Raw genomic sequence first — 57,671 nt, 5'->3', positions numbered from 1 at the left:
TTACGACGGCTTTAGTGGCTGTTTTAAATTTAGACGTTCAGACGATTGGGACACAGTTTACTAACTTATCATCTTCATTTCCAATGCCGTCTTTTCCTCACTTTACTTGGAGTAAAATAGAAGTCTTATTATCCCCTGCTTTTACGATTGCTTTTTTATGTTCGCTTGAATCGTTATTATCAGCTGTCGTTTCAGATGGGATGATTGGAAGTAAGCATCGTTCAAATATGGAATTAGTAGCAGAAGGAATCGCAAATATTGCTTCAGGTTTGTTTGGTGGGATGCCAGCAACAGGAGCTATTGCTCGAACAGTTGCTAATATTAAAAACGGTGGACGTACGCCTATTGCAGGAATTGTTCATGCCTTAACATTATTATTTATTTTGTTATTTTTAATGCCACTTGTTAAGATGATTCCATTGTCAACATTAGCTGCTATCTTAATTATGGTTTCTTACAATATGAGTGAATGGCGTATGTTTAAAAAATTATTAAGCACCCCTAAAAGTGATGTCGCTGTGTTATTATCAACTTTCTTTTTAACCGTATTATTTGATTTAACTTTAGCGATTAGCTTTGGAATGGTTTTAACATCTTTCTTATTTATGAAGCGTATGACAGATGTAACAGATATTCAAGGATTTGATTTAAATGACGATGAAGACGAGATCGAGTTGCTCGACGAAGAAATAAAAGAAGTCATTTCAGATGAAATTTTAATTTATGAAATTAACGGACCGTTTTTCTTCGGAGCGGCTGATAAATTTTTAGATTCGATTCAGTCATTACAAGGTCCTTCAAAAGTTTTAATCATTCGACTTCGTCATGTTCCAGTGATTGATGCAACGGCCGTTCATGCTCTAACGTTATTACATGATAACTGTCATCGCTCAAATACAACATTAATTTTATGCGAAGTCAATGATCGTCCATATAAGGTCATTAAACGTGTTGGATTAGTGAAAGAAATTGGAAGAGCAAATATCTGTCGTCAGTTTGAACAAGCGATTAAACGTGCGACACAAATTGTTCAAGCAAGTGCTTAATATTAAAAAGATAAACTGTCTAAATAAAAAAGGTCTTTGTAGAATTCTACAAAGACCTTTTTTATTTACAAGCATGTCATTATTTTTCTTGATTCATGACAAAATAATGATCACGAGTTGCATGATCTTGAAGTGACATTAATGTTTCACCAAAGCGTTGGAAGTGAACGACTTCTCGCTCTCTTAAATAAGAGAGAACTTTTCGAACATCCTCATCAGTTGATAAATCAAGAAGGTGTTCGTATCCTGCACGTGCACGTTGCTCTGCAGACATGTTTGAAACAATATCAGCAATAGGATCACCTTTCATATCAATATAAGAAGCTGACCATGGAACGCCTTCTGGATCAGATAAGAAAATCCCAGGTCCACGCCCAACATATGATCCATCAAGTCCACCAGCTTTAAGTTCTTCCATCGTTGCACCATCAGTTAATTGATAAATCATCGATGAAACAATCTCAAGGTGAGCTAACTCCTCCGTTCCGATATCAGTTAATGTCGCAATTGATTGTCCTGTTGGCATCGTATAACGTTGTTGAAGATATTCCATAGATGCAGCTAGTTCTCCATCCGCACCACCAAGCGCATCAAAAATTTCTCTTGCCATTCGAACATCACGCTTTTTAATGTCGACTGGAATTTGTAATCTTTTTTCATAAACCCACATTTAAAAATCTCCTCCTTATTTGTTTTGCCAAGGCCATGGTTCTGAAGTCCAATTATACTTATCAAAGTTTGAAACTTGTCCAAAGTTTAAAAGAGGACCAAATTGTTCTTCATATTGTTTTTTTAGCATATGATATTGCTTAGAAATTTTTTCATAGTCTTTTAAGGCTTCTTTATTTGTTGGATGAGTATCAAGGAAGAGATGTAAGTCGACAGCCATTAAACTTACAGATTGAATTTGTTTTAAAAGTTGTTTTTGATTCATTATTGTCTTCCTCCTTTGTCTTTGTGCATGTAAATGTATGGGGTAGATACATTTTTTGGAGTATAGACATCGTAAAGATCATGAAAAGCTGTTCCCTCTTTTAATGTTTCAGAAGAGTTGTTTAAATTAGTATAAGATTGCATAGGAACGTAAGCAGTTGCCAATGGTAAGTTTTCGCAAGTCAGTTTTTGATACATATCTGCTCTTGAACCTTGAGAGGCTAACTGAATTGTTTCACTATAACTAGGTTGATCACTAGAGTAATATTCTTTTTCCATTAAATATAAGTTGTAATCTTGTACTGTTGAATTTTTAACAGGTTTTTGCTCCACATAAACAATTTCACCTTGAATCGTATCTGCTTTTTTAGAAGGTGAATGTTTTTTTACTGTCGGTTGAATTAATGGAACATTAGCATCGACGGGTTCTAAGTAAGCTTCAACATAAGTTGTTTTTTTATGATGAGCTGTTGTTGCTTGAGTACTGACTACTTGTGGTTCAATTGTTTGTTGAACTGTTTGAACTTGTTGAGCGGGTTGAGCAATTGGAACAGGTTGAGGGATTGGAACAGGTTGAACAGGGACAGCACAAGTTGGAACTTGAGAACCGCAAGGGACAGGACCGACTTGCATAGGGACTGAAGGAACCATTGGCATAACGGGTTGCACAGTTTGATAATTCATGGCATTTGCCATAGGTGTCGCTTGAGCCATTTGATAGTTACTATCTAATACACCAGAGTTAACCGGTTGATAGTTAGCTCCATGCATCATAGGCATTGATTGAGTCATTTGATGCTGAGTCGCAGACATCTCTGCTTGAACTGGTTGATAACCAGCTGTATTCATTAAAGGCATCGTTGTTGATTGATAATTGTTAACAGGCATCATTGGTTGTTGAGCAACTTGATAATTAGACGGTTGTAATGTCCCGGGTTGCATAGCACCTGTATTTGGTATTGTTGTATTATAAGGATTATAAATCACGTTTGCACCGATTCAAAACGGTCGTTTTGATGTTCACATGAGTTTGCTAGGCTCATGCAGTTCTCTTATGAACTTCTCATACTTTCGTATGAGCGCAGACTATATCATTACCCAGGAAAATGGGTATCCTCCACTTCGGCTATCAATCGCTTATAGCCTACTCCTATAAAAGGATAGTCGTTGAAGTTTCCTCTATTCGAGGCTTACCTGCTGATCGTCCATTAATTAGCACTTAGGATTTAACCATATGCCATCTCATTCATTTTTTCTACTTTCGTCACCTTCACGCTTAAAACTATTCGTTTTTACGTTGTGGTTGAATGAGCTTTAGGAGGTCCCAGCAATTCAAAGGATGTTGGAGAGTTTCTCTCACTCCATGCTTGTTTCCAAACATGGGAGGCAATTACCTCCACATAACATGTCTAGACTTCTAATAAAATCCTCCAATTTATTAGCGATCTAGACTAATAGGCATCATCTTGCCTAATTTTAAGATATGTGTTTATCACATAAGTGTGATATTTGTAATGAATAAAAAAACACCTCACTTAAAGAGGTGATATGATTTGATTGTAAAAAGTTACTGAAATCAAGTGTTAAAAAATTAAGTTATGACTATGTTTTTCATTTTTGGTTACGATAATAATGTTCGTTCAAATTAAAGGGAGGTTTACTGATGAATACGTTAGAGGCGATTACTAAACGAAGAAGTCATCATGAGTTTAAAGAGACAAAACTATCTAAAGAACAATTAGAATTATTAATTAAATGTGGACTTTGTGCACCTAGTTGTAATAATGAACAGCCATGGTATCTAGTTGGTATTTTAAATTGTGAGACTATCCATCTTTTAAATGATGAAATTAATATTGTAAAAGATGAAGTTTTAAAAGATTATTTTTATGGTGCACCAGCACTGATTTTAGTTTTAGGTGATAAAATTGCTACTAATTCTCTGGTGGATTGTGCAGTATGTACTCAAAATATTTTATTAGCAGCAGAAGATTTAAACTTGGCCAGTTGTTGGATTGATGAAGTTAAAGCGTTAAATCAAAGTGAAAAATTTTATGATTATCAAGATCAATTCCAAATTCCTGAAGGCTATGAGTTTATGGGAGGCGTTGCTTTAGGTGAACGTTTAAAAACACCTGAAGAACCTGAACAAAGAAGAGGCACTTGGAGAATTATTGAATAAAAAACGAAGACATTATTTGTCTTCGTTTTTTATATGAAGATGATGCCACGCCTGCCACAGAACGAAAGCAGAGATTAAGAAAGCAGAAAAATCAGAAATAGGGAACGAATACCAAACACCGTTAATTCCAAGAGAAGTATAACGAGGAAGAATGAAGATCAGAGGAATTAAGATAATGAATTGTCTTAGAATAGATAAAAACAAAGCGGGAATCGCTCGACCGATTGATTGATAAAACGTTGATGCAACCATTTGTAGACCAATGGTCCAGTAAAACAAGAGTTGGATTCTAAGAACGAATGTCGCTTCAGAAATGAGCTGTTTATCTTTTACGAATAGACGAATCGCCATCGTCGGAAATAAAATTCCAACTAAGGATCCAATCGCTCCAATGATGGTTGTGTAAATAAGAGCTAACTTAAGCGCCTGTTTAATGCGATCTGAATGTCTAGCACCGTAATTATAACTAATAATAGGTTGTAATCCTTGGTTAATTCCCATGATGGGTAAGAAGAAAAATGAAATGATACGATTAACAGTTCCAAACGCCGTAATGGATTGTGTTCCTCCAAAAGTTCTTAAGGTTGAATTGGTAATTAAGGCAAAGAGTGAAGTAGCTCCATTTCTTGCAAACGCTGAAAAGCCAACACTAATAATTGAACGTGAGATTGCTAAACTTGGGATTAAATACTTCTTTTCAAATCTGACGATGCTACGATGACTAAAAATATAGAATAAAGCAAACAAACTTGCTAAAGCCTGAGCAATAACTGTTGCAAAGGCTGCTCCTTTGATTCCTCCATTTAATGTAAAAATGAACAGCGGATCAAGCGCTAAATTAAAAACAGCTCCAATTAATACAACCATCATCGATACTTTGATGTTTCCCTCTGCACGAAAGACAGCACTAGAAAGTAAAGCAAGTGCATTGAAGGGAATGGATAAAATAGAAATCATCAAATAATCATGAGCATAAACAAGAAGTTCTTCGTTTGATCCGAAGAAAAATAAGATAGGATTAATAAAAAAGTAACTAATAATCATCAATAGAAGAGAAATAAGAATCGTTAGAATATAAGCATTTGTGGTGACTTGATTTGCACAATCGTCCTTTTTTTCTCCTAAACTTCTTGAAATCGCTGATGCAGCACCAATGGAAATCATTTGCGCGAAAGCATTGTATAACGTTTGAATAGGAAAGACAATGCCCACCCCACCGACTGCTAAAGTTCCAATTCCTTTTCCGATAAAAATAGTATCCACTATATTATAGATACCGCTAGCCAGCATAGCGATAAAGGCAGGCATAGAAAAAGAGAAAAGGAGCTTACTAATCTTTTCAGTTCCTAAAAATTCACTACTATGATTTGTCTTCATTAAAAATTCACTCCATTATTAAAACATTCTATTTTAGTATGTGTAATTTGGCTTGTATTACAAAAAACTTAAAAATCCTTTTAAAAGTTATCTGTTCGTTCGAAACAAAGATTAATTATAAAAATAATGGAGATATTAAAAAATAGCGTTAATAGAGGGTTAATCATTTTGATTAGATATTTAATTCTTATAGTTATTTAATTAAATTTCCAGTTAATAACTAAATTTATCAAATAATTAACTAACTATTACAAAAATTACTTGTATTAATTGCCAAATAATTAGCCTATAATGAGTTCTGCAAATTTTCATAAAGGAGTGAGTTCATTGGAAAGTCAACAATTTCTCCCAGCTATTATTATCTTTCTTATTGCGTATGGAGTTATTATTTCTGAAAAATTCAATCGTACAGTTGTTGCCTTACTAGGTGCTGTGTTAATGGTTGTCTTTCATATTTTCGATCAAGAAGATGCCCTAAAGTTTATTGATTTTAATACGGTTGGTTTACTAATTGGGATGATGATCATTGTTAGTATTTTAAAACGAACAGGGATTTTTCAATACGTTGCGATTAAGACAGCCAAGTTATCAAAAGGAAGTCCTTGGCGAATCATGCTATACTTTGCAGCAATTACAGCTGTTTCATCAGCTCTTTTAGATAATGTTACAACGATCTTACTAATTGCACCTGTAACCTTTGTTATTACAGAAACATTAGGGTTAAATGCTATTCCCTTTTTACTAACAGAGGTATTTAGTGCTAATATCGGTGGACTAGCAACATCAATCGGTGATCCAACGATTATCATGATTAGTGGAGCCACTGGATTATCATTTACAGATGTCTTATTTAACTTAGGTCCTATTGTGCTTGTTATTTTCACTGTTGTGTTATTGATTTTAAAATTCATCTTTAGAGAACAATTACATATTAGTGAAGATAATAAGAAAAAAATTGAATCCTTTGATGTTTCAAAGGCTATTACTGATCCAGTCTTATTAAGAAAAAGTGGTCTTATCTTGGTATTAACTATTTTAGGATTTGCTTCTCATCATGCACTTGGCGTTGAGTCAGCAACCGTTGCTTTACTTGGAGCGGGAATCTTACTATTAATTGGTAAAGTAGATGTTGAAGAAGTGTTAGAAGAAGTTGAGTGGCCAACCATCTTTTTCTTCATGGGATTATTTGTGATGGTCGGAGCACTCGAAACAGTAGGTGTTCTTGAAATATTAGCAAGTGGATTAATTAACTTAACAGGTGGTAGTGTTGTGATTACGTCATTACTAATCTTATGGGTGGCAGCTATTGCTTCAGCATTTTTAGATAATATTCCATTTGTAGCGACAATGATTCCGTTAATTTTAAATATTGGTCAGATGACTGGGATGGATACAACACCATTATGGTGGGCATTAGCGCTTGGAGCTTGTCTAGGTGGAAATGGTAGCATCGTTGGAGCTTCTTCAAATGTCATTGTTAGTGGAATGCTTCATAAAAAAGGATATAAGTTATCATTTGGGGACTTTTTAAAAATTGGGTTTCCTATTATGATTGTTGCTGTTGCTATTTCGACGGTATATCTTCTAGTCTTTTATTTATAATCAAATAGTCGTTTAAACTAATTTATAATAAAGGGGATTGATCACGATGACAAAGTATACACGTTCTTCTAGATTCGCTCGAGGTTATTCAAGTTCAGGTGTTTTCTCACAAGCCAGTTTTTTAGAGATGGAAGCTGAACAACATGAAATGAGGTTAAGACAAATGGGAGGCGAAGTTTTGCAACTAAACGCAAAATGTTGCTACGTTAGATTTCATATTGCAGACTTTAAACTTTCATATGTTTATAACATTAATAAGTCTAATCGTTATTTTTTAGAACGACTTAAACCTTATCCACTACCTTTAAAAGAGTATGAAAGTGAAGAAGATGTGATTGAAACGATTCGTCTCGATTTAGAACATTTCCAAAATGCAGCTCATAGTAAAAATATCAACTCATTCATTAAAATTAATCAGGAATTAAATAAAACCGCTAAAGCATTTGAAGATTTGTTCTTGTACTATAATGTCGGAACCTTCCATACAGAAACAATCTTACAAAAACTCAATGATATTAAAGATGAAATTCAAAAAACAGTTAATGATTCAGAACGTTTATTCCAAGATAGTGAGCCATCTTCATTAATACAATTTTTAGAAACACCGATTAAATAATAAAAAGTCGTAAAGATTAATCTTTACGACTTTTTATTTAAACAATGTTTAACTTCTTTTACTAAATAACAAAGTGCAATGACATTAATAGTTGCTGTCAATCCGACACCAATATCAACTAATGACCAAATGAAAGAGGCTGATCCTACGGATGCCATAATAATAACGATAAGCACAATAATTCTTATAATATATAGCATATTTTCATTATTAAATAGATATTTAATATTACATTCACCATAGAAATAGCCTGTTAAAATGGTACTAAAAGCAAAGAAGAAGATAGCAATCGCTAAAATAATTCCACCGACTGGACCAAAAAGTTGAGTGAGAGCATACTGTGTGAGTTCGATTCCATTACTATGATGATTTCCAATACTAACTGCGTCTGTAACCATAATTAAAAAGGCGGTAATCGTACAAATGAAAATGGTTGTGATATAAACACCTAAGGCTTGAATATAGCCTTGTTCAGTCGGATTTTTACTATTGGTTACTGCGGCAGCATGTGCTCCTGATCCCATTCCCGCTTCATTTGAGAAAACGCCTCTTTTCACACCCGTAATAATGGTAAACATAATTGTTCCACCTATTAAAGGAGATGGTTGAAAGGCATCTTTAAAAATCGTAATGAAAAAGACAGGGACATAACTTAAGTTAGTAAACACTACATATAAACCAATTCCAATGTAAGATAAGGCCATGATTGGGACAATTTTTGAGGTGATTTTAGCAATAGATGATGCTCCACCAAAAATAATCATAGACGTTAATAAAGATAGCCCAACTCCTGTTAACAATGGAGGAATCGAGAGAACATCCATAAAAGAGGTCGCAATTGTATTCGATTGAATCGCACTAAATCCAAAGGTATACGTCAAGATAATAATGAGTGCATAAATAATAGCGAATCCTTTTTGATGTAGTCCGTATTCAATATAGTAAGCTGGCCCACCAATATAGATATCTCCATCTCGTTTTTTATAAATTTGTGCGAGTGTACTTTCAACGAACGAAGCCGCAGCGGTAATGAAGGCACTCACCCACATCCAAAAGATACTTCCCGGTCCACCAATATAAATCCCAATCGCAACGCCTGCTAACGATCCAACGCCTACTTTTGCTGCTAAAGCCATGGTGAATGACTGAAATGAAGATACTCCTTTATCAGCTGTTTTCTTGGTTAAACATTGAAGCATGGTTTTAAACTTAAATTGAACGGCCCGTAAATAAAAGGTAAATATTAAACTAACAAAAAGTAAGATTGGTATTGTTAAGTACGACCATATAAGATGCTCTAAATCTTTTACTAATTCTGTCATGTGTCATCCTCCAATAAGAAACGGTAATTAGTATCTAATGTATTTCATAAATAAAAGATTATGATAAAAAACAAAAAAAAGGATATCGTTAGACGATATCCTTTTTTATTAGTCATTAAGCTTGTTGTTCTAAATATCTAGCAATCGTTCTGACCATGACCCCTGTTCCACCTTTTGGACCTAAGTCGTGAGCTGCTTTAGCATCAGCAGTTCCTGCAATATCTAAGTGAATCCATGGTGTATCTTCGACGAACTCTTTTAAGAAGGCAGCAGCCATAATAGCACCTGGTTTTCCAACAGGAGCGTTATTTAAATCAGCAACGTCACTATTACGTAGTGATTTTTGATCACGTGGGAATAGTGGCATTTGCCAAATATATTCGTTCGTTGAATCCGCAGCTTTTTGGAACTCAGCAAAGAATGCGTCGTTATTCGTGAAAGCACCTGTTGTTTCACTTCCTAAGGCAGCAACAATCGCTCCTGTTAAAGTCGCTAAATCAATAATTTTACTCGCCCCTAAATGTTTAGCGAAAGTAATTCCATCTGCTAAAATTAAGCGACCTTCTGCATCCGTATTCGTTACTTCAACAGTTTTTCCACTCATTGTTGTTAAGATGTCACCTGGTTTAATCGCATCTCCGCTAATCATGTTATCTGTTGATGGGATGACAAGTAATAAGTTAACTGGTAATTTTAATCGAACCGCAATTTGGAAGGCACCGAATGCAGAAGCTGCTCCTCCCATGTCACCTTTCATAGCTTCCATTCCAGCACGCGGTTTTAAGCAATATCCTCCCGTATCAAATGTCAGTCCTTTACCAACTAAAGCTGTAACATTTTCAAAACGTGGAGTTCCTTGATACTTAACGACAATCATTTTAGGAGGTTCAACCGATCCTCGATTAACACCTAAAATTCCACCCATTCCTAATTGTTCCATTTCATCTTTTTCGACAATACGAACTTCTAACTCATTCTCATTTGCAAATTTAGCAATGGTATTAGCTAAGTCCGTTGCTGTTAGTTTATTTCCTGGTTCATTTAATAACTGACGAGCGCTATTTGTCGCCTCACCATAAACGATTCCACGATTTAAATCTTCTGTAATCTCTGTGTCGCAGTGAATGAAGAAATTAGTAGGCTCAGTAGATTTTTGTTCTGTTTTATAAGTTTTCATTTTGTATGTTGCTAATGTAATAGCTTCTGAACAAATCATTGCTAATTCATTAATTGAAACTTCTTTACAATCAAATGTCTCTAGTAAGATTGTGACGTCATCTTTTACTGATTTTGCAATCTTTCCAAATGTTTGACGACACTTTTCAACGGTAAATTGACTTGATTGACCTAACCCTACGATGTAAACTTTTTTACTTTCAATTTGTCCTAAAGGATAAATTGGTGTAATGTCTCCAAGTTTTGTCGGCATTAATCTTTCTTTAAGTGAAGAAGAGAGACGTTTATTTAACGATTTATCTAATTGATTGATGATCTCATGAGATAAGTCAGAAAAAACCCCCACAACTAGATTAGTCTGCTCATTTTTAATATTTAGATTTGATTTAAATTGAATCATAATTCTCACCCTTTCCTATTTTTAATATTATAGCACATAAAAAGGTAATTAATGGAATAAAAAGCTTGAGAGTTTTTATCTAAATAAGTAACAAAATGTTTGGCTTTTGACTGCTAATAAGTTCATAAATCAAGAGTTTGATGTCACTTTTAAATCCAAGATCATTGTTTTTACGTATATAGGCGTTCTCCTTAAACAAATTTATTGTTTTTTAATAGGACATAAAAAAGCATTCAAGAGACTTGAATGCTTTTTAGTTAATTATTCTGAGACAGGAACAACGGCTCCTTGATAAGTTTCATTAATAAAGTTTTGAATTTTTTCTGATTGTAAGACGGCAACTAATGTTTTAATCGCCTCACTGTCTTCATTACCACTCTTAACGGCCACGACATTGACATAAGGTGACTCACTGTCTTCGATTGCAATCGCATCTTTCATTGGATCTAGACCACCGTCTAAGGCATAGTTAGTATTAATTAAAACAGCATCTCCTTCGTTTTGTTCATACACAGTGACTAACATTCCAGCATCAATGTCTGTTTTAAACTTTAAATTTTTAGGGTTTTCTATAATATCATCAACGGTTGATTGATCGGCAATCACATCTGGATTTAATTTAATTAAACCTTCTTTTTGTAATAGCGTCAGCATACGCCCATGATCAGAGACTGAATTACTCATGATAACAGTTGCTCCATCTGGTAACTCATCTAATGATTGATAATTTTTTGAATAAATCCCAATGGGTTCGATGTGAACGCCCCCAGCATTAACAAGATGTGTTTGTTGATCTTGATTAAATCCTTCTAAATAAGGAATGTGTTGAAAGTAATTGGCATCTAATTCACCTTCTTCAACACTCGTATTTGGCATAACATAATCTTGGAAAACGGTAATTTCAAGTTTAATTCCTTTCTCTTCAAGGATTGGTTTTGCTTGTTCTAAAATTTCCGCATGAGGAACAGCAGTTGCCCCAATCTTTAACACTGTTTCACTTTCATCTGAGCTGTTACATCCAACTAAAGAGAAAATGGTGATTAAACTTAATAAACCTAATGATAATTTTTTCATACTTAAATTCCCCCTATAATTTCTTATTCGTTTTCTCTCACGAATTTATGATATAAATCTTAATCAATGATTAAGGATTTAACTAGATAAATAACTATCTTCGATCAATCTTTTTAGTGAGGGTATCACCAATAAATTGAAGAATAAAAACTAAAATTAAGATAATAACGGTTGCGACAAAGACGACGTCAAAGCGTTGACGCTGAAAGCCATCTAGATAGGCGAGATTTCCAAGTCCTCCTGCTCCGATGACGCCGGCCATTGTTGTATAACTAACCAATGAAATCGTGGTGACTGTAATACCTGAAACTAGGGCCGGTAAACTTTCTGGTATTAAGACTTTTAGAATAATGGTCCAAAGTGAGGCTCCCATAGCGACAGAAGCTTCAATAACTCCTTTGTCAATTTCTCGAAGTGCGATTTCGACTAATCGCCCATAAAAAGGGGCCGCACTGATAATTAATGCCGGTAAGGCTGCATTAGGGCCGAGGATGGTGCCCACTAGAAATTTTGTCACGTTTAATAAAAGGATAATTAAGATGACAAATGGAATTGAGCGAAAGATATTAACAATGGCTGATAAAAAGCTATTAATCCATCTATTTTCTAGTAACTGATTTTTAGAAGTTAAAAATAAAATTAAACCAAGGATTAATCCTAAAATAAAGACAAAGAAACTTGAGATAGCTGTCATATAAAGCGTTTCGGTTGTAGCCTCTAACATCTTATCCCATCTGACATTAGGTATTAATGATACAAACATTAGGAAATCACCTCAATTTCTACTCCAGCTTCTTTTAAGTAGTTGATAGCAGGAGTGATTTCTTGACCAAGGAATTGAACATAAAGTGAGCCATAACCACCTTCTTGAGTCTGAACAACTTTTCCTTGAATAATATTGATCTCGACTTGATAGTTTCGAATGACATTTGTAATAAAGGGTTGAGCTGCTTTTTCCTTTAAGTATTTTAATAACACTACTTTTCCCTCTGGGTAGTTAGTTAAAAGCTCTTCAACTAGTTCATAAGATTCCGATTCACTAACGACTTGCTTAACAAATCGTTGAGTGACTAGATGTTTAGGGTTATTAAAAACACTTAATACATCACCTTTTTCAATAATTGATCCGTTTTCCATAATAGCCACATGATGACAAATTTTTTGAATGACGTGCATTTCATGAGTAATAAGAACAACGGTTAAGTGATATTTTCGATTAATTTCAACGAGTAAGTCTAAAATTTCATCCGTTGTTTGAGGATCAAGTGCTGAAGTTGCTTCATCACAAAGCAAAACTTTAGGATTGTTAGCTAAAGCACGAGCAATTCCAACACGCTGTTTTTGGCCTCCACTTAATTGAGAGGGATAGTTATTTTCTTTTCCCTTTAGTCCGACTAAATCGATTAGTTCAAGTACACGCGACTGAATCTTGTCTTTTTTAACGCCAGCAATTTCAAGTGAGAAGGCGATATTTTCAAATACTGTACGTGACCAAAGTAAATTAAAATGTTGAAAAACCATTCCAATTTGTTGCCTAGTAAGGCGTAACTCTTTAGCAGAAATTTTAGTTAAGTCTTTTCCATTCACGACGACTGATCCTTCTGTAGGACGCTCTAATAAGTTCAACATACGAATGAGCGTGCTCTTTCCTGCGCCACTGTAACCAATAATCCCAAAAATCTCTCCTTGTCTAATGGATAAATCAATAGAATTAACAGCAGTAACAGGACCAGAATCGGTATTAAATATCTTTTTGATTTGATTAAGAACAATCATAAACTTCTCCCCTTTCTCCCAGTTATCTCCCCTAGTTTCTTTCATGAAATAAAAAACCTTTCTGCTTAGATCAACAGAAAGGTCTATTACATAAAAGGATGTAATTTAACACTTTCTCTCATCTTTCAGATAATATCTGCAGGAATTAGCACCATATCATATGATTGGTTGCCGGGCATCGTAGGGCCTGTCCCTCCGCCGCTCTTGATAAGAGTTTTATGAAAATATATGAAATTTTAAATCTTATTAACTATTATAATACCATTTGTTGGAAAGTCAATTATTTTTTAAAGAAAGAGACAAAAACGTGAAAGTCATCGATAGACATCGAAAGAGTAGGAAACTTTTTAATCATATCTTCATCTCAAGCAAGATAAGATGTAAAGTTAATAGAAATATAAAATAGAGGTGATGATCGTTGAAGGATTATTTGGTAGTTATTATGGTAATGTCTGTTGCTTTAGCTATGGATGCTTTTGCTGTTGCTATTACACTGGGGATGAATGGATCAGCAAATAGAATTAGGGAATGTCTAAAAGTATCGTTGAGTTTTGGATTTTTCCAAGGTCTTTTATTTATTTTAGGAATTGTGTCATTAAAATTTGTTAGTGGTCAAGTGACAGCCTATAATCGATTAATTGCAGGAGTGATCTTAGTCATATTAGGTGTAAGAATGTTAAAAGAGTCATTTGGAGAACCTGAATTATGTGAAGAAGTTGAAAAAAATAAAAGAAAAGATTTATCCTTTAAGTTGTTAGCTATGTTTGGAATTGCAACGAGCATAGATGCTTTAGCAGCGGGAATTACCTATGGGTTAATGTATAATGAATTAATATTAGCCACGATCTTAGTTTCCGGTGTAGCCTTTATGCTTTCTTATATAGGATCATCTTTTGGTAAAAAATTAGGTCATCTCATTGGAAATAAGGCCACTATTTTTGGTGGGATTATTATTATTTTATTAGGAATAGATACGTTGTTTTTTTAAAAGATAAAATTAGAGGTTATTTTAGGATCCTCTTAATAGAAAATATGATGACTAAAAAGAGGATTTTTTAGTATAAATTAATATTATACCCATTTTTAAAAATATTTTTTAAAAAACTAGAGTATATAAGTTGATTTTTTCCAATGGTGGAAATATAATAATAACTGTAAAAGATATATACGTTATAACGTTTAGGGGGAGTTACTAAATGTTATATGCGTATAGTGTAAACCCTTTACAATATTTAGAATTCTGTTATAAAATTAATTTTGTAATGGGATTAAAATTTCAGAGAGGTTCTTAAAGAACTATAAGGAGGAACTATCATGGAAGCTTGGCAAGGCTTTAAAGGTACAGAATGGCAAGAAAAAATCGATGTGCGCGATTTCATTAATCAAAACATCACTGTTTACGAAGGAGACGACTCTTTCTTAGCAGGACCAACTGAAGCAACAACAAAATTATGGGAGCAAGTAATGGAGTTAACTAAAGCTGAGCGTGAAGCTGGCGGAGTTTTAGACTTAGATACAAAAATCGTATCAACAATTACTTCTCACGAACCAGGATACTTAAACAAAGATTTAGAACAAATCGTTGGTTTCCAAACTGACAAACCATTCAAACGTTCATTACAACCATTCGGTGGAATTCGTATGGCTGAAAAAGCAGCTGAATCTTATGGATTCCATGTAGATCCAGAAGTATCTCATATCTTCACTGAATACCGTAAAACACATAACCAAGGTGTATTCGATGCTTACACGCCAGAAATTCGTGCAGCTCGTAAATCAGGTGTTATCACAGGATTACCAGATGCTTACGGACGTGGACGTATTATCGGTGACTACCGTCGTGTGGCTTTATACGGGGTAGATCGTTTAATGGCTGAAAAATTAAAAGATCATAACAATACTTCACGTGTAATGGATGAAGAAAACATTCGTTTACGCGAAGAAATTTCTGAGCAATACCGTGCTTTAAATGAATTAAAACAAATGGCAGCAAAACATGGTTTCGATATTTCTAAACCTGCAACAACTGCTAAAGAAGCTGTTCAATGGTTATACTTTGGATACTTAGCAGCAATCAAAGAGCAAAACGGTGCTGCGATGTCTTTAGGACGTACGTCAACATTCTTAGATATCTATATTGAACGTGACTTACAAAATGGTGTTATTACTGAAGAAGAAGCACAAGAGATCATGGACCACTTCGTAATGAAATTACGTTTAGTTAAATTCTCTCGTACACCAGATTACAATGAATTATTCTCAGGAGATCCAACTTGGGTAACTGAATCAATCGCTGGTATGTCAACTGATGGATTCCCATTAGTAACTAAAAACTCATTCCGTGTTTTACACACATTAGATAACTTAGGACCAGCTCCAGAACCAAACTTAACAGTATTATGGTCAACAAAATTACCTCAAGGATTCAAAGAATACTGTGCAAAAATGTCAATCAAAACATCAGCTATTCAGTATGAAAATGATGACATCATGCGTCCAATCTATGGTGATGACTATGCAATCGCATGTTGTGTATCACCAATGAAAGTTGGTAAACAATTACAATTCTTCGGTGCACGTGCTAACTTAGCAAAAGCATTATTATATGCAATCAACGGTGGTAAAGATGAAAAATCTAAAGTACAAGTTGGACCACACTGGGCACCAATTACTGATGAAGTATTAGATTACAACAAAGTCATGGAACGTTACGATGAAGTAATGGAATGGTTAGCAGACTTATATGTTAATACATTAAATATCATCCATTACATGCATGACAAATATAGCTATGAGCGTATTGAAATGGCATTACATGATACTGATGCAGAACGCGTTTCAGCAACTGGTATCGCTGGATTATCAGTAGTAGCCGATTCATTATCAGCGATTAAATATGCTAAAGTTAAACCAATTCGTGACGAATTCGGTATTGCAGTTGACTTCGAAGTTGAAGGAGACTTCCCTAAATACGGAAACAACGATGATCGCGTAGACCAAATTGCAGTAGACGTTATGTCATCATTCATGACAAAAATCCGTAAACACAAACCATACCGTGCAAAATTACAAACTCAATCTATCTTAACTATCACATCAAACGTTGTATACGGTAAGAAAACAGGAACAACACCATGTGGTCGTAAAGCAGGTGAGCCATTCGCACCAGGTGCAAACCCAATGCACGGACGTGATTCACATGGAGCAATCGCTTCAATGTCATCAGTAGCGAAATTACCATTTGAATCTGCACAAGATGGTATCTCAAATACATTCTCATTAGTACCTAAATCATTAGGACGTACAGATGAAGAACGTAATAAAAACTTAGTAGCAATCATGGATGCTTATGTTGCTAAAAAAGGACATCACTTAAATATCAACGTATTTAACCGCGATACTTTATTAGATGCAATGGAGCACCCAGAAAAATACCCACAATTAACAATTCGTGTATCTGGTTACGCTGTAAACTTCATTAAATTAACACGTGCTCAACAATTAGATGTAATTAGCCGTACAATGCACGAAAAAATGTAATTGGTTAATATGAGAAGATAAGGTGATTAGTATGAATGGATATATACACTCAGTAGAATCTTTTGGAACAGTTGATGGCCCAGGACTTAGATTTATTGTCTTTGTACAAGGATGCGGACTTCGATGCGCATATTGCCATAATCCTGACTCATGGAAAATGAAAGAAGGAAAAGTGACAGAAGTTTCTGAAATTGTTTCAGAATTAATCAAATATAAAGAATTCTTTGAAGCCTCTGGTGGAGGAATTACAGTCAGTGGTGGAGAACCTTTATTACAAATGGAGTTCGTGACGGAACTATTTAAAGAGTGTAAAAAGCATGGCATTCATACTAACATCGATACTTCTGGTGATCTGAAGTTCAATACTGAAGAACGCAAAAATCAATTAAAAGAGCTATTAGCTGTCACTGACATGCTAATGCTCGATATTAAAATGTTTGATGCTGATAAGCATAAACAATTAACAGGAAAAGATAACGCACATATCTTGGAATTTGGTCATTTAGTTTCTGATGCAGGTGTCCCAATGTGGATTCGTCGAGTTCTAGTACCAGGACTAACAGATGATGAAGATGATCTACAAAAAACTGCCGAATACATTAAAACTCTGAAAACAGTTGAAAAAATCGAAGTTCTACCATATCACAGCATGGGTGAATACAAGTGGAAGCAACTAGGATATGATTATCCATTAAACGGACAACTCCCACCAAGCGATGAACTTGTTAAGCATGCTGAAGAAATTTTAGGTAAAGCTTTATAATGAAAAATAGCGTCCCTTTTTGGACGCTATTTTTTTATGTTGATCAAACGAAAAAGAAAAACTGTGGATAACTACTTGTGGTAGTTATCCACAGTTTTTAATAATTTTCTACGCGAATTTCAAAATGAGATTGATCGTATGAACAAACTGGACATACTTTAGGTGCTTTTTTACCATAGTGAATATGTCCACACTCTTGGCAAACCCAAGCGACTTCGTCCCCGCGTTCAAATACGATTCCTTCTTCGATGTTTTGAACTAATTTTAAATAACGTTCTTCATGATGTTTTTCAATTTTTCCAACCATATCGAATAAAGCTGCAATTCGATTAAATCCTTCTTCGCGTGCAACTTCTGCAAAGTTAGCATACATATCAGTCCACTCATCATGCTCACCTGCTGCTGCATCACGTAAATTAGTCATCGTATCAGGAATTTGATTTTCGTGTAATAAACTAAACCATAATTTTGCATGTTGTCTTTCGTTGTGTGCTGTTTCTAAAAAGATATCACCAATTTGTTCATATCCTTCTTCTTTTGCTTTTTGGGCATAAAATGTATATTTGTTACGTGCCATTGATTCTCCTGCAAAAGCAGCTAATAAGTTTTGTTCTGTTTTAGAACCTTTTAAATTACTCAATTAAATCCCCCCTGAAATAAGTATTACAAGCTTATTCTAACACGTCTATGAATTTGAACAAGAGTGTAAAAAACAGAGATTTTATCTTATTTTAGAGTGAGGATAAAGATAAGAAAAAAAGATAACCAAAAGGTTATCTTAACAATTAAAAATAAACTTTTCAATGACTTGTGCAATTCCATCTTCGTCATTAGTTGCTGTCACATAGTTTGCAGCGGCTTTTACTTCGTCTACTGCATTTCCCATCGCAACGCCAAGACCAGCAAATTCAATCATTGGTAAGTCGTTATAGCCATCACCACAAGCAATTAATTGAGATCGATCTAGATTTAAGTGATCTAATAATTTATGTAAAGAGTAGGCCTTATTAATATTTTGTGGCATAAATTCTAAGAAAAATGGAAGCGAACGAGTAATGCTTAAGCGATCACCTAATCGTTCTTTCATTTTAATTTCAACTTGAGCTAAATACTCAGGCTCTGCTGTACATAAACATTTCACTGAGTTAAATGTCACTGAATCTTTAAAGCTTTCAACTCGATTAATTGGCATTCCGTTAATCGTTGCTTCTTTTTGAATGTATTCATCATCATCAGCTGTAATAATCGCCTCATCTTCATAAGCCATAATATTTACATTCATTTCACGTGATAAATCGTATAATTCATGGCAAATTTCTGGTGTTAAAGAGTCATCGTAAATCATTTCATTGGTTTGAACAGAAATAATACGTCCCCCATTATAAGATAAAATATAACCTTTATATTCATCTAAACGTAATTCTTTAGCCGCTTTAATCATTCCGTAAGTTGGGCGACCAGAGGCTAAAACAATCATGACACCATTTTCTTGAGCCTTAAATAAAGCTTCCTTTGTTTTCGGTAAGATTTCGTTTTTAGATGACATTAAAGTCCCATCTAAATCTAAAACAATCATTTTATAGCTCATAGCTTTCTCCTCTTTCTCATATGAAATAGATTTTAATTCTTACTAGAAGATCATTGTGTAGCAGTAATTGATATTATAAATTTAATAAGATTTCTTCTTTTAAAGTAGCTAATACTTCAGGCGTATAGGCTGACATATTATTAGTATAGTGGATTTGGAATGAATCCTCGTCACTATAACGTGGAATTAAGTGAACATGATAATGGAAAACCGTTTGACCCGCTACTGGCTTATTGTTATTGACAATGTTCATTCCATCAGCTTCAAATGTTGTTTTTAAGGCATTAGCTATTTTCGGTACAACTGAAAAGACATGGCACATATCTTCTTCAGTCATTGAAAAAACATCCTCTACATGGTTTTTAGGGATGACTAATGTATGACCTTTTGTTGTTTGAGAGATATCAAGGAAAGCTAAAACATGTTCGTTTTCAAATAAAATATGACCTGGAATTTCTTTATTAATAATTTTACAGAAGATACACTGGTTCATTAAAATTCCTCCTATTAGCGGTTAAGCTTAATTATACATCTTGAATGGTATCATTTTATCAAATATTAGTAGAGTTTTAAAGTGCTAACATTTTGTCGATAAAGTGTGTTTTTTGATTAACTCCTCGTGATATAATAAGATGAATGAGAGTGAGGAGGTTATCATCGTTGAATCGAAAGAAAAATCGTGAGAATTTAGAAAAAATGATGTTAGTGGTTTTGATTGGGGCGTTAGCTATTGTTTTAGGGATTATTGAATCGTTGCTTCCGATTAAACTGCCAATCCCAGGGTTGAAGCTAGGGTTAGCTAATATTATGGTTGTGATCGGTTTATATTACTTAGATTTTAAAAATATGTTTTTAGTTATTATGTTAAAGACGGTATTAACAACGCTGTTACTTGGAACGTTCTCAATGTTTGCTTATGGTTTTGTAGGCGCGCTACTGAGTTATGTTTGTATGATGGTTGCCTTTAAAGCTTCAAAAGAAAATATTAGTTTAATGGGAATTAGTATGATCGGTGGCGTGATGCATAATATCGGTCAAATTTTAGTCGCGATGATTTTGATTAAAACGAAAGCCATTGCATATTATATGATGTTTTTATTACCAATTGGACTTTTAACAGGGGTAGTGATTGGAGTAGTAGCTAAATTAGTGATGACGCGTTTAAATGAATTTGAATTATTTAACAAGCATTATAAATTAAATAACTAATGGAGAGAGATAAATGAAAAAATTATGGCTTGGAAGATATATTAGTATCCCATCATTTTATCATTCGTTAGATCCACGTGTGAAATTATTAATGATGGTTCTTAATATTATCATGATGATTTTTATTTCAACGTGGTCAAAACTTTTACTCGCCATCAGTTTAACCATCCTTTGTATCTTCCTTAGTAAAATTCCTTTATCTTTTTATGTAAAGCAAGCGATGTTTCTTAAGTATATGTACTTGTTTTTTCTTATCTTTTTTACATTAACTGAGGGAAGCAATGTTTTGTTTACTTTTGGAATTTTTCGTGTGACGATAGATGGATTTTTGATTGGGTTTTTTTATGCGATCAAAATGATTTTATTTGTCATGATGGGAGCTTTATTAACGTTTACTACAGCACCGAGTGAAATCGTCGCTGGGACAAAGGCGCTTGTAAAAAATCAATCGATGGAGCAGTTTGCTTTTATGACAAGTCTAGCCATTCGATTAATACCGATGATTTTAGATGAGGTGAAACTCATTTATGCTGCTCAACAATCAAGAGGATTAGATTTTTCTGAAATCCCGTTTAAAGAGAAGTTATCAAAATTAATGTCCATTATTATTCCAGCCATCTCTAATACGATTAAAAGACTAACGATGATGATGGATGCGATGGAATGTCGAGGTTATATAGTTGGGAAAAATCGTACCTCTATTTATCAGTTACGATGGAAAATGAAAGATTCGCTTGTTTTAATGAGTGGACTGCTTGTTTTAGCGAGTATTATTTTAATTTAAATCGCAGAACCTGTTAATAGGTTCTTTTCTTTTAATGTTATATGAAAGGGTGAGTGTGATGATTATTCATAATGATTGGGAACCAATTCTTAAAGAACAGTGGAATCAACCGTATATGAAACATTTATTTAGTAAGTTGCATGAACAGTATGAAAAAGAGGTTGTTTATCCTCCTAAGGAAGCCGTTTTTAATGCGTTTAAACTAACACCATATTCAGAGGTTAAAGTGGTTATTTTGGGACAAGATCCTTATCATGGTCCACATCAGGCTAATGGGTTAAGTTTTTCAGTGGAATCTGGAACAAAGTTTCCGCCTTCTCTTCGAAATATTTTTAAAGAGTTAGTCGAGGATGTGAAGTGTCCTGAGCCAACAAGTGGTGATTTGAGCAAGTGGGCCAAACAAGGTGTCTTGTTATTAAATACAACGTTAACGGTAAAAGCATCTCAACCGATGTCCCACACAGGAATGGGATGGGAGTTGTTTACGGATGCTGTCCTTAAATCTTTAAATGATAAAAATACGCCTGTTGTTTTTATCTTATGGGGCAAGCACGCACAAAGTAAGAAAAAACTGATCGATGAAAGTAAGCATTTTATTATTCAATCACCACATCCATCGCCTTTATCGGCTCGTCGTGGATTTTTTGGAAGTCAGCCTTTTTCTAAAACGAATGAGTTCCTAGTTTCTAAAGGATTAAAACCGATTGATTGGTCGTTAAACTAAAAAAGCATCTCTTCGCACGAAGAGATGCTTTTTTTTTAAAATTGGTCATTGTTGTTGCTGTAAGGCATTTGTTGTCCTTGAGATTGATTGTGGTATTGTCCCTGACCTTGTGTTGGGTACATTCCAGATTGTTGAGTGTGATGAGTTAAATTTTCAGGAAGTTGATCGTAGTAAGGATATTTTTGTTTATAAAGTTCGTCTTGTTGTTTTTGATAATTATAAAGCGCCCCTAAAGTAGGGAATTTTTCAAATAAATCAGGATCAACAACATTAATTGTATTATCTAATGGATAGTAATAGTTGATTTCTTCTGGGAACTCAACATAGTCTAAGTACACTGTTAATAAGACATAGCGATGACCTGTATTTGGATCACTAATAATAATGTGATCACGTCCCGCTGCTTCAATAATTCCTACAAAGGTACGTCGCGCAGTTGCAGCATCATTTCCGCTGAATGTCATGTAGATAGTCGCTAATTTTCCACGATTTAATCGCAGGATGTTACTTACATAAGATCCCCCTTGTGCTAAGGTAAGAGCATTTCCAACAGGAACTTCAAACCCACCAAATGATAAACCGCTACCGCTATTTGTCATATTAGATGGAACTTGTCCAGGTTCAGTTGGTGTTTGTGACGTAATATGCGCACCAGATGGAAAAGGTGGTTCTACTGTACTTGGATTAACCGTTGTGAAGTTTCCTCCCATTGGATTTGCTTGTTGATATCTCCAATATGGATCAGCTGGATTTGGCATAGCTCCTCCATAAGGATAAGAATAAAAATAACTCATAATCTCTCTCCTTTCAATTTACACTCAGTCATAACAATGTTCGGATTCAAGTGGGATATAGAAGCAGTGGTCACCATATCGTCCTGAATTCCATTGTCCCCAAAATTGAGCAGGACAGGATGGTTGGAACGGGTCGTAAAACCATAGCGCAGTTGTCGCCGGTTCAAACTGTTCCCCATTAATAACTCTGTGTGCTAAACGAATTTCATTATCGCGGGCGCGTTGATAAAAGTAGTCGTATTGGACTGCTTCAAACCCACCAGGTGATTGAAAGACCATTTGCTCAATGGTATGGATGTTTCTAAAATCGTGACAGTTTGCTAACACTCGATTGACACAAACATTACCCACAAGCAACATTCCCATATCTCCATCACTTTCGGCTTCAGCACGCATGAGTCGAGCGAGTAACTCAACTTCTTTTTGAGTTGATTGGATAACTCCCATGATATCACCTCTCGCTTAATCATATGGTTTCATTTGACGAAAGATGCTAAAATTATTTTAAAAAATAAAAGGTCTTAACCTTTTATTTTTTTTGAAAAAAGAGTACAATTAAAGTATGAAATACATTAAAGGTGGTAAAATAAATGGATATCATGACAACATTAAAAAACCAAATTATTGGAAAAAACATTCGTATTGTTTTTCCTGAAGGAAATGAACCACGCGTGGTTCAAGCAGCTAGCTTATTAGCACGTGAGAACATGTTAAAACCAGTTTTAATTGGATCAGTAGAAGAAGTTCAAGCAGCAGCGGGAAGTTTTTCATTAGAAGGATGCGAAATCATCGATCCAAAACATTATGAAAAATTAGATGAGATGGTTGCGGAATTAGTCGCTGTTCGTAAAGGAAAAGTGACTGAAGAACAAGCACGTGAATTAGTCTTAAATGTTAACTACTTTGGAACAATGTTAGTTCATATGGGATTAGCTGCAGGTTTAGTATCAGGTGCGATTCACTCAACAGGAGATACGGTACGTCCAGCATTACAAATTATTAAGACAAAACCAGGAATCTCAAAAACATTCGGATATTTTGCAATGTTACGTGGAGATGAGCGTTATATCTTTGCAGATTGTGCGATTAATCCAAACCCAACAAGTGGTGATTTAGCTGAATTTGCGATCGAATCAGCACGCGTTGCGCGTATGTTTGATATTGATCCTAAAGTTGCATTATTAAGCTTCTCAACAAAAGGATCAGCTAAAACAGAAGAGACGAAAAAAGTAACAGATGCAATGGAAATCTTAAACGGAATGGAATTAGATTTCGATTACGATGGAGAATTACAATTTGATGCTGCTTTTGTTCCAGCTGTAGCAAAAACAAAAGCGAAAGATTCTAAAGTTGCAGGACAAGCGAATGTATTCGTATTCCCTGATTTAAATGCTGGAAATATCGGATATAAAATTGCTCAACGTTTAGGTGGATTTGAAGCAGTCGGACCAATCTTAGCTGGATTAAATAAACCAGTTAATGACTTATCACGTGGATGTTCTCCAGAAGACGTTTACGGAACAGCAATCATTACTGCAAATCAAACGTTATTATAAGAATAAAAGATAATCTTAGATTTTAAGAAATCATAAAAAAGTGAGCTTTGTGTTTTCGTTGACATAAAGCTCATTTTTTTATAAACTTTTATAAAGATACACTTTAAAAAATAGAAAAGGAAGGTGTAATCGATGTTTAATTTAGATGACTTACTAGCTGAACCAAATGAGTTCCGCGTTTGTGATAAATGTAAAGCAACGAATTTAACAACTTTATTACCACGATTAAAAGAAATTGATCCAAAAGCAAAAATTTATCAAGGATGCCAATCATATTGTGGTCCTGGTCGTGATCGTTCATTTGTTTTTATTAATAATAAGCCAATTTTAGCAGAAAACGAAGACGAATTAATCCAAAAGGTAAAAGAGTTTTTAGGGAAGTAAGCTTAAAAAAGACAAAAAAATCAATTTTAATGATTTTTTTGTCTTTTTTGTTTGTATTTCATAAAAGTAGTAAAAGATAAGATTAGAATTAATGAAGATAAACATATTGATGATTAACTTGATGAATCTTAGAAATCTTATCAACTAATAAATCGGCAATATAAGAGATGATCTCTAATTCATCTTTAAATAAAGGATGAGTTTGTGGCTCTTTTTTGATGACAAAGGATAGACGAGCTTTTAAAAAAGGTGTTAATTTTTCAAATATTTGAGTACCTGTTAAGTAATGAGCTTGATGAAGGATGAGAAGATCGTAAATTTCTTTAATGAGGATTGAAAAGAGTTGATGATGTCTTAAAAAAGATTCTTTATCATTAGTAAAGTCATCTCTTGTTTTCAAACACATGAAATCACACCCTTTAAAAAGTTGTTATATAGCTAGTATAGCAAGTTTAGATGATATTATTGCAAAATTCCGACTGTAACCCTTAATATTTAGCAAACGTTTTGTCGTCTAAAGCCAAGTTTATTCATAATATGGTATACTTATACTATATTAAAAAGAATTTTACATTATTTATAATAATGATGAGATATAGTTGGTGATGTTAATGACAAAGTTAGAAGAAAAAGTATTTAGAGATCCAGTGTATGGTTATGTCCATGTCTATGATCAATTAATTTGGGATTTAATACAAACGAAAGAGGTTCAACGTTTACGTCGTATTAAGCAATTAGGCGGAACTTATATGGTCTTTCATACGGCTGAGCATAGCCGCTTTTCACACTCACTAGGGGTGTATGAAATGGCACGTCGAATTATTCGAGCACTCATGCATCAAGAAACAGTGCTAAGTGAAGAGGAACGTTTATTAGTGTTATCTGCTGCATTACTTCATGATTTAGGTCATGGTCCATTTTCACATTCCTTTGAAGCAGTTTTTAGTGTTCGCCATGAATTGTTTACTGAACGTATCATCATGGAAGATACAGAAGTCAATCGTGTATTAGAAGGTTATCAAAAAGGATTTGCAAAAAAAGTACGTGACGTCATTAATAAAACTTATCCTAATCCGTTAGTGATTAATATTATTTCAAGCCAGTTAGATGCGGACCGCTTAGATTATTTGCTTCGTGATGCTTATTTTACTGGGGCACCTTATGGTGAAATAGATGTTGAGCGTATTTTAAGAACAATGCGTGTGGTAAATAATAAGATTGTTTATAAAGTTTCAGGAATGCACGCCATTGAAGACTATTTAATGAGTCGTTATCAAATGTATTGGCAAGTCTATTTACACTCAGCTGGACGAAGCTTCGATTTAGTGATTCAGCGCATGCTTCATCGTGTTCGAGAGTTAATTTTTGAAGGATATGAATTTAACTGCCATCTAGGGGCGATTAAAGATTTATTTTTAGAAGAAGAACCGTCTGTTGAAACTTATTTGAAGTTTGACGATTCAACGATTTTATATTATGCCTCTTTATTTGCGGAAGAAAAAGATCCTATTTTAAGCGACTTAGCGGATCGCTTTATTAACAGACGTTTATTAAAAGAGGTTCACTATACACCAAGTGATGAAACTCATGAAAAATTAAAACAAATAAGAGAATACATGATTGAGTTAGGGATTAATCCTGACTATTATTTATTGACTGATCATAGTGTTAAAACACCGTATGATTATTATGGACATAAAACGAATTGTTTACCAGATTGCATCGAATTGTTAATGCGCGATGGTTCAATTCAAGAGATATCGGAAGTATCGACCATTATTAAGGGAATTATTGCAGTGAAGCCAAAACAAGAACATAAAGTTTATTTTCCATTAGATTTAATTTCAGAAAGTCAAAATGAAGAGGTAAAGAAAAAAGTCATTGAATTACTATACGAAAATGTTAAGTAAAAGTAAAAAAGAAGTAGAGGAAAATGTATGTTTAAAGAAGTAATAGTTGTAGAAGGTCGTGATGACACACGTCGTTTAAAAGAAGTTTATCCTGAGGTTGAAACGATAGAAACTAATGGATCAGCTATTAATCAGGAAGTCTTAGATCGAATTAAAATTTTACAAGAACAACGAGGAGTCATTGTTTTTACTGACCCTGATTTTCCAGGAAATAAAATTCGCCAAGCAGTGATGCAGTACGTTCCAGATTGTAAGCATGCACACTTACAAAAAGGTGATGCGATTGCTAAAAACGGACGTGGTCTTGGAGTCGAACACGCTAGTGATGAAGCCATTAAAGAAGCTTTAACAAACTTAATTACACCTAAGAATACGGTGGTTGAAGAAATAGAATCACAATTTTTATTTGATTTTGGTCTAATTGGGCATTCAAACAGTGCAAAGGTTCGTGAAAGGTTAAGTCAAGTTTTAGGCATTGGTTATGTTAATGGAAAACAACTTCAAAAACGATTAATGATGTTTGGAATTACAAAACAACAAGTCGTAGACGCTCTAACGGAAGAACACTTAGAAATGTTAAAATAAAGGAGTTATTAAAAGATGAGAGATATTGCAACGAAGTCAAACACAAAAGAAATTATCGAAAGACACGGATTTACTTTCAAAAAAAGTTTTGGACAAAACTTTTTAACAGACACAAATATTTTAAATAAAATTGTGAACGCAGCTGACTTAACAGATGAAGTTGGCGTGATTGAAATAGGTCCGGGAATTGGGGCTTTAACAGAATTCATTGCACGTAAAGCTAAAAAAGTGGTTGCTTATGAAATTGATCCAAGACTAATTCCGATTTTAGCAGAAACATTAGCTCCTTATGATAATGTTAAAGTGATTCATCAAGATATTTTAAAAGCAGATGTGGCTTCAATGATTGAAGAAGAATTCAAAGATGTTAAGGAAATTGCTGTGGTAGCTAATTTACCTTACTATATTACAACGCCTATTTTGATGGGATTAATTGAAAAGAAATTACCTATCGATCGCTATGTTACGATGATGCAAAAAGAAGTGGCTGAACGCTTATCAGCTAAACCAGGATCAAAGGATTATAACGCCTTATCAATCGCTGTTCAATATTATACGGAAGCAAAAATTGCATTAACTGTACCGAAAACAGTATTTATTCCAGCTCCAAACGTTGACAGTGCGGTTGTTCGTTTAACGAAGCGTCAACAACCGGCAGTAGAAGTTATTGATGAAGACTTCTTTATGGATGTTGTTCATGCAGCCTTTAAGCAACGTCGTAAAACGTTACAAAATAATTTAAATCAACACTTTATGGCATTAACGAAAGAACAAGTAACTGATATTTTAGAAGAAGCTGATATTTTACCAAATCGTCGTGGTGAATCATTATCTATTGAAGAGTTTGCGAAATTAGCTAATACATTTTACCAACATATCAATCAATAAAAAAGAAGGTCTTTTACTAATAAAAGACCTTCTTTTTTTGTTCCTAATAAGGAGTTGCGACATATAATAACGTGAGGTGATGAGGATGAGTGAGGTAGTCAAAGTAGGAGATATTGTTGGGAGACGTTCCTATAACTCAGATACGATGTTTCGAATTGAAAATATAGTTGATGAAACAGCCTATTTAAAGGGAATTTTTTTCCGACTTACAGCTGATGCTCCATTAAATGATTTAGAAGTAATCTCAAGTGAAGAATATCAACGAGCTGAACAAGTTGAATTTGATCAATATCGAACAATTTTACCACCTGTTATGAGCCAAATGCGTAGCTATGATAACGGGGATTTTTATATTAGCGGAAGGATTCTACATGTTGATGGAGATGAAGAGTACCTTCAGAAGAGTATTAAGTTGTACAAGTATGCAAAAGTTTATGCACAAGCCTTCGCTGTTGAGGAAAAGGATATGAAGGTAAAAGTACCTGAACTCGTTAGAAGGTTAAGACCAAATATTGTAGTCATTACTGGTCACGATGCTTTAGAAGATAAAGAGCATGAAGATGATTTGAGCTCGTATCGTAGTTCTAAATACTTTGTTGAAACAGTCAATGCCTTACGTGAGATGGAGCCATCGCTAGACTATTTGATAGTTATCGCAGGGGCTTGTCAGTCGCACTTTGAGGCATTAATTGGATCAGGAGCAAATTTTGCTTCTTCTCCTAAGCGAATTAATATTCATGCGTTAGATCCTGCAATTATTGCGGCAACTGTAGCACTTACCCCTTACGAAGAACAAGTAGACTTAAGGGAAGCTATTGAGAAAACAATTGCTCAAATTGCAGGAATTGGTGGGCTTCAAACCAAAGGAACGCTTCGTTATGGCATCAGAAAAGTTTAAAAATATTTAATTTTATCATTGTTAGTACATAATTTCAAGTGTTTAACACATAATAATATTGAAAAAAAATGCTTTTTATGGTATGCTTTATAATAGAAAGGGCGTGATGTTTTGGCTAATAATATCGTAACTATTCGTCAAGAGTTGAGTGAACAAGTGGGTAAGGAAGTGAAGCTTACTGCTTATGAAAGTCGTAACCGTGTGGTTGAGCATACGGGAGTTTTATCGAATACGTATCCTTCTATTTTTGTAATTGATTTAGATAGTGAACGCGACTCAGTGGATCGTGTTTCTTATAGCTATATTGATGTTTTAACGGGATCAGTTGAATTAAAGTTTAATTAATATTAAAAAAAGTAGTCGACATTGTTTACTACTTTTTTTGTATAATAAAACAGGGTCATATGATAAAATAAAGTCATACCGATTGGAGGAATGGCTATGGTAACAATTAAAGCTCCAGCAAAAATAAATTTAGCATTAGATACGCTTTATAAACGTAAAGACAATTATCATGAAGTTGAAATGATTATGACAACTGTTGATTTAGCAGACTACATTACAGTCACTCCCCTTGAAACCAATAAAATCGTTATTAAATCTAATGAGTTTACGATGCCACTGAATGAAAAGAATTTAGCTTATCAAGCGGCTCAATTATTTAAGGAACATTTTAATATAGATAAAGGAGTCGAAATCTATATTAAAAAGAAAATTCCCGTGGCAGCGGGATTAGCAGGTGGAAGTAGTAATGCTGCTGCGACGTTAAAAGCATTAAAAGAACTTTGGCAAGTTGATTGTACAACTGATGAACTAGCTGAACTAGGGGCAAAGTTAGGATCAGATATACCATTTTGTGTATATGGTGGGACAGCCTTAGCAACAGGTCGTGGGGAAATCATTCAACCGATTCCATCTCCCCCAAAATGTTGGGTCATTTTAATTAAACCACGTATTGGTGTGTCAACGAAAGAAATTTACGAAGCCTTAGATGCTAGCAAGGTTGAGCATTTAGATATTGAGGGTATGTTACAGTGTATCAATGAAAAAGATTATCAAGGAGTTTGTCAGCGACTAGGAAACTCATTAGAAGAAGTCACGTTACAACGTTATCCTGTTGTAGCTGAAATTAAAAATAAGCTAGTTCAATTTGGGGCAGATGCTGTATTAATGAGTGGAAGTGGTCCAACTGTTTTTGCACTTGTTCGTAAAGAATATAAGCTAAGGCGAATTATTAATAGTATTAATGGATGTTTTAGAGATCACGAAGTACATGCTGTTCGATTAATTGGCTAATAAGTAAAAGTATCTTAATCACAAAATGATTAAGATATTTTTTTTATAATTAAATTTAGTAATCCGAATAATTCTCTTGAATTTTAACAAAAAATTGTATATAATTGTAAAAAATGACAGGGAACACAAAAAAGACATAAAAGTGCTTACATATCATGGTATAGTTAATATCGTACCAGGACGACTTAGGAGGATGAGAAGAATGAATATTACAGATGTAAGAATTCGCAAGGTAGAGACAGACAACAGAATGAAAGCTATTGCATCTATTACTTTAGATGATTGTTTTGTTATTCATGATTTACGTGTAATTCAAGGGGACGAACACTTATTCGTGGCAATGCCAAGTCGTAAAACTTCAACAGGAGAATTTAAAGATATTGCGCATCCAATTAATCATGATACACGCAAAGAACTAGAAGACTTTGTTATCAAAGCATACGAAGAAGCAGAATAATGATTTAAACTGGGGGAAGTTTATATTAACTAAACATTGATGATAAGAGATTAAATCTTTGATAAATCATATAATAAACTTCACGATCAAGCATCAGTTAAAAAGCTATAATCATTTGATTATAGCTTTTTTGTTGTAAAATAGCTTGATAAAAAGGGATGAGTAACGAATAAAAAGAGTTCTACTTCTATATAAAAACAGAAATGTATTTCATTATTATATGTCAGTCTTAGTTGAACGATTACTTTAATACTGAGGCAGACTATAGTCCAGCTAAAAGTTTTCCGATAGGAAAAACTTATCTGGACTTATATATATAAAAAATAAAATTATCCAAATTTTCAATGAATAAAGATAAAAGATTAATTTGATAGGATTAAGTGTGCTATACTAAAAGAAATAAGACAATTTAACGGAGGGATTGTAATGAACAAATATGCGGTTGTACTAGCGGCTGGGAAAGGAACTCGAATGAAATCGAGTTTACATAAAGTATTACATCAAGTATTAGGTAAATCAATGGTTGATCATGCGGTAACTAATTTAGAAAAAATCGGAGTCGATAAAATCGTGACCGTTATTGGTTATGAAGCTGAATCGGTTCAAGCAGAGTTAAAAGATCGCGTAGAGTATGCAATGCAAACAGAACAATTAGGAACAGGTCATGCTGTTATGATGACAAAGGATTTATTAGAAGGATTAGATGGGGTAACGATCGTGACTTACGGAGATGTCCCACTTTTAACAGAACAGACGATTGCTAATTTATTTGATTATCATCAATCACAAGAAGCTGCGATTACCATTTTAACAGCTTGTACTGATAATCCGACAGGATACGGACGTATTATTCGTGACGAATTAGGAAATGTATTAAAAATTGTCGAACAAAAAGATGCAAACGCAGGCGAATTATTAGTAAAAGAAATTAATACTGGTGTTTGTTGCTATGATAATAAAGTATTATTTGAAGCTTTAACAAAGATTACAAATAATAACTCACAAGGGGAATACTATTTAACAGATTTAGTTGGTATTATTCGTGACATGGGATTAAAGGTAGTCGCTTATGTGAACGAAGATTTTGAAGAAACGTTAGGTGTCAACGATCGTGTTCAATTAGCTTATGCGGAAAAAGTTCTTCGCAAACGTATTAATGAATTCCATATGCGCAATGGTGTAACGATTATTAATCCAGAAGCGACGTATATTGGAACAGATGTTCAAATTGGACAAGATGTTATTATTTATCCGGGAACAATGATTACAGGTCAGTCTGTTATCGAAAATCATGTTGTTATTGGAGCAAATTCTCAAATTATCAATTCAACAATTGGTGCACATACTACCGTTAATGCATCTGTTATTTCAGATTCAACGATTGGTTCGTTTACAACAGTTGGACCATTCGCACATATTCGTATGCATGCTGAAATTGGAAATAAAGCTCGTATTGGTAATTTCGTTGAAATTAAAAAATCTGTGTTTAAAGATGGAGCTAAATCAGCACACTTAAGTTATATTGGAGATGCTGAACTTGGTGAAAATGTAAATATGGGATGTGGATCAATTACTGTCAATTATGATGGGAAAAATAAACATAAGACAATAATTGGTGCGAATACCATGGTTGGATGCAATGTGAATTTAGTTGCACCAGTGACTATTGAACCAAATACTTATTTAGCTGCAGGGTCAACCATTACAGAAAATGTTCCTGAAGATGCATTAGCTATTGCACGTCCAAAACAAGTAAATAAAGAAGGCTATGCTAAAGTTCTTCGTGAAAAATTATAATTAATAACGGTTAAATGGTAATATTTGATTAAACATAACTTGAAAGAATTGAAAAAAAATAAGAAATTGTGTAAAATACTGTCTGAAGTGTGTTTATTCTAGGAGGTTAAATCATCATGGCAGAAATTAATCGTAAGAAGTTTAAAATTTTTAGTTTAAATGCTAATCGCGAATTAGCACAAGAAATTGCAGATCGAATTGGAGTCCCATTATCTGATTTAACAGTTAACCGATTTGCTGACGGAGAAGTACAAGTTAACATTAATGAAACTGTTCGTGGGCATCACGTATTTGTGGTTCAACCAACACATAGCCCAGTTAATGAAAATTTAATGGAACTTTTAGTTATGATCGATGCTTTAAAACGTGCATCTGCAAAAACAATTAATGTGATCATGCCGTATTATGGTTATTCACGTCAAGATCGTAAAGCAAAAGCTCGTCAACCAATTACAGCTAAATTAGTTGCTAACTTAATTGAGGCAGCGGGAGCAACGCGCGTTATGACAATGGATTTACACGCAACACAAATTCAAGGATTCTTTGATATTCCAATCGATGATTTCCGTGCAATGCCAATCATCGCAAAATACTTCATCGATAAAGACTTAAAAGACATTGTAGTCGTATCACCAGATCACGGTGGTGCAACACGTGCTCGTGTATTAGCGGAATACTTAGATGCACCTATCGCTATCATCGATAAACGTCGTCCAAAACCAAACGTTGCAGAGGTTATGGGATTAATCGGTGAAGTTGAAGGAAAACATGCCATCATCATCGATGACATGATTGATACAGCAGGAACAATCCAAATTGCTGCAAATGCATTAAAAGAACGCGGAGCTTTATCAGTATACGCTGCATGTACACATCCAATTCTTTCAGGACCTGCAGTTGAACGTATTGAAAACTCAGCTATTAAAGAATTAGTTACAACAAACACAATTAATCTGCCAGAAGAAAAACGAAGCTCTAAAATTACACAATTATCAGTTGGTGATTTATTAGCAGAAGGTATTTTACATATCTTAAATGACGAACCAGTTTCGGATTTATTCGTTTATAATCGTGATTTATACAATTTCTAATCATTTTTAAAGGTAAAAAAGCGATACTAAACTTAGTATCGCTTTTTATTATTAAGTGATGAACTCAAACGAAGGGATACAATTTTTTAACGGATAATTACTAACTTTTTAATACTATTTTTATTAGAGTTCAATGATTAAAGATCAACTCTCTTAGAATTTGTAAATAGAAGAAATATTGGTAAAACATATATGTTTACTGTAAAATAAAAGATGTTATTTAAACACTAAATGAGGTGAATTTTTATGAAATTGTTTGTAGGTCTTGGAAATCCAGGTTCAAAATATGAAAGAACACGCCATAATGCAGGATTTATGGTGATTGATAAGCTTAGTAAAGCTTGGAATATTGAATTATCTGAGGAAAAGAAGTTTAAAGGAGAAATTGGACGTGGTGTTGTTAAAGGTGAAAAAGTAATCTTACTTAAGCCAACGACTTTCATGAACTTATCTGGAGAATCTGTACGTGCAGTGATGGATTTTTATGATGTTGATATTGACGATTTAGTGGTTATTTATGACGACTTAGATTTACCACACGGAAAAATTCGCATGCGTTTAAAAGGAAGTGCGGGAGGCCATAATGGAATTAAATCATTAATCTCACATGTTAAAACTCAAGAATTTAAACGTATTCGTGTTGGAATTGATCGACATCCAAAAATTCCAGTTGTTGATTACGTGTTAGGAAAGTTTACAGAAGAGGAGTTAGCACTTGTTAATCAAGCGATTGATTTATCAGTTAAAGCATGTGAAATGGCACTGACTGAATCTTTTAATAAAGTAATGACAGAATATAGTAAATAGGTTGATGTTAGAAGGCGGGTGTTTGAATGAACGTAATGAATAAGTATATTTCAAAGTCTGAACAGCTTCAAACTTTGATGACAGCATTAATGAAGGAAAATCAAAATGTTTTATTAAGTGGGGTTAGAACATCTTTTTATGCCCCACTATTTCAAATGATGTTTGAAAATCAACAAAGACCAATCATCATTATGATGCAAAATTTATATCATGCTCAACGATTATATGATCAATTAATTGATTTGATGGACGATCAGTTCATTCGTCTTTTTCCGATGGATGAATTTATTACGGCTGAAATGTTAGCATCTAGTTCGGAATTACGAACAGAGCGAATGAGTACACTGACATCAATTATTAATAATCCAAATCAAATCGTTATTACACATGTTGCCGGTGCTACAAGATTTTTAACACCAAAAGAAATTTTCAAACAGGCAGATATTAAAATTGAAGTTGGCAGTATTTATGAACTCGAAGAATTAAAACGAAAGTTAGTTGAGTTAGGGTATCAATCAGTTCGAATGGTAGAGCAAATGGGCGAATTTAGTGTTCGTGGGGGAATTTTAGATATTTTTCCGATGACAGAAGAAAATCCATTACGAATTGAATTTTTCGACGATGAAATTGATACGATTCGATACTTTTCACCGGATACCCAACGTTCCATTAATAAGGTTGATTCATTTATAATCTCTCCTACATTTGAGTTGGTGTATTCAGAGGAGCAAGTTAATCTATTTGAAAAAAGAATTAAGGAGCGTTTATCTCGAACAGTTCATTTATTAGATGATGAAACTCGAGAAGAGCTTTACGCTAAAATCTATCAAGATATCGAAAAAATTAAAAATCATCAAGACTTAGAGATTATGCATAAGTACATCTCGCTCTTATATGATGAGCCAAACACACTGTTATCATATTTGGATGATCCACTCGTTATTTATATAGATTATAATCGTATTTTAGAAAATCAAGAACATATGAATGAGGACGCATTGAGTTGGCAGGAAAGTGCAATTGAAAGCGGAAAGACAATTGTTGACTTAAATTTATATCGTCCTATTACAGAGATAAGTGCTTCTCGACAATTATTTTTGTTAGAGCATACCAGTTCATTAAAAGATATAGAACTAACCGAGCATATTAAATTAATGACTAAAAGTGTTAGTGAGTTTCATGGTCAGCTTGAGTTTTTCGCTAAAGAGTGTAAGCGGTTAAAAGAAAATAACACCACCGTATTTGTTGCTGTATCAAGCATGGAAGCGCGTAATAACTTAGCTAATTATTTAGAGGAACTAGGAATTACTGTTGTGTTTCCAACTTCAGTTGAAGAAGTTCGAGAAGGGTCTATTCATCTTATTTATGAAAGATTACCTTTAGGATTTGAATTACTTGATCCACGCATCGTTGTTTATACGGATTATGAAATTCATACAAAACGTAAAAAACCAACATCATATAAAAGTAACTTTAAAGAAGGTAAAAAAATTAAAGACTATAATGAGCTTAAAATTGGAGATTATGTTGTTCATGTCCAACACGGAATTGGACAATACATTGGAATTGAGACATTAGAAACAAATGGCGCCCTTAAAGATTTTATTATGATTGCTTATCGTGGTGGAGATAAGTTATATGTTCCTATTGATAAAATTGAGATGGTTCAAAAGTATGTAGGATCAGAAGGCGCAACACCCAAAATTCATAAACTAGGAACATCTGAATGGGAAAAAACAAAAGCTAAAGTTAAGAAAACGGTTAAAGACATTGCAGATAAGCTAATCAAAATTTATGCCAAACGTGAACATCTTCCAGGTTACGCTTTTTCTAAAGATACTATCGCTCAACAAGCTTTTGAAAATGCCTTTCCTTATGTTGAAACAGAAGATCAATTGAAAGCAGTTGCTGAAATTAAAGCAGATATGGAACAACCACATCCAATGGATCGTTTACTAATTGGAGATGTCGGGTATGGAAAGACAGAAGTCGCTATGCGTGCAGCTTTTAAAGCAGTTCAAGATGGAAAACAAGTGGCTTACTTAGCGCCAACAACCATTCTTTCTAAGCAACATTATGAGTCATTTGTGGCACGTTTTAAGGATTTTGATGTAAAAATTGGATTACTTAATCGTTATGTGTCAATAAAAGAACAACAGGAATTGCTAACAAATATAAAAAATGGTAAAATAAATATCGTTGTCGGAACGCATCGAATTTTATCGAAAGATGTAGTCTTTAATGATTTAGGAATTTTGATTATCGATGAAGAACAACGCTTCGGAGTTGAACATAAAGAGAAAATCAAAGAGTTTAAAACTGAAGTTGACGTCTTAACGCTTACTGCAACACCAATTCCAAGAACATTACAAATGTCGATGATTGGTATTCGAAGTTTATCACTGATTGAAACTCCACCGATGAACCGCTATCCAGTACAGACTTATGTGCTTGAGGAACATGATGGAGTAATTCGTGATGCAATTGAACGTGAATTAGCTAGGGATGGACAAGTGTTCTATTTATACAATAGGGTATCAGATATAGAGAAAAGAGCAGCAAAGATTCAAAAGTTAGTTCCAGATGCAGTTGTTGAATATGCACATGGACAAATGAGTAAAGAACAGCTTGAACAAACGATGGCTGATTTTGAAGAAAAGAAATTTAATGTCTTAGTTTGTACAACCATTATTGAAACAGGGATTGATATACCAAATGCGAACACCTTAATTATCTCTGATTCATATCGACTCGGGCTATCACAGCTTTACCAGCTAAGAGGTCGTGTTGGACGAAGTGATCGTATTGCGTACGCTTATTGTATGTATCCTCGAAATAAAGTGTTGACTGAAAATGCTGAAAAAAGGTTACAGACAATAAAAGAATTCACAGAACTTGGTTCAGGATTTAAAATTGCCATGCGCGATTTAGCAATACGTGGAGCGGGAGATATGTTAGGGGCACAACAATACGGATTTATAGATACAGTTGGACTTGATCTATATACGCAATTGTTAAGTGAAGCAGTCGTTCACGCGAGAGAAGGTAGCGATTTTGAAGTCGCTTCGTTTGAATTACCAAAGTTAGAATTTGACTTTCCAACGAAGGTTGACGCGTACATACCTGATTTTTATATCAGTGATGAATCAACTAAAATTGAAATTTATCAAAAGATTAAAAAAGTAACTAATGATGAAGAATATAATGACATTATTGATGAATTAATTGATCGTTTTGGAGACTTTCCAGACGATGTTAAATATTTAATTGATCTGACCTTTTTAAAAAATATTACGGAATCATACATACAAAAAACAAAATCGACTAACAATTCGATAGAATTCATATTAAAGGAAGATATTACACAAGATATTGATGGACAGAAATTATTTGAAGCTGTTCATAAAATAGGTTCTATGATTCGTCTAGCGTATAAAGATAATTGTATAAATATTATTTTTGATTTGCCAGTTGTTAAAAGATTACAGTGGTTCGAGTATGCATTAGAGTTATTTAAAAATTTTGAAAGATTCAAAAAAGATGTAAAAAAGGTATAATTTATTAAAAAAAATAAAAACTAATATTAGATAATTTGAAAGTGAGGTTTTGAGAAAGATGAAAGCTACTGGAGTTGTTCGTCGTATTGACGACTTAGGTCGTGTTGTAATCCCAAAAGAAATTCGTAGAACGATGCGTATTCGCGAAGGGGATTCTTTAGAAATTTTCGTTAATCAATCAGGAGAGGTTGTATTAAAAAAATACTCACCAATCGCTGATATTTCTGCATTTGCTCAACAATATGCTGATGCTATGCAAGTTTCTACTAAAAAAGGAATTTTAATTGTAGACCGTGAAGATATTATTGCAGCTTCTGGGGATATTAAAAAACAATACCTAAATCGTCGTGTCAGTCGTCCATTAAGTGATATGATTGAAAGCCGTACATCAAAAATCGCTGAAGGTAAAGAAGTTTTAGAGATTGTTGACGGTGAGACAACTGAGCGTTCATTTGTAATGATTCCAATCATTTCAAATGGAGATAGCTTAGGTGCAGTGATCGTAGTAGGAACAGAAGAAGATGAATTAGTTAATGAATTAGACGTTAATAGTGCTAAAATTGCTACATCATTCTTAGGTAAATACTTAGAAGGATAAGTTTAAATAAAAAAGATACTTAGTTACCATCAAAACTAAGTATCTTTTTTATGATTTATGTTTAAAGCAACAATATTACAATAATCTATTTTTAAAAGAGTATGTAACGTTAAACTCTAAGAGCTTTAATCTTTTTGCGATGAACTATATGGTTTGAGGTTATCCACAGAATGAATTTCTGAAAAAACAAAAAAGTGTAACGTCTGTTACACTTTTTTGTTTTATTTTTGATAGTTAGGAGCTTCTTGAGTAATTTCAACATCATGAGGATGTGATTCACGAAGACCAGCGTTTGTAATGCGAACAAATTTACCATTTGTCTTTAACTCTTCGATTGTCGCTGTTCCACAGTATCCCATTCCTGCACGTAAACCACCACATAATTGATAGACAACATCTTCTAATTTTCCTTTGTAAGGAACACGAGCTTCAATTCCTTCAGGAACTAATTTTTTAGCTTCTTGTTGTTTTCCTTGGAAATAACGGTCACTTGATCCACGTTTCATGGCAGCTAAAGAACCCATTCCAACATATGTTTTGTAACGACGTCCGTTATATAAAATCTCCTCGCCTGGTGCTTCTTCACATCCTGCGAATAATCCTCCGAACATTGCACAGTCAGCACCAGCCGCAATTGCTTTAACGAAATCTCCACTTAATTTTAAACCACCGTCAGCAATCACTGGAACACCAACAGTTTTACAATATTCATAGACATCATTTACAGCTGTAATTTGTGGAACACCAACTCCTGCTACGACACGTGTTGTACAAATTGATCCTGGACCAATTCCTACTTTAACGGCGTCAGCACCCGCTTCGATTAAATCTTTTGCCGCTTCTGCTGTAACAATATTTCCACCAATAACTTGTAGCTCTGGGAATGTTTCTTTAATTTGTCGAACTGTATGAATAACACCTAAAGAGTGTCCGTGTGCAGAGTCAACTGTAATCACATCAACTCCCGCTTCTACTAAAGCTTTTACGCGATCTAATGTGTCTGCACCAATTCCAACAGCAGCTCCACAACGTAAACGTCCTTGTTCATCTTTACAGCTGTTTGGATATGACATCGTTTTATCAATATCTTTAATTGTAACTAATCCGCATAAAGTTCCTTCTTCGTTAATGATAGGAAGTTTTTCAATACGATGATGCATTAGAATTTCTTTTGCTTCATCTAATGTAATTCCAACGGGAGCTGTGATTAATTTATCACGTCCAGTCATTACGTCGCGTACTTTTACACTTTGATCCACACGATATTTCATATCACGATTAGTAATAATACCAGTTAAGACACCATTTTCATCAACAACAGGGAAACCTGATACTTTGTAGTGTTTACATTTATCATTAGCTTCAGCAATTGTAATATCTCCAGATAGTGTAACTGGATCTGAAATCATCCCATTTTGATATAATTTAACGCGACGAACTTCTTCAGCTTGTTCCTCAATTGACATATTCTTGTGGATAAATCCGACCCCACCTTGATGTGCAAGTGCAATAGCTAAGCGTGATTCAGTAACTGTATCCATTGCAGAAGAGATGATTGGAACGTTTAACTCGATGTTACGTGTTAATTTTGTTTTTAAGCTGACATCTTTGGGTAATACTTCACTGCGTTGTGGAATTAATAAAACATCATCGAATGTTAATCCCGTAGACACAACCTTACCGTTTAATAAACTCATGTGGAGTCCTCCTCTAGTTATAGTTATATTTTATGTCCTCAAGGCAACAAACTTAAAAAAGTTAAATTTGCCTGTTTTTAATTGTAAACATGATAGCATAACTCCTCATTCGTTGCAACATAAAATAATATAATGAATTCCAATATTAGATAATAAAATTCAAATTTTGTAAAACTTCAATCAGTGGTTTAAGTGTAAATATTGATGACAAATAAATAAGAAGATCATGAAAAAACTAAAGAATATTAAGGCTTAATACACCAACTGAGTTCTGATTTTTTAGTCGCCAGAGGTCAGACTAAAAAACAAAACATATTTTTAAAAGTATAGATTATATTTTAATAATTCACTACATAGATTAAAATTGTAACTATAATTTTCAAAATAAAGTTTTCAAAATCGCTAAATTATATTGATATTTAAATTTGATTAGTTTATAATGCAATTGTAAATATTTTGTAATTATATCGTTAAATTTGGAGGAGACTATAAAATGAAGCAAATGAAGATTCAACAAAAGAAGAAGCAGTTTGCGTCATTTTTATGTCTGAAATTTAATGAATTTTGTGAAAAGGCTAAACGTATGGGTTAAGTGCGTGCACTAACACATATGTTTTTTTATTTTTTCGCAATAGATGAAATTACATACAACATTCATATATCATCGATAATATGGTTCGAAAGTTTCTACCCCTTGCCGTAAACATAGGGACTATGAAGGTTGCACATATAATAAGTTAAGTTCAATGGAAATTCTCAAGGTTAATTAGAGATCATATTTAAGCTAACAGTCGTTTAGAGAATATTATTTCCATAACTTTACAAATTATTTTGGCACCTTTAGTTAATGTCCTAAAGGTGCCTTTTATTTAACCTTTAGACGTTATATGATGGTAAAGGAGTATTTAGCTTAAGGATTCTGAAAAGACTACAGAATAGTAAGCCGATCATAAATAAAAAGGAGAGCGATTATCATGAAAAATGACTTACAAATTGCTAAAGAAATTGAGTTAAAGCCAATTACAACAATTGCAGAGGAATTAAACATTAGTGATGATATTGAATGCTACGGTAAATATAAAGCAAAAATCGACTTAAACGTCATGAATCGTGAGAATAAAGATGGAAAATTAATTTTAGTCACTGCCATTAGCCCAACTAAAGCGGGTGAAGGAAAAACAACGATGACGGTTGGTCTTGGGCAAGGATTTTATCATATTGGAAAAAAATCAGTGATTGCTTTACGTGAACCCTCACTTGGACCAGTCATGGGGCTTAAAGGAGGCGCAGCTGGTGGAGGTTACTCTCAAGTCTTACCAATGGAAGATTTAAATTTACACTTCACTGGAGATATTCATGCCATTACCACAGCGAATAATGCCATTTGTGCTTTAGTTGATAACCATATCTACCAAGGAAACGAATGTCACATTGATCCAACAAAAATTGTGTTTAAACGTTGTTTAGATTTAAATGATCGTACCTTACGTGAGATTACGATTGGTCAAGGATCACATGTAAACGGAATTGAACGAAAAGATGGATTTAACATTACTGTTGCTTCTGAAATCATGGCTGTTCTTTGTTTAGCGACAAGTCTTGAAGATTTAAAAGAACGTATTGGAAATATTATTGTGGCTTACACTCAAGAAGATCAACCGGTTTTTGTTAAAGACTTAAACATTCAAGGTGCAATCACGATGTTATTGAAAGATGCACTTAAACCAAATTTAGTTCAAACGTGCGAACATACACCAGCTATTGTTCACGGAGGACCGTTTGCTAATATTGCACATGGATGTAATTCAATTATTGGTACAAAAACAGCTTTAAAACTAGGCGAATATGTGATTACAGAGGCTGGTTTTGGAGCAGATTTAGGAGCAGAAAAATTCTTAAATATTAAATGTCGTGAAGGTCATTTAACACCAGATTGTGTCGTTATTGTAGCAACTATTCGTGCGTTAAAGATGCATGGTGGCGTAGAATATGAAAACTTAAAAGAAGAAAATGTCGAAGCTTTATCAAAAGGAGTAGAAAACCTAGCGAAACACATTGATTCAATTCAACAGTTTAATTTACCTTATGTTGTTGCCGTTAACCAATTCACTCATGATACAGAAGCAGAGTTAGATTTCTTAAAATCATGGTGTGAAGAAAATAATCATCCATGTGAAATCGCAAATGTTTGGTTAAACGGTGGTGCAGGTGCAAAAGAACTAGCTGAACGTGTGGTTGAATTAGTGGATCAAAATAATCAAACATTTACTCATTTATACAATCGCGAAGATTCGTTAGAAGATAAAATTTTAACTATTGCTAAAAAAGTCTATGGTGCAAATGGTGTTGTCTATACGGAAGAAGCTCAATCACAGCTGGATAAAATTAAATCGTTAGGATATGAAAACTTTTTAGTATGTATGGCAAAAACACCAGTTTCATTAAGTGATGATCCAAAAGTATTAGGTCGACCAACAGATTTTAACATCACGATTCGTGAAATTCGAATCTCAGCTGGAGCAGGATTTATCGTTTGCTTAACAGGAAGTGTCTTAACGATGCCAGGACTTCCGAAGCAACCAGCAGCGTTGAAAATGGATATAACACCAGAAGGTGAGTGCATCGGATTATTTTAAAAATGATGAATTGAGCTAAGTCTGATCTTAGAATGAATTAAACCTATATATTATAGAAAAGAAAAATTGATTAATTTAGAGTGGTTTTTATCATTTTGATAGTTGGGGGACTCTTTTATCGAAGTTATGAGATAACTATAAAACAATCAAATTGTCAGAGGATTAATCATTTTGGTAATAAAAGACTTATTTATTTCAACATATTAGGGAGGGTCTTATTTTGGAGAGAATTTATGAAATCTCAGATACACCATTAGTTGGGATTATTATGGGCAGTAAATCTGATTTAGAAACGATGAAAGAAACAATGGCAATTTTAGATGAATTACAAATCTCATACGAAGCTAGAGTGGTTTCAGCTCACCGCACACCTGATCAAATGTTTGAATATGCTGAACTGGCTCGTGAACGTGGACTTAAGATTATTGTGGCAGGAGCAGGAGGTGCTGCTCACTTACCTGGAATGGTAGCTGCTAAAACGACTTTACCTGTGATTGGTGTTCCTGTTGAATCAAGAACATTAAAAGGGATGGATTCATTATTATCGATTGTTCAAATGCCTGGTGGAATTCCAGTAGCGACAGTTGCCATTGGTAAAGCTGGGGCTAAAAATGCAGGATTATTAGCGGCTTCCATGTTAAGTACCTCATATGAAAGTATTGCAAGTAAGTTAGAAAAGTATCGTCAAACCATGATGGAGATGGTTGTAAGGGATAGTGATTTAAATGACTAGTGTTATTTTACCTCCTTCAACGATTGGGATTATAGGTGGTGGACAACTAGGACGTATGATGGCAATATCAGCGAAGCAGATGGGATATAAAGTAGCAGTATTAGAACCTGCTACTTTAAGCCCACTTGCACAAATAGCTGATGCTGAAATCAATGCGCCTTATGATGATCAAGCCGCTTTACATCAGTTATTATCTATTAGCGATGTAGTAACTTATGAGTTTGAAAATATTAATAGTGATGTGATTCAAGCATGTGAATCAGTTGGTTATATCCCGCAAGGACATCGACCACTCGCTTTAACACAACATCGTTATATTGAAAAAACAGCGATTAATAACTGTGGATTTAAAACTGCCCCGTTTGAAAAAGTAAATAATTTTTCACAACTCAAAGAAGCAGTAAAAAAAATCGGATATCCAAGTATTTTAAAAACAGTCACGGGTGGATATGACGGAAAAGGCCAGTGGACATTAAAATCGGAATTAGATTTACAACATGTTCAGTCCGTTGTAGAAAATCAAACCTGTATTTTAGAAGGATTTGTACCATTTACAAAAGAAATTTCAGTGATTGTTACAAGGGGAACTAATAAACAAGTTGAAACATTTCCAGTTGTTGAAAATGTTCATCACAATCATATTCTACATTTAAGTATCGTTCCTGCTAAAATCGAACCGCATTTAATTAAAAAAGCAGAAATAATTGCTGCAACATTGATTGAAAAGTTAGATTTTATTGGAACGCTAGCCATTGAAATATTTGTTATTGAGAATGATCTGATTATCAATGAATTAGCACCACGACCACATAACTCAGGACATTATACGATTGATGGATGTAATGTCTCTCAATTTGAACAACATATTCGAGCAATTTGTGGATTGCCATTAATTGAACCTAAACTAATTCAACCGACAATAATGGTCAATCTATTAGGGCAACATGTCGAATATACGTTGAATTCATGGATCCAACCTGAATTTTCAGATGCTAAACTTCATCTTTATGGGAAAGAGGAGATGCGAGTTAATCGAAAAGTAGGTCATATCACATTCATGAATGAGAGCGAAGAAAAATTAGAAGAAACAGTTAATCAGTTTTTAATTAATTTTCCAAAGTAAAGGATGAGGATGAGAATGAGTCAGTATCGTGTTTTTGTAGAAAAAAAGGAGATGTATGCAACAGAAGCAAAAAGCTTACGCCATGATTTAAATGAAAATTTACACTTATCATTAACTAACGTTCGTACGATTAATGTTTATGATATTTTCAACGTCAATGAGCAAGAGCTTGAAACAGCAAAACAGAATGTTTTATCAGAAACAGTCACTGATCAAGTGAGTATGTCACTAGATTTACAAGATAAAACATACTTTGCTGTTGAGTTTTTACCAGGTCAATACGATCAACGTGCCGACTCTGCGATTCAGTGTGTTCAACTTTTAACAGGAAATGACGAAGTTCGTGTTAAGAGTGGAAAAGTTATTGTGTTAGAAGGAATCAATTCAAACGAAGAACTTGAAAAAATTAAACAATATTACATCAATCCGATTGAAATGCGTGAAAAAGATTTACAAGCACCGCTAGGATTAGATGAAAGTGTTGAAATTCAAGAAGTTAAAACGTACGAAGGATTCATTGATTACAACGATGAAAAATTAACTAACTTTTTAAATGAACATCAAATGGCAATGACTCTTGATGATATTAAGATGATTCAAACTTATTTCCGTAAGGATGAACGTCGTAATCCAACAGAAACGGAATTAAAAGTTCTTGATACTTATTGGTCAGATCATTGTCGTCATACAACTTTTGAAACGTTAATTAAAAATGTCACAATTGAAAGTGGACGTTTCCATGATATTTTACAACAAACATTTGAAGAGTATTGCACGATGCGTGAACGCGTTCATAATCATCGTAAACCGATGACATTAATGGATATGGCAACGATTGCGATGAAGGAACAACGTAAGTTAGGATCTTTAAATGATTTAGAAGTTTCAGATGAAATTAATGCATGTAGTATTTATATTGATGTCGATGTTGATGGAGAAATTGAACCGTGGTTATTAATGTTTAAAAATGAAACACATAATCACCCAACAGAAATTGAACCATTTGGTGGAGCATCTACATGTATTGGTGGAGCTATTCGTGACCCACTATCAGGACGTTCTTATGTTTACCAAGCGATGCGAATTAGTGGAGGAGCAAATGTCTTAGAATCAGTAGAAGACACAATGGAGGGAAAACTTCCACAAAAAATTATTTCTAAACGTTCTGCGGACGGAAATAGCTCATACGGAAATCAAATTGGATTACCAACTACATTTGTTCGTGAAATCTATCATGATGGATATAAAGCTAAACACATGGAAGTTGGTGCTGTTGTTGGTGCTGTGAAAGCAAGTGATGTTCGCCGTGAAAAACCAGTAGCAGGAGATATCATTATTTTATTAGGTGGACGGACAGGGCGTGATGGAATTGGAGGAGCTACTGGATCATCGAAGGCTCATACTGAAACATCCATTCAAACAGCGTCATCAGAAGTCCAAAAAGGAAATGCACCGACTGAACGTAAGATTCAACGCTTATTCCGTAACGGAGAAGTAACGCGTTTAATCAAAAAATGTAATGACTTTGGAGCTGGTGGTGTTTGTGTTGCCATTGGTGAATTAGCAGATGGTTTAAACATTGATTTAAATGCTGTACCCGTTAAATATAGTGGATTAAATGGAACAGAACTTGCTGTTTCTGAATCACAAGAACGTATGGCTGTTTTAGTTGCGAAAGAAGATGTGGATGCTTTAATTACATTTGCTCACGAAGAAAACTTAGAAGCAACAGTTGTGGCAGAAGTAACAGATACGAATCGATTAGTCATGAACTGGAACGGACGTGCCATCGTTGACTTATCACGTGATTTTTTAGATACAAACGGAGCACGACAATCAACAGATATTATCGTGCCAACTGATTTAGACGATCATCCATTTACGAGTAAAATAGAAGGAAAATCAATTAAAGAAAGATTTTTAAATAACTTAAAACAACCAAACGTTGCCTCACAACAAGGAATGGTTGAAATGTTTGATTCAACTATCGGAGGAACAACTGTTTTAATGCCATACGGAGGAAAATATCAATTAACTGAAACAGAAGGGTCAGTTCATAAAATTCCACTTCGTCATGGAGTGACAAACACAGTAAGTATGTTAACTTACGGATATAATCCAGATTTAACATCTTGGTCGCCATTTCACGGAGCAGCTTATGCCGTTGTTGAATCAATGGCTAAAATCGTAGCACTCGGTGGTAAATGGCAAGGCATTCGTTTTTCATTCCAGGAATATTTCCGCCGTTTAGGAAAAGACCCTAAAAACTGGGGACAACCATTTGCAGCATTACTTGGGTCTATCTATGTACAAAAAGGATTTGGTTTACCAGCGATTGGTGGGAAAGATAGTATGAGTGGTTCATTTGAAGACTTACATGTTCCACCAACATTAATTTCATTTGCAGTCCAAATTGAAAAAGCAACCAAAGTCTTATCACCAGAGTTTAAATCACCAGAGAATTATATTTACTTAATTAAACATGAACCAACCAAAGATTTAATGCCAAACATTGAACAGTTAAAAGAAAACTTTAACTTTATTTATGACATGGTAACAATCGGACATATTAAATCGGCCTTTACAATCAAGCAAGGGGGAATTGCTGAGGCGATTGCTAAAATGTCATTTGGAAATAAAATAGGGGCTAATATTAAAACAGGTTATGATTTATTCGACTTAGAATTAGGTTCAATGATTGTTGAATCTGATCGTCCATTATTATTTGAACACGCACACTTACTTGGAAAAACAACATCTGAACCATTAATCGTCATTAATCAAGAAGCGATTACGATCGAAGAGAGCTTAGCTGCATGGCAAGGAACATTTGAATCATTATATCCAGTTGCTTCAGCTACTGAAGAAGTAAAAGTTCCAGAAATTAAATATGAAAACACAATGATTAAAACATCATCACTTGCAGCAACTCCACAAGTCTTCTTACCAGTATTCCCAGGAACGAATTGTGAATATGATACAGCACGTGCTTTTGAACAGGCAGGAGCTCATTCAATCATTGATGTCTTCTGTAATCAAAATCACAACGATATCGAAGCTTCGATTGAGCGTATGGTGAAGCACATTAATGAATCGCAAATTTTAATGCTTTCGGGAGGATTTAGTGCAGGTGATGAACCAGACGGTTCAGGAAAATTTATTACTTCTGTTTTAATGAATGAACAAATTCGTGAAAGTATCGAAGGATTACTAGAGCGTGATGGATTAATTTTAGGAATTTGTAATGGATTCCAAGCATTAATCAAATCTGGATTGTTACCGTATGGAAAATTTGGAATGGTCACAGAAGATTCACCGACTCTAACGAAAAATGATATTAATCGTCACATGTCAAAAATTGTTCGTACTCGTATTGCTTCAACTAAATCACCATGGTTATCAGGCGTGAAGGTAGGAGATATCCACAATGTTGCGATTTCACACGGAGAAGGAAAATTTGTAGCAAATGATGCGATGATTAAACAATTAATTGAAAAGGGTCAAATTGCTACACAGTATGTTGACTTAAATGGTAAACCAACAATGAATGGAATTTACAATCCAAATGGATCAATTGCTGCTGTTGAGGGGATCACGAGTCCGGATGGAAGAATTTTAGGTAAGATGGGGCACTCTGAACGCATGGGATCACAAATTTTCAAAAATGTACCGGGAGATTACGATCAACTGATCTTCCAAAGCGGAGTTAAATATTTCAAATAATATAAAAGGTTGAGTCAAGCGATTATCTTCACGTAAAAGTTATGATAACTGGATGTGACTTAAAGAAAAGGCAAAGCCAGTTAGTAACTTTATAGGGAAGATACTTGATGAAACTAGATTGTAAAAGTTTAAATCAAGCAGAGGTTCTTGGTTAAAGAACCTCGCTTAACGTAAGTGAAGTAAGAGGAGAGAAGAAAGAATAGGGGAGATAAAATAATCTAACTTTTCTTTCTATATTATATATGGGAAAAATGGAGGGCATAGCCATGAATCAAGCAAGAGTAATGTTATACGAGGGAAAAGCAAAACAAATTTTCAAAACAACGGATGAAGCAAAAGTTATTATTCACTACAAAGATGATGCAACGGCATTTAATGGAGTAAAAAAATCAAGCATTACGAATAAAGGGATTTTAAATAATGCGATTACAACGATTATTTTTGAAATGTTAGAAAAACGTGGAGTAAAAACTCACTTTATTGAAAAATTAAATGATCGTGATCAATTATGTCATAAAGTTGAAATTGTACCTTTAGAAGTCATCGTGCGTAACATTATTGCAGGAAGCATGGCAAAACGTTTAGGAATTGAAGAGGGAACAGTACCAAGTAATGTGGTTTATGAATTATGTTATAAAAATGATGCTTACGGAGATCCGTTAATTAACGATGATCACGCCGTTGCATTAGGTTTAGCTACTTATGAAGAACTAGCAAAAATTAAAGAAATGACATTAGAAATCAATCAAGCATTAATTGAATTCTTCGATGCACAAGGTATTCGCTTAGTTGATTTTAAAATTGAATTTGGACGTACAGAAGATGGAACCATCGTTTTAGCAGATGAAATTTCACCGGATACATGCCGCTTATGGGATAAAGAGACAAATGAAAAGTTAGATAAAGATCGTTTCCGTCGTGATCTTGGAAATGTAGAAGAAGCTTATCTTGAAATTTTAAATCGCGTCAGTCGTTAAGGTGGGGAATATGTCAGGGTTAGATTTATTTTTTGAAAATAAAATGAATGAAGAATGCGGCGTTTTTGGAGTCTTTAATCATGAAAATGCAGCCGAACTTACGTATTATGGACTTCATGCACTTCAACATCGTGGTCAAGAAGGAGCTGGAATTGTTACGAGTGATGGAAAACAGCTTCATCAACATAAAGGAGAGGGACTTGTTCGTAATGTCTTTACTCAACAGGATATTGATCGATTAAAAGGAATCCACTCAATTGGTCATGTTCGCTATTCAACAGCAGGAGGAGGCGGAATTATGAACGTTCAACCGTTCTTATTCCGTTCTCAGTCTGGACCACTTGGATTATGCCATAACGGAAATTTAGTTAATGCTAATCAGTTAAAAGTTTATTTAGAAAATGAAGGCAGTATCTTTCAAACTACTTCAGATTCAGAAATTTTAGCTCATTTATTAAAAAGACAACGTGGGGATATGATGACAGCTTTAAAAGAGTCGTTATTATATATCGAAGGAGCCTTTGCCTTCTTATTATTAAAAGAAAATGAGATGTATATTGCTTTAGATAAATTAGGATTACGTCCGTTATCAATTGGTCGTATTGGTGAAAATGGACTTGTCGTTGCCTCTGAAACATGTGCTTTTGATGTGATTGGAGCCGAATACATTCGTGATGTTAAACCTGGAGAAGTCATTCGTATTGATTTAGAGGGGATGACTTCTGAACGCTATGCAACAACATGTGATCAAAGTATGTGTAGCATGGAATATGTGTATTTTGCACGTCCTGATAGTGACATTGAGGGGATTAATGTTCATCAAGCACGTAAAAACTGTGGTCGTGTTTTGGCTAAAGAAGCACCTGTTGAGGCAGACATTGTGGTAGGTGTTCCTGATTCAGGATTAAGTGCTGCAATTGGATATGCGGAAGAAGCCAATATTTCATTTGAAATCGGAATGGTTAAGAATAAGTATATTGGACGAACATTTATTCAGCCTTCACAATCTTTACGCGAGCAAGGAGTAAAGATGAAGCTTTCGGCTGTTCGATCAATTGTTAAAGATAAACGTGTGGTCTTAATTGATGATTCAATTGTACGCGGAACAACTTCTCGTCGCATGGTCGATATGTTACGCGAAGCTGGCGCTAAAGAAGTGCATGTCCGTATTGCGTCACCAGAAATTAAATTTCCATGTTTTTATGGAGTAGATTTTTCAACGTATGATGAACTGATTGCGGCAACTCATACAACAGAACAAATTCGCGAAGTGATTGGGGCAGATTCGTTAGCCTTCATTTCGGTTGAGGGATTAACTCAAGGAATTGGACGCAGTTTAAAACTCGGAAAGAATTGTGGACAATGTGTGGCTTGTTTTAATGGGGATTACCCAACCTATTTATATGAAGATGTGACGTGTGCAAACAAAGAGGTTAAATAAGGGGTGTAAAAGATATGAGTAAAGCATATGAACAATCTGGCGTTAGCTTAGAAGCGGGATACGAATCAGTTAATCGTATAAAAAAACACGTGGCAAAAACGCATCGAAAAGGGATTTTCTCTGGGATTGGTTCTTTTGGAGCAATGTTTGACTTATCAGCATTAAATTACAAACAACCATTATTAGTTTCAGGAACAGATGGTGTTGGAACGAAGTTAATGGTGGCAATTAAAGCGGATCACCATGACACGATTGGAATCGACTGTGTTGCTATGTGTGTAAACGATATTGTTGTTCAAGGGGCAGAGCCTTTATATTTTCTTGACTATGTGGCTGTTGGAAAAAATGACCCCGCTAAAATTGAAGCCATTGTTAAAGGGGTGGCAGATGGTTGTGAGCAAGCAGGTGCCGCTTTAATTGGTGGAGAAACAGCAGAAATGCCGGATATGTATGAAGTTGATCATTATGATTTAGCTGGATTTGCAGTTGGTGTCGTAGAAAAAGATCAGCTGATTACAGGAGAAAAAGTAACAGCGGGTGATGTTATTATTGGACTATCGTCAAGCGGAATTCACTCAAATGGATATTCTTTAGTTCGTAAAATTTTATTTAAAGACAACCATATTGATTTAAATACATATGAAGAATCATTAGGAATGACTGTTGGAGAGGCTGTACTTGCACCAACTAAAATTTATGTTAAACCTATTTTAGCTTTATTAAAAGAAGTGGACGTTCATGGAATGGCTCATATCACAGGTGGAGGATTTGATGAAAATATTCCTCGTACTTTACCAGCCGGACATGGTGTGAAAATTAATAAGCATTCCTATCCAATGCCACCTATCTTTAACTATTTAAAAGAATTAGGAAATTTAGATGAACGTGAAATGTATAACATCTTCAATATGGGGATTGGGATGGCAATTATCGTTTCTAAAGAAGATGTGGAAAAAGCAATGAACATCTTAACTCAAGCTGGGGAACAACCACATATCATCGGAGAAGTAACAGATGGTGAAGGAGTTCAACTAGTATGAAAAAAATAGTTGTTTTTGCATCAGGAAGTGGAAGCAACTTTCAAACGATTGTTGAGAAGCTACATCAAAAAGAATGTGAAGTCGCTTTGTTAGTTTGTGATCAACCGGGCGCTTATTGTTTAGAACGTGCTAAACATTTAAGTATTCCCACATTCACTTTTAATCCAAAAAGCTATGAAACGAAAGCTGACTTTGAAAAAGAAATTTGTAAACAGTTAGAGATAATCCATCCAGATTTAATTGTATTAGCTGGATACATGCGTTTGATTGGTGAGACGTTATTAGAAGCTTACGAAGGGAAGATTATCAATATCCATCCAGCATTATTACCTGCTTTTCCAGGTCGTGATGGAATTGGCGATGCCTTAAAGTATGGCGTGAAAGTGATGGGAGTAACGGTTCACTATGTTGATGCAGGAATTGATACGGGAAAAATTATCGATCAAGCTTGTTTTAAACGAACAGAAAATGAAACAAAAGAAGAAATTGAAACGCGTATTCACGCATTAGAACATGAGTTATATCCGCAAGTGATAGCAAAGCTTTTAAAAGCTTAGGAGGAGTATGAGAGATGAAACGTGCATTAGTGAGTGTATCAGATAAGACGAATTTAGTATCATTTGTTCAAAACTTAGTTGAATTAGGGTATGAAATCATTTCAACAGGAGGAACTAAAAAAACATTAGAAGAAGCGGGAATGGAAGTTATTGCGATTGATGAAGTCACTCATTTTCCAGAAATATTAGAGGGACGTGTTAAAACATTACACCCAATGGTACATGGTGGTTTATTAGCTAAACGAGATGATGTTCATCATCAAGAACAAGTAGCTCAAAATAACATTCAGTATATTGATTTAGTTTGTGTTAACTTATATCCATTTGCTAAAACGATTCAAAATCCTGAAGCCACTCATGAAGATAAAATTGAAAACATTGATATTGGTGGTCCATCAATGTTACGTTCAGCAGCGAAAAACTTTAACGATGTTACAGTAGTTGTTGATGCGAATGATTATGATGTAGTTATTTCTGAAATTCGTGAACACGGGAACACGACATTAAAAACACGCCAAATGTTAGCAGGAAAAGTTTTTAATCATACTGCTTCATATGATGCCATGATCGCGAACTATTTTAATGAAATAAATCAAATCGAAGTTAAAGAAAAATTAACCGTTACTTATGACTTAAAACAAACATTACGCTATGGGGAAAATCCACATCAAAAAGCAGCATTTTATCAAACATTAAAACAACCTTCTTATAGTGTCGTTGCAAGTGAACAATTGCATGGAAAAGAATTATCTTACAATAATATCGCTGATGCTAACGCCGCATTAGAAATCTTATCTGAATTTGAAGGTTCAGCAGCAGTTGCAGTTAAGCATATGAATCCATGTGGAGTAGGATTAGGTTCAACTATTGAAGAAGCTTATGCTAAAGCTTATGAAGCAGATAAAAAGTCTATTTTTGGTGGAATTGTTGCTTTAAATCGCGAAGTATCAAAAGAGTTAGCTGAAGAACTTCATAAAATCTTTTTAGAAATTGTCATTGCACCAAGCTTTACACCAGAAGCGTTAGAAATTTTAAAACAAAAGAAAAACATTCGCTTACTAACAACTGATATGACAGAACGTCTTCAACCAGGGGAAAAATTAGTATCAGTTAAAGGTGGATTACTTGTTCAAGATTTAGATATCGTTCAAGTCAAAAAAGAAGACTTAGAGTGTGTAACAGACGTTAAACCAACAGAAGAAGATTTAGAGCAATTATTATTTGGATTTAAAGTTTGTAAGCACGTTAAATCAAACGCCATTACATTAGTTAAAGATAATATGACTATCGGTGTTGGAGCTGGGCAAATGAATCGCGTTGGAGCAGCGAAAATTGCTTTAGAACAAGCAGGTACGTTAGTAGAAGGTTCTTATTTAGCATCAGATGCCTTTTTTCCGATGTCAGATACAGTTGAATTAGCAGCAAAATATGGGGTTAAAGCGATTATTCAACCAGGTGGATCAATTAAAGATCAAGACTCAATTGACGCATGTAATAAACATGGAATTGCGATGGTCTTTACGAAAGTTCGTCACTTTAAACACTAATTGATGTGAAAATAGAGGAGAAAAAAATGAAAGTTTTAGTTATTGGACGCGGTGGACGCGAACATGCAGTGGTTAAAAAATTAGCTCGTGACACAAAGGTTACTCAAATTTTTTGTGCTCCAGGAAATGATGGGATGGTTGAAGCAACATTAGTTCCTATTGAAGAAACAGATGTAAAGGCATTAGCTCACTTCGCACAAGAAAATCAAATTGATCTCACGATTGTCGGGCCTGAAATGGCACTAATGGCTGGAGTGGTTAATGAATTTAATGAGTTAGGGTTACGTGTGTTTGGACCGACTAAAGAAGCTGCACTTATTGAGGGAAGTAAAGCATTTGCTAAGTATATGATGTCAAAGTACGATATTCCAACCGCAGCATATGGTGAATTTACTGAATTGCAACCCGCTTTAGATTATCTAAAAACTCAATCGATGCCGATCGTGATTAAAGCGGATGGATTAGCTGCTGGAAAAGGAGTTGTTATTTGTCAAACATTAGAAGAAGCGAATCAAACAGTAAAAGAAATGTTGTTAGATCGCAAGTTTGATGAAGCCTCTTCAAAAGTAGTGATTGAGGAATTTTTAGTTGGTGAAGAATTTTCACTCATGGCCTTTGTTTCAAATGACATCTATAAAGCTATGCCAATTGCACGCGATTATAAACGAGCTTATGATAACGATGAAGGGTTAAATACAGGAGGAATGGGAAATCATAGTCCACATCCATTAATTTTAGATACGGATTATGAAGAAGCTATTCAAACCGTTATTGAACCTATGACAAAGGCGATGATTAAAGAAGGAATTCCGTTTACAGGAATTTTATATGCAGGATTAATGAAAACAGCGAATGGAATTAAAGTCATTGAATTTAACGCACGTTTTGGAGATCCTGAGACAGAGGTATTATTACCACGTTTGGAAACGGAGTTAACAGATATTATGTTATCTTTACTTGATGGAAAAGATATTGACTGCGTTTGGTCGAATCAAGCAACTGTAGGTGTTGTTTTGGCTGCTAAAGGATATCCGGGTTCATATGTTAAAGGAACGGTTATTAAAGGACTTGAGACATTAGAAGGTGTGGATATTTGTCACATGGGAACGAAATTAGTAGACGGAAAAATCACATTAAATGGTGGACGCGTCTTATTTGTTGTTGGAGCGGGAGAGACATTAGAAGCTGCGCGTCAAAAAGTATATAAAGAAATTCAAAAGATTGAGTGCGAGGACTTATTTTATCGAACAGATATTGCTAAGAAGGCTTTAAGTCTTTAAGAAGATGATAAAAGGAGATAGTCGTCTATCTCCTTTTATGCTATAAAAATAAATAAAAGAATGACAAATTAAGGAAAAACGGGTATGTTATATAATAGGTAATATTATTTTTAAGAAGTGGGTGAAACATATGAATAAGGTTTTATTTACACCTGGTCCTACAAATGTCCCTGAAGAAATTAGACATGTGCTTGGACAAGATTTAATTCATCACAGAATGGCAGATTATCATAAACTACTAAAAGAAGTGAATGAAGATTTAAAATGTATTTTTGATACGAAAAATGATGTACTTATCTTAACATCATCAGGAACTGGATCAATGGAATCAACCGTTGTTAACTTGTTCTCAACTAATGATGAAGTCTTAGTCATTAACACAGGTTGGTTTGGAGAAAGATTTATTGAAATTTGCAAAGTTTATGGACTTAAAGTACATGAGTTAAGTTATGAGTGGGGGAACACTTATAACATTAAAGAGATTGAAAAGATGTTAGAAGACTACCCATCAATTAAAGGAATTTTTGTGACTTATCATGAAACTGCGACAGGTGTTGTCAATCATCTAGAACCACTAGGTCGTTTAACCAAACAGACCGATCGCTTATTAATCGCTGATTGTATTAGTGGTATGGTTGTTCAAGACTTTCATTTTGATGAATGGGGCGTTGATTGTGCCGTTGCAAGTAGTCAAAAAGGATTTTTATTACCACCAGGACTTAGTTTTGTTGCTTTAAGTGATAAAGCAAAAGTAGCATTAGAACATTCAAACATTCCAAAATACTATTGGGACTATCGTAAATATCTTAACTATTTTAATAATAAATCAGAACAACCATTTACACCGGCTATTTCGATTGTTCTTGCTTTACAGGTGGCATTAAAACAGTTACTTAATAAGGGATTAACAAAGGTTATTGAGGATAAACAATTTATTCGCAAATATGCAGAGGAAAAATTTAAAGATTTAGGATTTACGTTGTTCATTGAGGACGAATCCATTCGCGGAAATGTACTAGTGCCTGTGATTGTTCCAGACGAGATTGATGGAAGTAAATTAACAGCACTCATCGATGAACGATATAACTTCACAGTAGCGGGTGGTATGAACCAGTATGCTGGAAAGATGCTACGCATCGGGATTATTGGAGAAATTACAAATAAGGAAATCGATTTACTTATAGAGTACATTCAGGAAGTTCTTCCAGAGTGCAAAAAGTAAACGAAAGATAGGGGGCTAACATAATGAAACCACAGTTTGAATTAGAGCGTAACACGGCTGTTATTAACTTTTCTGCTCATTATTGTAATACAGAAGATGAGTTATTAAATAGTCAAGGATTTGAGCGAGTGCTAACTCGTTTTTTAAAAAAATTAAAGAAAAAAGAATCACCAATTTATGAACAATTAGTTTATGTATGTGGTGAAGATCAAATTGCTACTGAATTAATTTCATTATTTAAGTTGTTATTAGTATTAGAGCTAGATGAAGTGATGCAAATGAATCGTTCATTTATTGTTTTGTTACAGCACAAAGATGCATTAATTGAACTCATTGAAGAACTTTATGATTATTGGCGTCGCTTAGAACGATACAGTGTCATTTACAATAGTGAAGAAGGAACAGGGATTCAAAAAATTAAATTTATTGAGGCTAACAACTCATTTACTAATTTAGTGTTAAGAGTATATCGTACGATTGAAGAACGACTATTAGGTCATCATCAAAATGTTTATCGTCAGTTAATCGTAGGGGCGAATGCCGGTCTAGTTCTAAATGAAATCAAATGGGACATTCCAATGCAGTACATGGGGTTACGTTATCCAGCCTTCATTGAATCCATTGTTCTCATGCCACCGTTTATTACTTATCCAAAACGAACAAAACGAGACGGAATTTTTGAAGAAGTGTTTGAAAATCCATTAGATGGACTGTATCTAGACCCAAATAACTGGTTTGTTTACGCCGCAAAAGTAGGAACAGCGTTAGCGTATGTATATTTCCATCGTGACTTTATGGCACAAGGCGTTACGATGTGTAACTTATTTGAATTAGCAGACTTAGAAGAATGTAAAAATAAAAAACCAGATTTAATTTATGTTTTTGGAAATAAAGATAAAGAAGATCGAGCTGTTTTTTATCAAGATAAAGAACATGATATTATGATTGGTTATGCCTCATACAGT

At 34.4% G+C, this 57,671-nt stretch carries 52 protein-coding genes and 2 riboswitches (2 of these 54 cut by a window edge); of the genes, 36 read left to right on the top strand and 16 right to left on the bottom strand.

All coding sequences use genetic code 11. The features are described from left to right. On the top strand, positions 1 to 1,046 hold the 3' portion of the coding sequence (locus JRC48_RS09640) for a SulP family inorganic anion transporter (protein ID WP_235069350.1). Its footprint begins 619 nt before the window's first position; 1,046 of the gene's 1,665 nt are visible here — the last part of the coding sequence; its start codon lies beyond the left edge, outside the window; it ends in the stop codon at positions 1,044 to 1,046. Positions 1,047 to 1,125: 79 nt separating this feature from the next. Here JRC48_RS09640 and JRC48_RS09635 read toward each other — a convergent pair whose 3' ends face one another. Genes JRC48_RS09635 through JRC48_RS09625 form a run of 3 tightly spaced genes read right to left on the bottom strand, consistent with a single transcriptional unit; the run spans position 1,126 to position 2,966 of the window. Beyond that, positions 1,126 to 1,716, bottom strand: coding sequence for a manganese catalase family protein (locus tag JRC48_RS09635; protein ID WP_235069349.1), 591 nt, complete (start codon positions 1,714 to 1,716; stop codon positions 1,126 to 1,128). 15 nt (positions 1,717 to 1,731) lie between these two features. Further along, entirely contained in the window at positions 1,732 to 1,980 is a 249-nt protein-coding gene (locus JRC48_RS09630) for a spore coat protein CotJB (protein ID WP_235069348.1), read from the bottom strand. Continuing rightward, entirely contained in the window at positions 1,980 to 2,966 is a 987-nt protein-coding gene (locus tag JRC48_RS09625; RefSeq protein WP_235069347.1) for a spore coat associated protein CotJA, read from the bottom strand. Before JRC48_RS09625 ends, JRC48_RS09630 begins: the two co-directional genes overlap by 1 nt. A 676-nt stretch (positions 2,967 to 3,642) precedes the next feature. Between JRC48_RS09625 and JRC48_RS09620 the strand changes: the two genes are divergently transcribed. Next, positions 3,643 to 4,161 (top strand): nitroreductase family protein, encoded by a 519-nt coding sequence (locus tag JRC48_RS09620; RefSeq protein ID WP_235069346.1) that lies wholly within the window; start codon positions 3,643 to 3,645, stop codon positions 4,159 to 4,161. 12 nt (positions 4,162 to 4,173) lie between these two features. On the opposite strand, the gene JRC48_RS09615 is transcribed toward JRC48_RS09620, so the two are convergent. After that, the gene (locus tag JRC48_RS09615) at positions 4,174 to 5,538 is read right to left on the bottom strand and encodes an MATE family efflux transporter (protein ID WP_235069345.1); all 1,365 of its coding nucleotides are present in this window, start codon (positions 5,536 to 5,538) and stop codon (positions 4,174 to 4,176) included. A 327-nt stretch (positions 5,539 to 5,865) separates the two neighbouring features. On the opposite strand from JRC48_RS09615, the gene JRC48_RS09610 reads away from it, so the two are divergent. Continuing rightward, positions 5,866 to 7,140 (top strand): SLC13 family permease, encoded by a 1,275-nt coding sequence (locus JRC48_RS09610; protein ID WP_235069344.1) that lies wholly within the window; start codon positions 5,866 to 5,868, stop codon positions 7,138 to 7,140. A 46-nt stretch (positions 7,141 to 7,186) separates the two neighbouring features. Beyond that, on the top strand, positions 7,187 to 7,756 hold the full coding sequence (locus tag JRC48_RS09605) for a hypothetical protein (protein ID WP_235069343.1): 570 nt from the start codon (positions 7,187 to 7,189) through the stop codon (positions 7,754 to 7,756). Positions 7,757 to 7,779: 23 nt separating this feature from the next. Here the strand turns inward: JRC48_RS09605 and JRC48_RS09600 are convergent, their stop codons facing one another. The 5 genes from JRC48_RS09600 to JRC48_RS09580 form a co-directional block, all read right to left on the bottom strand. Next, a complete protein-coding gene (locus JRC48_RS09600; protein WP_235069342.1) occupies positions 7,780 to 9,078 on the bottom strand; it encodes a sodium:alanine symporter family protein in 1,299 nt (432 codons plus the stop codon). 115 nt (positions 9,079 to 9,193) lie between these two features. Next, the gene (locus tag JRC48_RS09595; protein WP_235069341.1) at positions 9,194 to 10,654 is read right to left on the bottom strand and encodes a leucyl aminopeptidase; all 1,461 of its coding nucleotides are present in this window, start codon (positions 10,652 to 10,654) and stop codon (positions 9,194 to 9,196) included. A 261-nt stretch (positions 10,655 to 10,915) separates the two neighbouring features. Next, on the bottom strand, positions 10,916 to 11,728 hold the full coding sequence (locus JRC48_RS09590) for a MetQ/NlpA family ABC transporter substrate-binding protein (RefSeq protein WP_235069340.1): 813 nt from the start codon (positions 11,726 to 11,728) through the stop codon (positions 10,916 to 10,918). A 94-nt stretch (positions 11,729 to 11,822) separates the two neighbouring features. Continuing rightward, the gene (locus JRC48_RS09585; protein ID WP_235069339.1) at positions 11,823 to 12,491 is read right to left on the bottom strand and encodes a methionine ABC transporter permease; all 669 of its coding nucleotides are present in this window, start codon (positions 12,489 to 12,491) and stop codon (positions 11,823 to 11,825) included. Then, positions 12,491 to 13,504 carry a methionine ABC transporter ATP-binding protein gene (locus JRC48_RS09580; protein WP_235069338.1) on the bottom strand — a complete coding sequence of 338 codons (1,014 nt, stop codon included), beginning with the start codon at positions 13,502 to 13,504 and terminating at the stop codon, positions 12,491 to 12,493. Before JRC48_RS09580 ends, JRC48_RS09585 begins: the two co-directional genes overlap by 1 nt. Positions 13,505 to 13,619: 115 nt before the next feature. Beyond that, a riboswitch (SAM riboswitch) is annotated at positions 13,620 to 13,718 on the bottom strand. Positions 13,719 to 13,922: 204 nt separating this feature from the next. Between JRC48_RS09580 and JRC48_RS09575 the strand changes: the two genes are divergently transcribed. The 3 genes from JRC48_RS09575 (at position 13,923) to pflA (ending at position 17,807) form a co-directional block, all read left to right on the top strand. Then, positions 13,923 to 14,492, top strand: a complete 570-nt coding sequence (locus JRC48_RS09575; protein WP_235069337.1) for a manganese efflux pump — start codon at positions 13,923 to 13,925, stop codon at positions 14,490 to 14,492. A gap of 326 nt (positions 14,493 to 14,818) precedes the next feature. After that, complete coding sequence (gene pflB / locus JRC48_RS09570) at positions 14,819 to 17,044, top strand: formate C-acetyltransferase (RefSeq protein WP_235069336.1); 2,226 nt, start codon at positions 14,819 to 14,821, stop codon at positions 17,042 to 17,044. A gap of 31 nt (positions 17,045 to 17,075) precedes the next feature. After that, complete coding sequence (gene pflA, locus JRC48_RS09565; RefSeq protein WP_235069335.1) at positions 17,076 to 17,807, top strand: pyruvate formate-lyase-activating protein; 732 nt, start codon at positions 17,076 to 17,078, stop codon at positions 17,805 to 17,807. Between the two features lie 97 nt (positions 17,808 to 17,904). Here the strand turns inward: pflA and rbr are convergent, their stop codons facing one another. The 3 genes from rbr to JRC48_RS09550 all read right to left on the bottom strand — a co-directional run bounded on the left by rbr (position 17,905) and on the right by JRC48_RS09550 (position 19,888). After that, positions 17,905 to 18,447 (bottom strand): rubrerythrin, encoded by a 543-nt coding sequence (gene rbr, locus JRC48_RS09560; RefSeq protein WP_235069334.1) that lies wholly within the window; start codon positions 18,445 to 18,447, stop codon positions 17,905 to 17,907. Between the two features lie 138 nt (positions 18,448 to 18,585). Beyond that, a complete protein-coding gene (locus JRC48_RS09555; RefSeq protein ID WP_304941314.1) occupies positions 18,586 to 19,395 on the bottom strand; it encodes a Cof-type HAD-IIB family hydrolase in 810 nt (269 codons plus the stop codon). Between the two features lie 73 nt (positions 19,396 to 19,468). Continuing rightward, a complete protein-coding gene (locus tag JRC48_RS09550; protein WP_235069333.1) occupies positions 19,469 to 19,888 on the bottom strand; it encodes an HIT family protein in 420 nt (139 codons plus the stop codon). A 167-nt stretch (positions 19,889 to 20,055) separates the two neighbouring features. Between JRC48_RS09550 and JRC48_RS09545 the strand changes: the two genes are divergently transcribed. From JRC48_RS09545 to JRC48_RS09535, 3 genes are read left to right on the top strand one after another with little or no spacing between them, the layout of a single operon-like run. Continuing rightward, positions 20,056 to 20,604 (top strand): Gx transporter family protein, encoded by a 549-nt coding sequence (locus JRC48_RS09545; protein ID WP_235069332.1) that lies wholly within the window; start codon positions 20,056 to 20,058, stop codon positions 20,602 to 20,604. Positions 20,605 to 20,617: 13 nt separating this feature from the next. Continuing rightward, entirely contained in the window at positions 20,618 to 21,388 is a 771-nt protein-coding gene (locus tag JRC48_RS09540; RefSeq protein WP_235069331.1) for an energy-coupling factor transporter transmembrane protein EcfT, read from the top strand. Between the two features lie 58 nt (positions 21,389 to 21,446). Next, positions 21,447 to 22,112: a uracil-DNA glycosylase gene (locus tag JRC48_RS09535; protein WP_235069330.1), complete on the top strand. Its 666-nt coding sequence runs from the start codon at positions 21,447 to 21,449 to the stop codon at positions 22,110 to 22,112. A gap of 35 nt (positions 22,113 to 22,147) precedes the next feature. On the opposite strand, the gene gerQ is transcribed toward JRC48_RS09535, so the two are convergent. Both gerQ and JRC48_RS09525 read right to left on the bottom strand, forming a co-directional pair. Next, positions 22,148 to 22,906: a spore coat protein GerQ gene (gene gerQ, locus JRC48_RS09530; protein ID WP_235069329.1), complete on the bottom strand. Its 759-nt coding sequence runs from the start codon at positions 22,904 to 22,906 to the stop codon at positions 22,148 to 22,150. Positions 22,907 to 22,930: 24 nt separating this feature from the next. Continuing rightward, positions 22,931 to 23,353, bottom strand: a complete 423-nt coding sequence (locus tag JRC48_RS09525) for a cell wall hydrolase (protein WP_235069328.1) — start codon at positions 23,351 to 23,353, stop codon at positions 22,931 to 22,933. A gap of 143 nt (positions 23,354 to 23,496) precedes the next feature. Between JRC48_RS09525 and pta the strand changes: the two genes are divergently transcribed. After that, positions 23,497 to 24,462 (top strand): phosphate acetyltransferase, encoded by a 966-nt coding sequence (gene pta, locus JRC48_RS09520; protein WP_235069327.1) that lies wholly within the window; start codon positions 23,497 to 23,499, stop codon positions 24,460 to 24,462. A gap of 132 nt (positions 24,463 to 24,594) precedes the next feature. Next, the gene (locus tag JRC48_RS09515) at positions 24,595 to 24,846 is read left to right on the top strand and encodes a YuzB family protein (RefSeq protein WP_235069326.1); all 252 of its coding nucleotides are present in this window, start codon (positions 24,595 to 24,597) and stop codon (positions 24,844 to 24,846) included. Positions 24,847 to 24,934: 88 nt separating this feature from the next. On the opposite strand, the gene JRC48_RS09510 is transcribed toward JRC48_RS09515, so the two are convergent. Next, a complete protein-coding gene (locus tag JRC48_RS09510) occupies positions 24,935 to 25,252 on the bottom strand; it encodes a hypothetical protein (RefSeq protein ID WP_235069325.1) in 318 nt (105 codons plus the stop codon). A 205-nt stretch (positions 25,253 to 25,457) separates the two neighbouring features. Between JRC48_RS09510 and JRC48_RS09505 the strand changes: the two genes are divergently transcribed. The 12 genes from JRC48_RS09505 (at position 25,458) to JRC48_RS09450 (ending at position 38,730) form a co-directional block, all read left to right on the top strand. Then, positions 25,458 to 26,756, top strand: coding sequence for an HD domain-containing protein (locus JRC48_RS09505; RefSeq protein ID WP_235069324.1), 1,299 nt, complete (start codon positions 25,458 to 25,460; stop codon positions 26,754 to 26,756). A gap of 27 nt (positions 26,757 to 26,783) precedes the next feature. After that, a complete protein-coding gene (gene rnmV / locus JRC48_RS09500; protein WP_235069323.1) occupies positions 26,784 to 27,341 on the top strand; it encodes a ribonuclease M5 in 558 nt (185 codons plus the stop codon). Between the two features lie 15 nt (positions 27,342 to 27,356). Beyond that, positions 27,357 to 28,229, top strand: a complete 873-nt coding sequence (gene rsmA, locus JRC48_RS09495; protein WP_235069322.1) for a 16S rRNA (adenine(1518)-N(6)/adenine(1519)-N(6))-dimethyltransferase RsmA — start codon at positions 27,357 to 27,359, stop codon at positions 28,227 to 28,229. Between the two features lie 85 nt (positions 28,230 to 28,314). Next, entirely contained in the window at positions 28,315 to 29,127 is an 813-nt protein-coding gene (yabG, locus tag JRC48_RS09490) for a sporulation peptidase YabG (protein ID WP_235069321.1), read from the top strand. A 111-nt stretch (positions 29,128 to 29,238) separates the two neighbouring features. Further along, positions 29,239 to 29,472 carry a Veg family protein gene (locus tag JRC48_RS09485; protein WP_235069320.1) on the top strand — a complete coding sequence of 78 codons (234 nt, stop codon included), beginning with the start codon at positions 29,239 to 29,241 and terminating at the stop codon, positions 29,470 to 29,472. 96 nt (positions 29,473 to 29,568) lie between these two features. Beyond that, positions 29,569 to 30,423 carry a 4-(cytidine 5'-diphospho)-2-C-methyl-D-erythritol kinase gene (gene ispE, locus JRC48_RS09480; protein WP_235069319.1) on the top strand — a complete coding sequence of 285 codons (855 nt, stop codon included), beginning with the start codon at positions 29,569 to 29,571 and terminating at the stop codon, positions 30,421 to 30,423. A gap of 202 nt (positions 30,424 to 30,625) precedes the next feature. Continuing rightward, positions 30,626 to 30,880: a septation regulator SpoVG gene (spoVG, locus tag JRC48_RS09475; protein WP_235071052.1), complete on the top strand. Its 255-nt coding sequence runs from the start codon at positions 30,626 to 30,628 to the stop codon at positions 30,878 to 30,880. Between the two features lie 426 nt (positions 30,881 to 31,306). Further along, entirely contained in the window at positions 31,307 to 32,677 is a 1,371-nt protein-coding gene (glmU, locus tag JRC48_RS09470) for a bifunctional UDP-N-acetylglucosamine diphosphorylase/glucosamine-1-phosphate N-acetyltransferase GlmU (protein WP_235069318.1), read from the top strand. A gap of 116 nt (positions 32,678 to 32,793) precedes the next feature. Next, on the top strand, positions 32,794 to 33,768 hold the full coding sequence (locus tag JRC48_RS09465) for a ribose-phosphate diphosphokinase (RefSeq protein WP_235069317.1): 975 nt from the start codon (positions 32,794 to 32,796) through the stop codon (positions 33,766 to 33,768). A 246-nt stretch (positions 33,769 to 34,014) separates the two neighbouring features. Continuing rightward, a complete protein-coding gene (pth, locus tag JRC48_RS09460) occupies positions 34,015 to 34,575 on the top strand; it encodes an aminoacyl-tRNA hydrolase (RefSeq protein WP_235069316.1) in 561 nt (186 codons plus the stop codon). 26 nt (positions 34,576 to 34,601) lie between these two features. Next, positions 34,602 to 38,132 (top strand): transcription-repair coupling factor, encoded by a 3,531-nt coding sequence (mfd, locus tag JRC48_RS09455; RefSeq protein ID WP_235069315.1) that lies wholly within the window; start codon positions 34,602 to 34,604, stop codon positions 38,130 to 38,132. 58 nt (positions 38,133 to 38,190) lie between these two features. Beyond that, complete coding sequence (locus JRC48_RS09450) at positions 38,191 to 38,730, top strand: stage V sporulation T C-terminal domain-containing protein (RefSeq protein WP_235069314.1); 540 nt, start codon at positions 38,191 to 38,193, stop codon at positions 38,728 to 38,730. Between the two features lie 221 nt (positions 38,731 to 38,951). Here the strand turns inward: JRC48_RS09450 and guaB are convergent, their stop codons facing one another. Next, positions 38,952 to 40,427, bottom strand: a complete 1,476-nt coding sequence (guaB, locus tag JRC48_RS09445; protein WP_235069313.1) for an IMP dehydrogenase — start codon at positions 40,425 to 40,427, stop codon at positions 38,952 to 38,954. 634 nt (positions 40,428 to 41,061) lie between these two features. Next, a riboswitch (purine riboswitch) is annotated at positions 41,062 to 41,162 on the top strand. A 239-nt stretch (positions 41,163 to 41,401) separates the two neighbouring features. Here guaB and JRC48_RS09440 point away from each other — a divergent pair. From JRC48_RS09440 to JRC48_RS09385, 12 genes are all read left to right on the top strand, one after another. Continuing rightward, entirely contained in the window at positions 41,402 to 43,063 is a 1,662-nt protein-coding gene (locus JRC48_RS09440) for a formate--tetrahydrofolate ligase (protein WP_235069312.1), read from the top strand. Between the two features lie 268 nt (positions 43,064 to 43,331). Then, positions 43,332 to 43,796 (top strand): 5-(carboxyamino)imidazole ribonucleotide mutase, encoded by a 465-nt coding sequence (purE, locus tag JRC48_RS09435; protein WP_235071046.1) that lies wholly within the window; start codon positions 43,332 to 43,334, stop codon positions 43,794 to 43,796. Beyond that, positions 43,789 to 44,919 carry a 5-(carboxyamino)imidazole ribonucleotide synthase gene (purK, locus tag JRC48_RS09430; protein ID WP_235069311.1) on the top strand — a complete coding sequence of 377 codons (1,131 nt, stop codon included), beginning with the start codon at positions 43,789 to 43,791 and terminating at the stop codon, positions 44,917 to 44,919. The genes purE and purK overlap by 8 nt, the downstream gene beginning before the upstream one ends. Positions 44,920 to 44,934: 15 nt before the next feature. Next, entirely contained in the window at positions 44,935 to 48,642 is a 3,708-nt protein-coding gene (locus tag JRC48_RS09425) for a phosphoribosylformylglycinamidine synthase (protein ID WP_235069310.1), read from the top strand. 266 nt (positions 48,643 to 48,908) lie between these two features. Next, entirely contained in the window at positions 48,909 to 49,619 is a 711-nt protein-coding gene (purC, locus tag JRC48_RS09420) for a phosphoribosylaminoimidazolesuccinocarboxamide synthase (protein WP_235069309.1), read from the top strand. Positions 49,620 to 49,629: 10 nt separating this feature from the next. Next, complete coding sequence (purF, locus tag JRC48_RS09415; protein WP_235069308.1) at positions 49,630 to 51,060, top strand: amidophosphoribosyltransferase; 1,431 nt, start codon at positions 49,630 to 49,632, stop codon at positions 51,058 to 51,060. A 14-nt stretch (positions 51,061 to 51,074) separates the two neighbouring features. Beyond that, complete coding sequence (gene purM, locus JRC48_RS09410; protein ID WP_235069307.1) at positions 51,075 to 52,100, top strand: phosphoribosylformylglycinamidine cyclo-ligase; 1,026 nt, start codon at positions 51,075 to 51,077, stop codon at positions 52,098 to 52,100. Then, positions 52,097 to 52,657, top strand: a complete 561-nt coding sequence (purN, locus tag JRC48_RS09405) for a phosphoribosylglycinamide formyltransferase (protein WP_235069306.1) — start codon at positions 52,097 to 52,099, stop codon at positions 52,655 to 52,657. Before purM ends, purN begins: the two co-directional genes overlap by 4 nt. A gap of 14 nt (positions 52,658 to 52,671) precedes the next feature. Further along, entirely contained in the window at positions 52,672 to 54,204 is a 1,533-nt protein-coding gene (gene purH / locus JRC48_RS09400; protein WP_235069305.1) for a bifunctional phosphoribosylaminoimidazolecarboxamide formyltransferase/IMP cyclohydrolase, read from the top strand. Between the two features lie 26 nt (positions 54,205 to 54,230). Then, positions 54,231 to 55,484, top strand: coding sequence for a phosphoribosylamine--glycine ligase (purD, locus tag JRC48_RS09395; protein ID WP_235069304.1), 1,254 nt, complete (start codon positions 54,231 to 54,233; stop codon positions 55,482 to 55,484). A gap of 130 nt (positions 55,485 to 55,614) precedes the next feature. After that, on the top strand, positions 55,615 to 56,706 hold the full coding sequence (locus JRC48_RS09390; protein ID WP_235069303.1) for an alanine--glyoxylate aminotransferase family protein: 1,092 nt from the start codon (positions 55,615 to 55,617) through the stop codon (positions 56,704 to 56,706). 23 nt (positions 56,707 to 56,729) lie between these two features. After that, positions 56,730 to 57,671, top strand: the 5' portion of a protein-coding gene (locus tag JRC48_RS09385) for a phosphoenolpyruvate carboxykinase (protein WP_235069302.1). The gene runs 783 nt beyond the window's last position; 942 of the gene's 1,725 nt are visible here — the first part of the coding sequence; it begins with the start codon at positions 56,730 to 56,732; its stop codon lies off the right edge, out of view.

Origin of the sequence: Turicibacter sp. TJ11 (genome assembly GCF_021497505.1) — a bacterium.
Classification (GTDB): Bacteria; Bacillota_I; Bacilli_A; order MOL361; family Turicibacteraceae; genus Turicibacter.
Note: the sequence above shows the minus strand (reverse complement) of the source record. Positions and strands in the feature narration are given on the sequence as shown.

Excerpts from the sequence above, each read along its gene's own strand:
- JRC48_RS09595 (WP_235069341.1), bottom strand. The coding sequence starts at position 10,654 with ATGATTCAATTTAAATCAAATCTAAATATTAAAAATGAGCAGACTAAT.
- rnmV (WP_235069323.1), top strand. The coding sequence starts at position 26,784 with ATGTTTAAAGAAGTAATAGTTGTAGAAGGTCGTGATGACACACGTCGT.
- purN (WP_235069306.1), top strand. The coding sequence starts at position 52,097 with ATGAAAAAAATAGTTGTTTTTGCATCAGGAAGTGGAAGCAACTTTCAA.
- glmU (WP_235069318.1), top strand. The coding sequence starts at position 31,307 with ATGAACAAATATGCGGTTGTACTAGCGGCTGGGAAAGGAACTCGAATG.
- purK (WP_235069311.1), top strand. The coding sequence starts at position 43,789 with ATGACTAGTGTTATTTTACCTCCTTCAACGATTGGGATTATAGGTGGT.
- purE (WP_235071046.1), top strand. The coding sequence starts at position 43,332 with ATGGGCAGTAAATCTGATTTAGAAACGATGAAAGAAACAATGGCAATT.
- JRC48_RS09550 (WP_235069333.1), bottom strand. The coding sequence starts at position 19,888 with ATGAACCAGTGTATCTTCTGTAAAATTATTAATAAAGAAATTCCAGGT.
- pth (WP_235069316.1), top strand. The coding sequence starts at position 34,015 with ATGAAATTGTTTGTAGGTCTTGGAAATCCAGGTTCAAAATATGAAAGA.
- JRC48_RS09390 (WP_235069303.1), top strand. The coding sequence starts at position 55,615 with ATGAATAAGGTTTTATTTACACCTGGTCCTACAAATGTCCCTGAAGAA.
- JRC48_RS09590 (WP_235069340.1), bottom strand. The coding sequence starts at position 11,728 with ATGAAAAAATTATCATTAGGTTTATTAAGTTTAATCACCATTTTCTCT.
- pflB (WP_235069336.1), top strand. The coding sequence starts at position 14,819 with ATGGAAGCTTGGCAAGGCTTTAAAGGTACAGAATGGCAAGAAAAAATC.
- JRC48_RS09585 (WP_235069339.1), bottom strand. The coding sequence starts at position 12,491 with ATGTTTGTATCATTAATACCTAATGTCAGATGGGATAAGATGTTAGAG.
- JRC48_RS09515 (WP_235069326.1), top strand. The coding sequence starts at position 24,595 with ATGTTTAATTTAGATGACTTACTAGCTGAACCAAATGAGTTCCGCGTT.
- JRC48_RS09540 (WP_235069331.1), top strand. The coding sequence starts at position 20,618 with ATGAAAAAATTATGGCTTGGAAGATATATTAGTATCCCATCATTTTAT.
- purM (WP_235069307.1), top strand. The coding sequence starts at position 51,075 with ATGAGTAAAGCATATGAACAATCTGGCGTTAGCTTAGAAGCGGGATAC.
- mfd (WP_235069315.1), top strand. The coding sequence starts at position 34,602 with ATGAACGTAATGAATAAGTATATTTCAAAGTCTGAACAGCTTCAAACT.
- JRC48_RS09440 (WP_235069312.1), top strand. The coding sequence starts at position 41,402 with ATGAAAAATGACTTACAAATTGCTAAAGAAATTGAGTTAAAGCCAATT.
- JRC48_RS09620 (WP_235069346.1), top strand. The coding sequence starts at position 3,643 with ATGAATACGTTAGAGGCGATTACTAAACGAAGAAGTCATCATGAGTTT.
- spoVG (WP_235071052.1), top strand. The coding sequence starts at position 30,626 with ATGAATATTACAGATGTAAGAATTCGCAAGGTAGAGACAGACAACAGA.
- JRC48_RS09635 (WP_235069349.1), bottom strand. The coding sequence starts at position 1,716 with ATGTGGGTTTATGAAAAAAGATTACAAATTCCAGTCGACATTAAAAAG.
- pflA (WP_235069335.1), top strand. The coding sequence starts at position 17,076 with ATGAATGGATATATACACTCAGTAGAATCTTTTGGAACAGTTGATGGC.
- purD (WP_235069304.1), top strand. The coding sequence starts at position 54,231 with ATGAAAGTTTTAGTTATTGGACGCGGTGGACGCGAACATGCAGTGGTT.
- pta (WP_235069327.1), top strand. The coding sequence starts at position 23,497 with ATGGATATCATGACAACATTAAAAAACCAAATTATTGGAAAAAACATT.
- JRC48_RS09600 (WP_235069342.1), bottom strand. The coding sequence starts at position 9,078 with ATGACAGAATTAGTAAAAGATTTAGAGCATCTTATATGGTCGTACTTA.
- JRC48_RS09450 (WP_235069314.1), top strand. The coding sequence starts at position 38,191 with ATGAAAGCTACTGGAGTTGTTCGTCGTATTGACGACTTAGGTCGTGTT.
- yabG (WP_235069321.1), top strand. The coding sequence starts at position 28,315 with ATGAGTGAGGTAGTCAAAGTAGGAGATATTGTTGGGAGACGTTCCTAT.
- purH (WP_235069305.1), top strand. The coding sequence starts at position 52,672 with ATGAAACGTGCATTAGTGAGTGTATCAGATAAGACGAATTTAGTATCA.
- gerQ (WP_235069329.1), bottom strand. The coding sequence starts at position 22,906 with ATGAGTTATTTTTATTCTTATCCTTATGGAGGAGCTATGCCAAATCCA.
- JRC48_RS09510 (WP_235069325.1), bottom strand. The coding sequence starts at position 25,252 with ATGTGTTTGAAAACAAGAGATGACTTTACTAATGATAAAGAATCTTTT.
- JRC48_RS09505 (WP_235069324.1), top strand. The coding sequence starts at position 25,458 with ATGACAAAGTTAGAAGAAAAAGTATTTAGAGATCCAGTGTATGGTTAT.
- JRC48_RS09535 (WP_235069330.1), top strand. The coding sequence starts at position 21,447 with ATGATTATTCATAATGATTGGGAACCAATTCTTAAAGAACAGTGGAAT.
- JRC48_RS09630 (WP_235069348.1), bottom strand. The coding sequence starts at position 1,980 with ATGAATCAAAAACAACTTTTAAAACAAATTCAATCTGTAAGTTTAATG.
- JRC48_RS09580 (WP_235069338.1), bottom strand. The coding sequence starts at position 13,504 with ATGATTGTTCTTAATCAAATCAAAAAGATATTTAATACCGATTCTGGT.
- purC (WP_235069309.1), top strand. The coding sequence starts at position 48,909 with ATGAATCAAGCAAGAGTAATGTTATACGAGGGAAAAGCAAAACAAATT.
- JRC48_RS09555 (WP_304941314.1), bottom strand. The coding sequence starts at position 19,395 with ATGAGCTATAAAATGATTGTTTTAGATTTAGATGGGACTTTAATGTCA.
- JRC48_RS09615 (WP_235069345.1), bottom strand. The coding sequence starts at position 5,538 with ATGAAGACAAATCATAGTAGTGAATTTTTAGGAACTGAAAAGATTAGT.
- JRC48_RS09605 (WP_235069343.1), top strand. The coding sequence starts at position 7,187 with ATGACAAAGTATACACGTTCTTCTAGATTCGCTCGAGGTTATTCAAGT.
- JRC48_RS09525 (WP_235069328.1), bottom strand. The coding sequence starts at position 23,353 with ATGGGAGTTATCCAATCAACTCAAAAAGAAGTTGAGTTACTCGCTCGA.
- guaB (WP_235069313.1), bottom strand. The coding sequence starts at position 40,427 with ATGAGTTTATTAAACGGTAAGGTTGTGTCTACGGGATTAACATTCGAT.
- ispE (WP_235069319.1), top strand. The coding sequence starts at position 29,569 with ATGGTAACAATTAAAGCTCCAGCAAAAATAAATTTAGCATTAGATACG.
- JRC48_RS09465 (WP_235069317.1), top strand. The coding sequence starts at position 32,794 with ATGGCAGAAATTAATCGTAAGAAGTTTAAAATTTTTAGTTTAAATGCT.
- rsmA (WP_235069322.1), top strand. The coding sequence starts at position 27,357 with ATGAGAGATATTGCAACGAAGTCAAACACAAAAGAAATTATCGAAAGA.
- JRC48_RS09425 (WP_235069310.1), top strand. The coding sequence starts at position 44,935 with ATGAGTCAGTATCGTGTTTTTGTAGAAAAAAAGGAGATGTATGCAACA.
- purF (WP_235069308.1), top strand. The coding sequence starts at position 49,630 with ATGTCAGGGTTAGATTTATTTTTTGAAAATAAAATGAATGAAGAATGC.